The 41,557-nt window shown below is 69.2% G+C and carries 36 protein-coding genes and 2 tRNA genes; 16 read left to right on the top strand and 22 right to left on the bottom strand.

What is annotated here, in order from left to right; genetic code table 11:
• Window positions 1–121, top strand: a 121-nt coding sequence (locus tag DDF62_RS26430; protein WP_244286948.1) for a hypothetical protein, incomplete at its 5' end; no start/stop codon positions are given.
• Between the two features lie 82 nt (window positions 122–203).
• On the opposite strand, the gene DDF62_RS25255 is transcribed toward DDF62_RS26430, so the two are convergent.
• From DDF62_RS25255 to murA, 5 genes are all read right to left on the bottom strand, one after another.
• Window positions 204–935 (bottom strand): hypothetical protein, encoded by a 732-nt coding sequence (locus DDF62_RS25255; protein WP_133244994.1) that lies wholly within the window; start codon window positions 933–935, stop codon window positions 204–206.
• Window positions 936–1,340: 405 nt separating this feature from the next.
• Window positions 1,341–3,251: a M1 family metallopeptidase gene (locus tag DDF62_RS25245; RefSeq protein ID WP_116491678.1), complete on the bottom strand. Its 1,911-nt coding sequence runs from the start codon at window positions 3,249–3,251 to the stop codon at window positions 1,341–1,343.
• Between the two features lie 50 nt (window positions 3,252–3,301).
• Window positions 3,302–4,417, bottom strand: coding sequence for a hypothetical protein (locus DDF62_RS25240; protein ID WP_116491677.1), 1,116 nt, complete (start codon window positions 4,415–4,417; stop codon window positions 3,302–3,304).
• A 253-nt stretch (window positions 4,418–4,670) separates the two neighbouring features.
• Window positions 4,671–5,111, bottom strand: a complete 441-nt coding sequence (locus tag DDF62_RS25235) for a DUF2948 family protein (protein ID WP_116491676.1) — start codon at window positions 5,109–5,111, stop codon at window positions 4,671–4,673.
• Window positions 5,112–5,114: 3 nt separating this feature from the next.
• Window positions 5,115–6,404, bottom strand: coding sequence for a UDP-N-acetylglucosamine 1-carboxyvinyltransferase (gene murA, locus DDF62_RS25230; RefSeq protein ID WP_116491675.1), 1,290 nt, complete (start codon window positions 6,402–6,404; stop codon window positions 5,115–5,117).
• Window positions 6,405–6,756: 352 nt separating this feature from the next.
• Between murA and DDF62_RS25225 the strand changes: the two genes are divergently transcribed.
• A tRNA-Thr gene (locus DDF62_RS25225) sits at window positions 6,757–6,831 on the top strand.
• Window positions 6,832–6,916: 85 nt separating this feature from the next.
• Here DDF62_RS25225 and DDF62_RS25220 read toward each other — a convergent pair.
• Complete coding sequence (locus DDF62_RS25220) at window positions 6,917–7,351, bottom strand: VOC family protein (RefSeq protein WP_116491674.1); 435 nt, start codon at window positions 7,349–7,351, stop codon at window positions 6,917–6,919.
• 295 nt (window positions 7,352–7,646) lie between these two features.
• Between DDF62_RS25220 and DDF62_RS25215 the strand changes: the two genes are divergently transcribed.
• The 10 genes from DDF62_RS25215 to DDF62_RS25170 all read left to right on the top strand — a co-directional run bounded on the left by DDF62_RS25215 (window position 7,647) and on the right by DDF62_RS25170 (window position 18,487).
• Window positions 7,647–8,276, top strand: a complete 630-nt coding sequence (locus tag DDF62_RS25215; RefSeq protein WP_116491673.1) for a lytic transglycosylase domain-containing protein — start codon at window positions 7,647–7,649, stop codon at window positions 8,274–8,276.
• The gene (locus DDF62_RS25210; protein ID WP_116491672.1) at window positions 8,276–8,608 is read left to right on the top strand and encodes a TrbC/VirB2 family protein; all 333 of its coding nucleotides are present in this window, start codon (window positions 8,276–8,278) and stop codon (window positions 8,606–8,608) included. Before DDF62_RS25215 ends, DDF62_RS25210 begins: the two co-directional genes overlap by 1 nt.
• A gap of 6 nt (window positions 8,609–8,614) precedes the next feature.
• Window positions 8,615–8,902 carry a VirB3 family type IV secretion system protein gene (locus tag DDF62_RS25205; protein WP_116491671.1) on the top strand — a complete coding sequence of 96 codons (288 nt, stop codon included), beginning with the start codon at window positions 8,615–8,617 and terminating at the stop codon, window positions 8,900–8,902.
• Window positions 8,881–11,256: a VirB4 family type IV secretion/conjugal transfer ATPase gene (locus DDF62_RS25200; RefSeq protein ID WP_116491670.1), complete on the top strand. Its 2,376-nt coding sequence runs from the start codon at window positions 8,881–8,883 to the stop codon at window positions 11,254–11,256. The genes DDF62_RS25205 and DDF62_RS25200 overlap by 22 nt, the downstream gene beginning before the upstream one ends.
• A complete protein-coding gene (locus DDF62_RS25195) occupies window positions 11,253–12,464 on the top strand; it encodes a TrbL/VirB6 family protein (protein WP_116491669.1) in 1,212 nt (403 codons plus the stop codon). The genes DDF62_RS25200 and DDF62_RS25195 overlap by 4 nt, the downstream gene beginning before the upstream one ends.
• A 29-nt stretch (window positions 12,465–12,493) precedes the next feature.
• Window positions 12,494–13,231, top strand: coding sequence for a TrbG/VirB9 family P-type conjugative transfer protein (locus DDF62_RS25190; protein WP_165832380.1), 738 nt, complete (start codon window positions 12,494–12,496; stop codon window positions 13,229–13,231).
• A complete protein-coding gene (locus DDF62_RS25185; protein ID WP_116491667.1) occupies window positions 13,228–14,361 on the top strand; it encodes a TrbI/VirB10 family protein in 1,134 nt (377 codons plus the stop codon). Before DDF62_RS25190 ends, DDF62_RS25185 begins: the two co-directional genes overlap by 4 nt.
• Entirely contained in the window at window positions 14,358–15,338 is a 981-nt protein-coding gene (virB11, locus tag DDF62_RS25180; protein ID WP_116491666.1) for a P-type DNA transfer ATPase VirB11, read from the top strand. The genes DDF62_RS25185 and virB11 overlap by 4 nt, the downstream gene beginning before the upstream one ends.
• Before the next feature lie 74 nt (window positions 15,339–15,412).
• On the top strand, window positions 15,413–17,125 hold the full coding sequence (locus DDF62_RS25175; protein WP_116491665.1) for a DUF1800 domain-containing protein: 1,713 nt from the start codon (window positions 15,413–15,415) through the stop codon (window positions 17,123–17,125).
• A 3-nt stretch (window positions 17,126–17,128) separates the two neighbouring features.
• On the top strand, window positions 17,129–18,487 hold the full coding sequence (locus DDF62_RS25170) for a DUF1501 domain-containing protein (RefSeq protein ID WP_116491664.1): 1,359 nt from the start codon (window positions 17,129–17,131) through the stop codon (window positions 18,485–18,487).
• Between the two features lie 88 nt (window positions 18,488–18,575).
• On the opposite strand, the gene DDF62_RS25165 is transcribed toward DDF62_RS25170, so the two are convergent.
• From DDF62_RS25165 to DDF62_RS25155, 3 genes are all read right to left on the bottom strand, one after another.
• Window positions 18,576–19,583, bottom strand: coding sequence for an NAD-dependent epimerase/dehydratase family protein (locus DDF62_RS25165; protein ID WP_116491663.1), 1,008 nt, complete (start codon window positions 19,581–19,583; stop codon window positions 18,576–18,578).
• Window positions 19,584–19,607: 24 nt separating this feature from the next.
• A complete protein-coding gene (locus DDF62_RS25160; protein WP_116491682.1) occupies window positions 19,608–20,195 on the bottom strand; it encodes a TetR/AcrR family transcriptional regulator in 588 nt (195 codons plus the stop codon).
• A 131-nt stretch (window positions 20,196–20,326) separates the two neighbouring features.
• Entirely contained in the window at window positions 20,327–23,092 is a 2,766-nt protein-coding gene (locus DDF62_RS25155) for a TonB-dependent receptor (protein ID WP_116491662.1), read from the bottom strand.
• Between the two features lie 246 nt (window positions 23,093–23,338).
• Between DDF62_RS25155 and DDF62_RS25150 the strand changes: the two genes are divergently transcribed.
• The 4 genes from DDF62_RS25150 to DDF62_RS25135 all read left to right on the top strand — a co-directional run bounded on the left by DDF62_RS25150 (window position 23,339) and on the right by DDF62_RS25135 (window position 28,119).
• Window positions 23,339–24,451, top strand: coding sequence for a phosphatidylinositol-specific phospholipase C1-like protein (locus DDF62_RS25150; protein ID WP_116491661.1), 1,113 nt, complete (start codon window positions 23,339–23,341; stop codon window positions 24,449–24,451).
• A gap of 83 nt (window positions 24,452–24,534) precedes the next feature.
• Entirely contained in the window at window positions 24,535–26,802 is a 2,268-nt protein-coding gene (locus DDF62_RS25145; RefSeq protein WP_116491660.1) for a TonB-dependent receptor, read from the top strand.
• Window positions 26,799–27,953, top strand: coding sequence for an MFS transporter (locus DDF62_RS25140; protein WP_116491659.1), 1,155 nt, complete (start codon window positions 26,799–26,801; stop codon window positions 27,951–27,953). The genes DDF62_RS25145 and DDF62_RS25140 overlap by 4 nt, the downstream gene beginning before the upstream one ends.
• Window positions 27,954–28,045: 92 nt before the next feature.
• Window positions 28,046–28,119, top strand: a tRNA-Cys gene (locus DDF62_RS25135).
• Window positions 28,120–28,155: 36 nt separating this feature from the next.
• Here the strand turns inward: DDF62_RS25135 and DDF62_RS25130 are convergent.
• The 13 genes from DDF62_RS25130 to DDF62_RS25070 form a co-directional block, all read right to left on the bottom strand.
• Window positions 28,156–30,552, bottom strand: a complete 2,397-nt coding sequence (locus tag DDF62_RS25130; protein ID WP_133244993.1) for a hypothetical protein — start codon at window positions 30,550–30,552, stop codon at window positions 28,156–28,158.
• A 104-nt stretch (window positions 30,553–30,656) separates the two neighbouring features.
• Window positions 30,657–31,829, bottom strand: coding sequence for an acyltransferase family protein (locus DDF62_RS25125; protein ID WP_116491657.1), 1,173 nt, complete (start codon window positions 31,827–31,829; stop codon window positions 30,657–30,659).
• Entirely contained in the window at window positions 31,826–33,175 is a 1,350-nt protein-coding gene (locus DDF62_RS25120; protein WP_116491656.1) for an O-antigen ligase family protein, read from the bottom strand. Before DDF62_RS25120 ends, DDF62_RS25125 begins: the two co-directional genes overlap by 4 nt.
• Before the next feature lie 33 nt (window positions 33,176–33,208).
• Window positions 33,209–34,189 carry a glycosyltransferase family 2 protein gene (locus DDF62_RS25115; RefSeq protein ID WP_116491681.1) on the bottom strand — a complete coding sequence of 327 codons (981 nt, stop codon included), beginning with the start codon at window positions 34,187–34,189 and terminating at the stop codon, window positions 33,209–33,211.
• A gap of 2 nt (window positions 34,190–34,191) precedes the next feature.
• Window positions 34,192–35,118, bottom strand: a complete 927-nt coding sequence (locus tag DDF62_RS25110; protein WP_116491655.1) for a glycosyltransferase family 2 protein — start codon at window positions 35,116–35,118, stop codon at window positions 34,192–34,194.
• Between the two features lie 3 nt (window positions 35,119–35,121).
• Window positions 35,122–36,672 carry a lipopolysaccharide biosynthesis protein gene (locus DDF62_RS25105; RefSeq protein WP_116491654.1) on the bottom strand — a complete coding sequence of 517 codons (1,551 nt, stop codon included), beginning with the start codon at window positions 36,670–36,672 and terminating at the stop codon, window positions 35,122–35,124.
• Complete coding sequence (locus tag DDF62_RS25100) at window positions 36,669–37,607, bottom strand: glycosyltransferase family 2 protein (protein WP_116491653.1); 939 nt, start codon at window positions 37,605–37,607, stop codon at window positions 36,669–36,671. The genes DDF62_RS25105 and DDF62_RS25100 overlap by 4 nt, the downstream gene beginning before the upstream one ends.
• 10 nt (window positions 37,608–37,617) lie before the next feature.
• Entirely contained in the window at window positions 37,618–38,532 is a 915-nt protein-coding gene (locus DDF62_RS25095) for a polysaccharide pyruvyl transferase family protein (RefSeq protein WP_116491652.1), read from the bottom strand.
• Entirely contained in the window at window positions 38,529–39,059 is a 531-nt protein-coding gene (locus DDF62_RS26535; RefSeq protein ID WP_116491651.1) for an acyltransferase, read from the bottom strand. Before DDF62_RS26535 ends, DDF62_RS25095 begins: the two co-directional genes overlap by 4 nt.
• The gene (locus tag DDF62_RS25085; RefSeq protein ID WP_116491650.1) at window positions 39,056–40,234 is read right to left on the bottom strand and encodes a glycosyltransferase; all 1,179 of its coding nucleotides are present in this window, start codon (window positions 40,232–40,234) and stop codon (window positions 39,056–39,058) included. The genes DDF62_RS26535 and DDF62_RS25085 overlap by 4 nt, the downstream gene beginning before the upstream one ends.
• Window positions 40,231–40,713 carry a glycosyltransferase gene (locus DDF62_RS25080; protein ID WP_165832379.1) on the bottom strand — a complete coding sequence of 161 codons (483 nt, stop codon included), beginning with the start codon at window positions 40,711–40,713 and terminating at the stop codon, window positions 40,231–40,233. Before DDF62_RS25080 ends, DDF62_RS25085 begins: the two co-directional genes overlap by 4 nt.
• On the bottom strand, window positions 40,710–41,102 hold the full coding sequence (locus DDF62_RS25075) for a glycosyltransferase family protein (protein WP_208866938.1): 393 nt from the start codon (window positions 41,100–41,102) through the stop codon (window positions 40,710–40,712). Before DDF62_RS25075 ends, DDF62_RS25080 begins: the two co-directional genes overlap by 4 nt.
• A 275-nt stretch (window positions 41,103–41,377) precedes the next feature.
• Window positions 41,378–41,557: hypothetical protein (locus DDF62_RS25070; protein ID WP_133244992.1), on the bottom strand; the 180-nt coding region annotated here is incomplete at its 5' end.

Raw genomic sequence — 41,557 nt, 5'->3', positions numbered from 1 at the left:
GCTCGACATGGGCCGCTCGGCCACCAACGTCGTCGGCAACTCCGTCGCCGCCGCCGTCGTCGCCAAGTGGGAGGGCGAGCTGGACGAGGTGGATCCGGAACTGGCCAAGGCCTCGGCCTGATCCACGATCCGGGATCGAAACAGAAAGGGCGGGACCGCAAGGTCCCGCCCTTTCTTTTGGCGGCTTTTCGGCCCTGGAGGCGCTAGGTTCCCTTAACGACAGCGCCAACAGGTGGTTTGATAGCCTCCCACCGCTCGGCAATGGCGAGGCAGGCAGCATCCATCTCTTTGTAGAGATAGTTAGCATTGCCTGGAGCTTCGTGAACGACACCGCTTTGGGCGTCTAGGATCGCGCAGAGCTTCTTTTCAGGCTCAGCAATTTCAAGATCCGCCAGCTCCGTCATACGTCCGAATATAAAGGCCGACTGATAGGAGGCAACCTTGGCATTCAGCGCCTTGCCCTTCGCATAACGAAGCATGACGGCACCGGTCCTGACTTTGTTGGTCTTGGTAATCCGCTGCAGCATGGCGTCGGGTTGAAAGGTTACCCGAACGCCGTTGATACTGTGATCGGGAAAACTCTTCCCGGCAGATATGTCCGCCTTGGGCATATCGAGCACCGGCACGACGTCGGCAAACCGGGAGACGTAGTCGGCATTGTGCTCGTTTAAATCGCTCTCGAATTGACTATCGGCTATCTTGCTACGGATAAAATTAGCTCGTTCTTTCAATGCGCTGACGTCCACCGAGCCAGAGAGAAGCGCTGAAGTCACTGCCGCCCTGGCCTCAACGTGCTGAATCACGCGGACAGTGGGCCGGTACTTGCAACTCTGCACGATGCTGCGCCTCGCCTGTTCCGAGGCTGCCATGTAGTCGGCTAAACGGGCGGCCGACATCTGGGGATTTGGGCGCAGCGTGTGAGTGAACTGTTCCACGAATCTGCCCTGCTAAGGTTGTGAAAATGGCAGACTACTACCTGAGCGCAGACTTGGACAATGAGACCACCCTGTGCCTCTCGCCCTTGACCGATAAGCGCCTAGAGATGGCTGGTGCTGAGGTATCCGATATCAGCGGCTACTTCCTCTACACGGTACAACGCTCATGTCAGCCGGAGCGGGTGGAAATTCTAGCGCGCGTGGCTACGGAAGACGCCGTGTGGCGGTTAAAATCTATGTTTGGTTTAAGCTGAAACCGACACTTGCCGTTCCTAACGCGCTCCCGTTCATATCTCCTATGGTGAAACCCTAAACCGCCGCAACTCAAACCCGCAGCATCTGCAAGAGTCCGAGTCGCGGCAGGAGGCACCCAGGAAGGCGAAAAACGGGAGAGGCCGCTGCCCCCTACTTCACCGTCTTGTCGACCGTCTCGCGGGTCACCGCGTGATAGAGCGGCCGGCTCTGCGCGTAGATGCGCCTGGCGATCGACTGGCCCCAGTCGCCCTGGCCCCACAGCGACACGAACAGCGGGGCGACGAACTTGCGGCGGCCCTGGCCGGTCAGGAACTGCTCCAGCGACGGCACGGCCGGCTCGTAGCGGTTGGCCACGGCCAGTTGCAGCCAGGCGAAGCGGATCTCGCTGTTGCCCTGGGCCGAAAGGCCAAAGGCCGCGTCGACGGCGGCCAGGCGTTCGGCCGACAGCTGCCGCGGCAGGCTGCCGACGAAGCGCACCCGCTCGGACGTGCTCCAGGCCTTCCAGGCCTCGAGCGGCGCGGCCCCGCCGGCCGCGAAGGCCTTGGCCTGGGCGTCGACGGTCTCGAAGGCCTTGGACTGCACGTGGACAGCGTTCTCCGGCAGGCCCGGCTGGTAGACCCAGCGCTGGACGTCGATCTTCGCCTCCAAGGCCTTGTCGCCCTTGAACAGGTGCGTGCGCAGGTCGGCGATGAAGCCCTCGGCGGTCTGCGGCTGGAAGGCGTGGCGGTCGAAATAGCCGCGCAGATAGGCGTCCCAGCGCTCGCGGCCGACCTCCTTCTCGATGGTGCGCAGGAAGGCCGCGCCCTTCTCGTAGGGGATGTCGGTCATGCCGTCGTCGGGATCGCGGCCGGTCAGGTCGATGTGCAGGCGGGTGTCGGGACCGGTCGGGCCGCCGGCCTCCTCGATCGCCCGGTGCAGGTCGGTCCAGCCCAGGTCGGCCAGCATGGCGGCCGTGTCCTTGCCGTACAGGCTCTCCATGATCCGGTTCTCGAAATAGACCGTGAAGCCCTCGTTGAGCCAGAAGTCGGCCCAGGTGGCGTTGGTCACCAGGTTGCCCGACCACGAGTGCGCCAGCTCGTGCGCCACCAGGCTGACCAGCGAGCGGTCGCCGGCGATGATGGTCGGCGTGGCGAAGGTCAGGCGCGGGTTCTCCATGCCGCCGAACGGGAACGACGGCGGCAGGACCAGGAGGTCGTAGCGGCCCCAGCGATAAGGCCCGTAGAGCTTCTCGGCGGCCTCGACCATCTTCTCGACGTCGGCCAGTTCCCAGGCGGTGGCCTTCATCACCGACGGCTCGGTGTAGACGCCGGTGCGCTGGCCCAGCGGCTGGAACGTCAGGTCGCCGATGGCGATGGCGATCAGATAGGGCGCGACCGGCTTGTCCATCCTGAAGCGGTAGGCGCGGCCGCCGGCGACGGGTTCGCCGTCGGGGGTCAGCTGCTCGGCGCTCATCACCGCCTTCAGGCCCTCGGGCGCGACGATGCGGGCGGTCCAGGTCTGGCGGACGCCCGGGCTGTCCTGGGTGGGGATCCAGGTGCGGTTGAGGATCGCCTCGCCCTGGCTGAACAGGTAGGGCTTTTGCTTGCCCGCCGTCTGCGAGGGCGACAGCCATTGCAGAGCCGCGCCGTCCGGGGCGCTTTCATAGGCGATGACGATGCGCTTGGCGCCGTTCAGGGTCACGGTCAGCGGCGCGCCCAGGTGCGGGTCGGCCGCCCCCAGGGTCCACTTCAGCGGCTGCCCCTTGGCGTTGGTGATCGACTTGATCACCAGGCCCTTGCTGTCGAGCACCACGTCCTTGGCCCCCGGCGCGAGCTTGAGGTCGAGGGCGGCCGTGCCGACCATCTTCTTGCCCGTGAAGTCGGCGGTCAGGTCGAGGTCGACATGGGTGACGCGGGCGATCTTCGGCTTGGCGTAGGAGTGGATGTCGCTCGCGTCAGAGGCCGTCGACAGCGGCGCGACCATCGGCTTGGCCGGCGCGGCCTGGGCGAGGGCAGGAACGGCGGCGGCGCCGAGCAGCGCGGCCATCAGGACGGCGCGCGGGGTGTTCGAGATCAGGGACATGGGCAATCCGTGGAAGCGGAACTTTGCCCCCTTATTCCAGATACGGACGGCTACAGATAGTCGAGCAAGCTCATGCCGGTCTTGATCGACCCGTCGGGGCCGAACATCGACGAAAGTTTCGCCGACAGGTTCTGCGTCGCGACCATCTTCTCGTACAGCGCCGGGGTCCAGCCGACCGCCTCGCGCTCCTCGCTGCTCATCGAGACGTACTGCGAGACCAGCGTCCGCCCGAAGGCCGAGCCGTCGCCCGACTGCTGGGCCGCCTTCCAGTAGGACGACACGCCCTCGCGGTTGCGGCTGCGGATCTCGCCGGCGGCTTCCTTGGCCTCATGCTCGGAGAACTGGCCGCCCTTGTTCAGCGCGATGGCCGACAGCGAACGGTCGTCGAAGCGGGCAAAATCGATCTTGCCGGCGTCGGGGCCCGTGGCCATCCCCTCGCCCGTCGCCAGCGAATACTGGCGGTCCAGCGCCACGCGGACGTCGGCGACCACGTCGGCGATGTCGCGCGAGCGGGGGTTGGAGACGACGCCGCCATTGGCCTTGACGTAGGCGGCGACCGGATCGTCGGCGATGCCGGTGGGCGCGGTTCCGGGCTTGGCGGTGGACTGGCGCAGGCCCTCGACCAGGGCGGCCTTCTCGTTCTGCCACTTCAGCGTGGCCTTCTCCTCGGTTCCCGCGCCCTCGTGGCGGGTCAGGGCGGCCTTGTAGAGGCCGGCATAGTCGCCGGTGACCCGGGCGTCGGCCGCGGGTCCGGCCAGGGCGGCGTTCTGCCCTGACTGCAATTGCAGGCTGGCGACCACCTGCTCCTCGATCGGGAACTTTCCGCCCTGGTTGGAGGCGATGGCGTAAAGGGCCCGGCGATCCAGGCCCGAGACGTCGATCGTCGCCTTGCCGTCCTTCAGGGCGCTGGTCGCCTTGGCGGCCGACAGCAGGGCGTCGAGGCCCTTGCGGGCGTCGGAGACCACCGTGGCCAGGTCACGGCCGTCGGCCTTGCCCGCCAGCGCCGCCTGGGCTTCGGCCGACAGGGTGACGCTGACGCTGGACGCGCCTGTCCTGGCGGCCTCGGCGGCCTTGGCCTGCTGCTGGGCGGCGGTCCCCGTCTGGCTGTTCGTCGCGCCCGTATAGGCATAGGCGGCGGCGTAGCCTTGCGACCCGATCCTGGTCATCACGCACTCGCGTTCGATTCAACTTCGGCGAGTTGTATCAGGCTCGATGCGATTTGAAATGTTTGGAAATCAGAAGGTTGGTTGGTTAACGGTCAACACCCCCGTCCCGTCATTCCCGCCCTTGTGGCAGGAACCTCTGGTTCCGCTCGCACGGGCGACGCAAGCGGCGTGCCGAGCACGCCGCCGCACGCTCACTTGCGGCTGACAGAGGGGTTCCCGCCACAAGGGCGGGAATGACGGGAGGCTAAAGAGCTTAGCCCTCGTGACCCGGCTTGCGCGGGGTCGTCCAGGGGTCGGACACGTCGGCCAGCACCACCTCGATGCAGTCGACGGCCACCTTCAGGTCGCCGCCGCCGGCGAAGGTCAGCAGGATCGTGCCGCCCGGGGCCTCCTGCCCCGGCTCGAACGCCACCGACAGCAGTTCGACGACCGCCTGCTTGGCGTCGCGGCGCAGGTTGCGGGCCTGGACGCCGGTGACGTCGCCCAGTTGCAGGGCCGAGCGCACGCGCTCGCCGCCCTTGCCCCGCTTGCCGCCCGCTTCCCAGCGGAAGCGGTTGCAGGCGAGCGTCAGGGTGCGGGCCCCGGCGTCCCAGCGGATGTCGCCGATCTTGGCCACGGCGTCCTGCAGGGCGGCCGAGACCACCTCGAGATCGGCGGGCTCCTGGGCCAGCAGGCGAAGGGGGGCTGCGGTCATGGCTTACAGCTCCGGTTCGCCGTCGCCCTTGATGCGACGCACCTGGGCCCCGCAGGCGCCTAGCTTCTCTTCCAGGCGTTCGAAGCCGCGATCCAGGTGATAGATGCGCGACACGACGGTCTCGCCGCGCGCCACCAGGCCGGCGATCACCAGGCTGACGGACGCGCGAAGATCGGTGGCCATCACCTCGGCGCCTTCCAGCTGGGCGACGCCGCGCACGCGGGCCTCGCCGCCGTGCACCGAGATATCGGCGCCCAGGCGCATCAGCTCGGGGGCGTGCATGAAGCGGTTCTCGAAGATGGTCTCGCGGATGTGGCTCTCGCCGTTCGCCGTGGTCATCAGGGCCATGAACTGGGCCTGCAGGTCGGTGGCGAAGCCGGGGAACGGCGCGGTCTCGATGTCGACCGCGTTGAGGCGCGAGCCGTTGCGCTTGACGATGACGCCGTCTTCGGTGCGCACGACCGTGGCGCCAGCCTCCTCGAGCTTGACCGACAGGCTCTCGATCAGTTCCGGACGGGCGTTGGTCAGGCGCACTTCACCGCCGGCCATGGCGGCGGCGACGGCGTAGGTGCCCATCTCGATGCGGTCGGGGATCACCGAGTGCGTCGCGCCCTTCAGGCGGGCCACGCCGGTGATGGTGACGGTGGGGGTCCCCGCGCCCTCGACCTTGGCGCCCATGGCGTTCAGGCATTCCTGCAGGTCGACCAGCTCCGGCTCGCAGGCGGCGTTCCTGATCACAGTCACGCCGTCGGCCAGCACGGCGGCCAGCATGGCGTGCTCGGTGGCGCCGACCGAGACGATCGGGAAGCTGATCTCGGCGCCCTTCAGGCCGCGCGGGGCCTGGGCGTAGACATAGCCTTCGTGCAGGTCGATCTTGGCGCCCAGGGCCTCCAGGGCCTGCAGGTGCAGGTCAACGGGACGCGCGCCGATCGTGCAGCCGCCGGGCAAGCTGACCTTGGCCTGGCCCGAGCGGGCGACCAGCGGGCCCAGCACGTTGAACGAGGCGCGCATCTGGCGCACCAGGTCATAGGGCGCGAAACCGCTGGTGATCTCCGGCGCGTGCAGGATGGTCTGCTGGCCGTCCGGACCGTCGCTTTCGGTGACGCTGACGCCCAGGCGCGTCAGCAGCTTGCCGAGGAATCGCGTGTCGGCCAGGCGCGGCATGTTGGTCAGGCGCAGCGGCTCGTCGGTGAGCAGGCTGGCGGCCATCAGCTTGATGGCCGAGTTCTTGGCGCCGCTGACGGGGATGACCCCGTTCAGCTGCGCGCCGCCGGTGATGGCGATGCGATCCAATGAAAATCCCTCGAACGCGCGAAAAAGACGTCCTTCGCGCGGGTCACATGTGAGGTCGCGGTTCTAACGCTTGCAAGAGGTCATGCAAGAGGCCGCGCCGATTCCCCTATTCGTCGCCTTGCGGGGACGATTCAGGCTTGGCCGCGGCGCTGGCGGGCGCCTTTCGACGGCGAAGGTTGGTTCGCAGGGCCTGGGCCAGCCGCGCCTCGCGATCGGCTTTTTCCTTGTCCTGACTGGGGTTTGACGTCGGTGACCGGCTCATGTGTCCACAGGTGAATTGCGTGCGGACCTCGGTCTATACGATTTGGGCTTTGCAATCCCGGAAATCGTTGGCTATACGCCCCTCCTCGCCGCCGCCGTAGCTCAGTGGTAGAGCGCATCCTTGGTAAGGCTGAGGTCGGCAGTTCAATCCTGCCCGGCGGCACCACGGGGACCCAGATGGAAGTCTGGGTCCCCACCACACTCCAAAAATGCGGCGAGATCCAAACGCTTAAGGCGACGCGTGACGCGTCCTACAGGCTTCCCGCCTCGCCGGCCGGGACTGGTCCCTGCACGAACTCGATCAGGTTTCCGGCCAGGTCGCGGATGAAGCAGGCCGTGCCGTGCGGCATGACCTTCAGCCAGACGATGTCGGCGCCCCTGCTCTTCAGTTCCTCGACCAGCGCGGGCACGTCCGGCGCGACGAAGGCCACGTGCTTGACGCCATGGGTGTGGACGTCGCGATCCGGGATCCGGCGCTCGTCCGGCAGCGGCGCGGCGCCGGGAACCTCGAACAGCTCGATCCGCAGGTCGCCATTGGCGATCATCGCCACCTGCGCGGGAATGGTCGGGATCTCGAACCGGCGCTCCAGGGAAAAGCCCAGCACCCGCCCGTACCATTCCACCGCCGCGTCGAGGTCGGGGACGCTGATTCCGCCGTGATGGAAGCCGTACCGGAAGCCGCTCATCGATAGTCCCCGCCGCGCGCATGGAGATCGCCATGCGATCGCGCATTGTCGCGGGTCGAGGACGGAGCGCCACTCGCCCATGCGGTCCTCTCGCACAGCGAACGCGCGCGCCCGCAGCTTAAGTATAAGCGCCCTATACTTGGCCAAGCTGAAGCTTGCGCGACGCCGAACGTAGACTTTCCGACACAAATAACTGGTTACCGATGCGCTGTCCTGACGCATTACGCGAGTCAGATACGCCCTATACACATCGATTAAGCATATTGTTTAACCACAGCTGATCGGGGGAGCGTCGATGACGTTCGACTTCGCGCGCCGGGCCATCGGCCTGGCGGCCATAGCGACCTGCTGCCTGCTCGCCACCCTCGCGGTTTCTCGCCCGGTCGCCGCCCAGGTCCTGGAGATCGGCGACGAGGGCGAGGTGACCCGTTTCGAGGGCCCGGCCGTCTATACCGACGACTCCGTGGAGGCCATCGCGGCGCCGCTGGCGCCGGTGGTGGAGGCCGGCCACGAGGAGGTTCGCCGCGAGATCGCCGTCGCGGCCGCCGCCTACGCCCTCGATCCGAAGCTGGTCGAGGCCGTCGCCTGGCGCGAAAGCCGCTTCAAGCCGACCGCCCGCTCGCGCAAGGGCGCCATGGGCGTCATGCAGCTGATGCCGGCGACCGCCCGCGACCTGGGCGTGGATCCATCCGACATGGCCCAGAACGTCCGCGGCGGGGCGATGTATCTGCGCCAGATGCTCACCCGCTTCGGCGGCGACGTGAAGCTGGCCCTGGCCGCCTACAACGCCGGCCCCGGCGCCGTCCTCAAGCACGGCGGCGTGCCGCCCTACGCCGAAACCCAGGCCTACGTGACCTCGATCCTCGGCCGCATGGCCGTGTCGGGCGCCGCCCTCGCCGTCCCCGCCCTCGGAGCCTCCAACTGATGCGTAAACTTGTAAGCGTCCGCGCCGCCGCACTGGCCAGCGCCCTCCTCGCCGCCGCCGGCCAGGCCCATGCCCAGGCCACGCAGTCCCAAGGGGCTTTGGCCGACCCGCAGGGCTCGTCGGCCGTGCTGTCGGGCGTGATGTGGCTGCAAGGCACGCTGCTTGGCAACGTCGCCACCGCCGTGGCGGTGATGGCCGTGGCCGCCGTCGGCTTCATGATGCTGACCGGCCGCATGAACTGGCGCTACGGCGCGACGGTCATCCTGGGCTGCTTCATCCTGTTCGGCGCGACGACCATCGTCAGCGGCATCCGCACCGCGGCGGGCGCGTAAAGCCTGATGGCCGCCCCCCTCGATCGCGACGTGGTGTTCGGGGCCCTGACCCGGCCCCAGATGTTCGCCGGCGTGACCTACAGCTACTTCGTCGTCAACGGCGTGGTCACGACCGAGCTGTTCCTGATCACCAAGTCGTTCTGGGCGCTGCTGGCGGCGCTCGTGATCCACGCGATCGGCTACGCGGCCTGCCTGCGCGAACCGCGCATCTTCGACCTGTGGCTGACCAGGGTCAGCCGCTGCCCCCGCGTTCCCAATTTCCGGGCCTGGCGATGCAACAGCTACCAACCGTGAAGCCGAAAGCGGGCCGCGAGGCCTCGGCCGGCAAGCGCCTGCCCTACGCCCGCCTGCTGGACGAGCGCACGATCGAGACGCGCGACGGCCTCCTGATGCAGGTCATCCACCTGGCCGGCCTGCCGTTCGAGACCGCCGACAGCGAGACCCTGAACTACCGCAAGGCCGTGCGCGACGTGATGCTGCGGGGCCTGGCCTCCTCGCGCTTCGCCGTCTACCACCACATCATCCGCCGCGAGGCCAGGGTCGGCACGGAAGGCGACTTCGCCGACGGCTTCAGCACCCGGCTCGACGCCGAGTGGAGCGCGCGCCTTTCGGGCCGCAGGCTCTACGTCAACGACCTCTTCCTGACGATCGTCCGCCGCCCCCTGCAGGGCCAGGGCGGACTGATCGACAAGGCTCTGCGCCTGGCCAAGGGCCCCGCCCAGACCGCCGGCCAGAAGGCCCAGGACCGCCGCGAACTCGACGCCGCCCGCGACAGCCTGGTCTCGGCCCTGGCGCCCTACGGCGCGCGGGTGCTTTCCCAGTACGAGGGCGCGGGCGGAACGTGCTCGGAGCCGCTGGAATTCCTGTCCTACCTCTACAACGGCGAGATGCGCCCGGTGCTGGCGCCGGAAGGCGACGTGGGCGAGTACCTGCCCTATCGGCGGGTCAGCTTCGGCCACGAGACGCTGGAGCTGTCGCGCGCCGGCGCCCTGGCGCGCAGCTTTTCTTCGATCGTCTCGGTCAAGGACTATCCCGCACAGACCACGCCGGGGATGCTCGACGACCTGCTGCGCCTGCCGTGCGAGATGGTGGTCACCCAGAGCTTCGGCTTCGTCGACCGCCAGCCGACGCTGGACCGCATGAACCTGGCCCTGCGCCGCATGCGCGCGGCCGACGACGACGCCATCAGCGTCAAGGCCGACCTGATCCGCGCCAAGGACGACGTGGTCAGCGGCCGCGCCGCCTTCGGCGAGCATCACCTGTCGGTACTGGTGCGCGGGCAGAGCCTCGAAGGCCTCGACCAGTCGACCGCCGAGGTGATGAGCGCCTTCACCGAGATGGGCGCCATCGCCGTGCGAGAGGACGTCAACCTGGAGCCGGCCTTCTGGGCTCAGTTCCCGGGCTGCTTCAAGGACATCGCCCGCCGGGCGCTGATCTCGACCGCCAACTTCGCCGGTTTCGCCAGCGGCCACAACTTCCCGGTCGGCAAGGCCCTGGGCAATCACTGGGGCCCGGCGGTGACGCTGCTGGAAACCACCTCGGCCGGCCCCTACCACTTCAACTTCCACAAGGGCGATCTGGGCAACTTCACGATCATCGGCCCGTCGGGCTCGGGCAAGACCGTGGTGCTGAACTTCCTGCTGGCCCAGGCCCAGAAGTACGCGCCGCGCACGGTCTTCTTCGACAAGGACCGCGGCGCCGAGATCTTCCTGCGCGCCATCGGCGGCCGCTACGAGGTGCTGCGTCCCGGCCAGGCCACGGGCTTCAACCCGCTGGCCCTGGAGGACGCGCCGGCCAACCGCCGCTTCGTCGCCGACTGGATCGCGCGCCTCGTCTCCCAGCCCGGCGAGAGCCTGACGCCCGACGACCTGGCCCGCATCAAGGACGCCGTCGACGCCAACTACGACCAGGCGCCGCGCCTGCGCCGCCTGCGCTTCTTCGCCGAGCTGTTCAAGGGCGCGCGCCGCCCCGACGCCGCCGACCTCTTCGCGCGGCTGGCGCCGTGGCACGGGACCGGCGAGCACGCCTGGCTGTTCGACAACGCGCAGGACGGCCTGGACCTTTCGGCCGCCACCCTGGGCTTCGACATGACCCAGCTGCTGGATGACCCGGCCCTGCGCACCCCGGCCATGATGTACCTGTTCCACCGCGTGGAGCAGCGCCTGGACGGCCATCCGACCCTGATCGTCGTCGACGAGGGCTGGAAGGCGCTGGACGACGACGTCTTCGTCGCCCGGATCAAGGACTGGGAAAAGACCCTGCGCAAGCGCAACGGCCTGGTCGGCTTCGCCACCCAGTCGGCCCAGGACGCCCTGGAAAGCCGCATCGCCAGCGCCATCGTCGAGCAGGCCGCCACCCAGATCTTCATGGCCAACCCCAAGGCCCAGGCGAAGGACTACTGCGGGGGCTTTGGCCTGACGGAGCATGAGTTCGAGCTGGTCCGCAGCCTGCCCGACACCGCCCGCTGCTTCCTGATCAAGCACGGAACCGACAGCGTCGTGGCCCGCCTCAACCTGGCCGGCTCGCCCGAGCTGCTGACGGTGCTGTCGGGCCGCGAGAGCACGGTGCGCCGGCTCGACGCCCTGCGCGAGCGCCTGGGCGACGCCCCCGAGGCCTGGATGGCCAAGCTCCTGAAGGAGGCCGCATGACGCCGCTGGCTTGCCCCGCCGCCGCCGCCCCGCTGGTCCAGGGCCTGATCGGCTCGGTCGACTGCCAGGTGCACGGACTGGCCCAGGCCGGCTATGCGGCCCTGTCGGCGCCCGGCTCGCCGGTCTCCACCCTGCTGACCGTGCTGATGACCCTCTATGTGGGCTTCATGGGCTACCGACTGGTGCTGGGTCGCGGAACCCTGCGGATCGGCGACGCCACCATCGCCGCCGTGAAGCTGGCCCTGGTCGTGGCGCTGGCCACCAACTGGGCGCTGCTGGAGACCCTGGCCTACGACCTGCTGTTCAAGGCCCCGACCGAGGTTGGAAGCCTGCTTCTGACCCAGCTGGACGGCGGCGGCGCTGGCAAGCTCGATCCATACGTTCGCCTACAGTTCGCCTTCGACGCCCTGCAGGACGCCGCCCAGCATTTCGCGACCCGGGCCGGCGCCCGCGACGCGGCGCTGCAAGGCGGTCCGGGCTTCGCGGCCTTCGCCGCCAATGTCGGCGGCCTCGTCATGCTGCTGACCAGCCTGGGCGTCGTGCTGGCCTGCAAGGTGGTGCTGTCGGTGCTGCTGGCCCTGGCCCCGATCGTCGCGGGCCTGCTGCTGTTCGAAACCACGCGCGGCCTCGTCGAGGGCTGGCTGAAGGCGATGATCGCCCTGGCCGTCCTGCCGATGATCGCCACCCTGGCCCTGTCGCTGGAGCTGGCCATGATGGCCCCGTCCCTCAAGGCCCTGGCGGCCATGAAGGACGTCCAGCAGTTCGCCGAGCTCGACATGGGTCCGGCGATCACCGTGCTGGTGCTCAGCCTCGTCTTCGCCGCCGTGCTGGTCGCCGCCGCCATAGCGGTGTGCGTCATCGCCGCCGGCCTGCGCCTGCCGCGCGAACACCAGATCGGCCAGGAGACCCCGCCCGCATCCCTTTTCGGCGGTTCGACCGCCTCGCCGCTGGAGCCGCCTTCGCGCGCCGCCCATGTGGCCGCCGCCGCCGTCAGCCTGGCCCGGCGCGAGGAGCAGGCCGCCGCCAGCGCCGCCGCCACGTCCTCGCCCGTCGGTCCGCGCCGCCTGGTGGTGGTCTCCGACCGCGCGGACACCGCGCCGGCCTCCGGCTCGACCAACGCCCCGGCCGCCGCCGTCCCGCTGGGCGCCAGCTATCGCCGCCCGGCCTCGCCCCGCCTCGCCGCCTCCGGAGCCCGGAGAGACCAGTGACCCCGCTTACCCGTTCCGGAGTTTCGCCCGTGAAGCGCCCGCTTCTGGCCCTGTCGCTCGCCTGCCTGCTGGCCACGCCCGCCCTGGCCCAGACCGCCGCCGCCCCGGCGCCCGCGCCCGACCCGCGCATCCGCACCCTGCCCTACGACCCCGACCAGGTTTACCGCCTGAGCGGCGTCATGGGCTTCCAGACCATGCTGGAGTTCGCCCCCGACGAGCGGATCGAGAACGTCTCGATCGGCGACGCCCTGGGCTGGCAGGTCACGCCCAACAAGCGCGCCACCCTGCTGTTCCTGAAACCCGTGGACCGCGCCCCGGTCACCAACATGACCGTCGTCACCGACCGTCGCCGCTATGTCTTCGAGCTGTCGGTGTCGCCGGGCGGGACGGACGCCGCCTATGTGGTGCGCTTCCGCTATCCGGCGGTTCCGGTCGAGATCGCCGCCCCGCCCGCCAAGCCGGCCGCGGCACAGCCGCCGCGCAACGCCGCCTACACCATCAAGGGCTCGGCCGCCCTGGCCCCGGCGCGGGTGTTCGACGACGGCCGCGCCACCTATTTCGCCTGGCCCAGCCAAGCCGAGCTGCCGGCGATCTTCGTCATCGGCGCCGACGGCTCTGAGGGTCTCGCCAACGCCGTGGTCAAGGACGGCTACCTGGTCGTCGACCAGCTGGCCCCGCGCTTCGTGCTGCGCAGCGACAAGGCCAGCGCCACCGTCGTCAACGCCGCCTGGCAAGTCCCGGGGAAGGTTCAGGGGAAGGCCCGATGACCCAGGACATCGATCCGCGTCTATCACCCCAGGTCCAGGACGACCTGGCCGTCGCCGACGCCCAGGCCCGCCCCGTGGTCGGCAAGGCCGGCGGCGTTTCCAACCTCGCCATCATGGCCGGTTTCGGCGTGTTCGGCGTCGCCGTGTTCGCCTGGCTGTCGAGCCACCGCGCCGACGCCGGCCAGCGCCCGCAAGCCGTTCCGCCCGCCGCCGTCCAGCCCGCGCCGGTGGCCAAGCTCGCCCAGGTTCAGGGACCGCTCTACGCCGTGCCCGCCCCGCAGTTCACGGTCGACAACAGCGCGCCCGCCGATCCGGCCCCGCCGCCGGCGCCCGCCTACGCGCCGCCGCCGCCCGCCGCGGTGTTCGCTGGTCCGGCGGACGACTCCGGCCGGCGCCGCGCGCCCACCCTGGTCGTCGACCTCAGCGACCGGGGCCAGCCCGCCGCCAAGGCCGCCCCCGGCAGCCCCGCGGCCGTCGCCGGCGAGGCCACCCGCGTGGCCGCCCTCAATCCCGACGAACGCTTCGCCGATCGCGTGGGCCTGGACGAGGCCGCGCCCGCCAAGGCCAGCGCCATGCAGGACCTGGACGCCATCATCCCGCAGGGCGCGGTGATCCCGGCGGTGATGGAGACGGCGATCAATTCCGACCTGCCGGGCCTGGCCCGCGCCATGGTCACCCGCGACGTCAAGAGCTTCGACGGCTCCACCGTGCTGATCCCGCGCGGCAGCCGGGTCATCGGCCAGTACAAGTCGGGCCTGGCGCTGGGCGCCAGCCGGGTCTTCGTGATCTGGACCCGGGTGATCCGCCCCGACGGCGTGTCGGTGCAGATCGGCTCGCCGGCCGCCGACCCGCTGGGCCGGGGCGGCCTGGAAGGCAAGGTCGACCGCCACTTCTTCACCCGCTTCGGCGGCTCGATCCTGACCTCGGTGCTCAGCGCCGGCGTCGCGGCGGTCAGCAACAGCCGGGCCAATTCGCAGATCTACATCGGCTCGATGTCGGAAGCGGCCAACCTGGCCAACGCCGCCAAGGGGACCAACACCTCGCCGACGATCAAGACCCCTCAGGGCGCGCCGGTGACGATCTTCGTCGCCCGCGACCTCGACTTCTCCGGCGTGCGGAGCCTCAAATGACCCATCACGCCCCGATGGGGGTCTATCTGGAGGCCTACCTGGCGCCGCTGGCGCCGTGGCTGGCCGATCCGGCGGTGACCGACCTCTATGTCAACCGGCCCGGCGAGCTGTGGGTCGAGCGGCTGGGCGGCGCGATCGCCGCCGAGAACGTTCCCGAACTGGACGAGACCAACCTCTGGCGGCTGGCCCGCCAGGTGGCCGCCATCGCCCACCAGGGCGTCAGCCGCGAGCATCCCCTGCTGTCGGCCGTGCTGCCCGACGGCGCCCGCGTGCAGGTCGTCGCCCCGCCCGCCACGCGCGGCGGGATCGTCATGGCCATCCGCAAGCACGTGGTCTCGGACCTGTCGCTGGACGACTACGCCGCCGCCGGCGCCTTCGACCGCGCCACGGCCCCGCCGATCCGCCCCGACGCGGCCCTGCGCGCCCTGCTCGACGCCGGCGACGTGCGCGGCTTCCTGTCGGCGGCCGTGCGGGCGGGCAAGAACATCGTCGTCAGCGGCGGCACCTCGACCGGCAAGACCACCTTCCTCAACGCCCTGCTGAAGGAGGTCCCGCTCGACCAGCGCCTGGTGCTGATCGAGGACGCGCCCGAGATCCGGCTCATTCACCCCAACGCCGTCGGCCTGGTGGCCGCGCGCGGCGAGCAGGGGCAGGCCCGGATCGGGACCGAGCACCTGCTGCAGGCCAGCCTGCGCCTTAGGCCCGACCGGATCATCCTGGGCGAGCTGCGCGGGGCCGAGGCCTTCAGCTTCCTGCGCGCCGTCTCCAGCGGCCATCCCGGCTCGATGACCACCGTCCACGCCGACGACCCGCGCGGCGCGGTCGAGCAGTTGGCCCTGATGGCCCTGCAGGCCGGCGCCAACCTGCGACGCCAGGACGTGGTCGACCATGTCGAGCGCGTCGTCGACGTCTTCGTCCAGCTTCACCGCCAGGACGGCGTCCGCGCCGTGCGGGAGATCGTGTTCATAGACCGCTAGAGCCGGCCTTCAACCACCTTGTTTTTCGCGTTCAGCGCGCCCGCTCCGCGGGCGTGATCGGGGATCTATTGTCCATGCGTATCAGACTTCTAGCTTCGGGGTCCGGGATCGGCCTGGCCCTTCTTCTGACGGCCTGCGGCGGCGGTGGAGGCGGCGGCGGGGGATCCTCCACGCCCCAGGGCGGCGGCGGCACGACGCCGACCGCCCCGCCCCCGCCGGCGGTGATCTCGGCGGCCGAGGCCTCGCGCCTGGCCAAGCAGGCGAGCTTTGGCCCCACGCCCGAGCTGATCGACCAGATCGTCGCCGCCAAGAGCGCGTCGGCCTGGATCGACCAGCAACTGGGGCTGAGCTCCAGCACCTATGCCGACATCGCCGGCAAGCCCGTGCCGACCAACTTCTGCACGGCCCAGAACCTGACCGGCACGGATCTCAGCGTCTGCAACCGCGACAACTTCGGCGCCCTGCCGATGGCCATGCGCTTCTATTCCAACGCCATGGGCAAGGACGACCAGTTGCGCCAGCGCACGGCCTTCGCCCTGTCGCAGATCGTGGTGGCCTCGGACCTCGAGGTGCACACCACCGCGGGCCTGGCGACCTTCAACCAGGTCCTGCTGGGCAACGCCTTCGGCAACTACAAGGACATCCTGCGCGAGGTGACCCTGAACCCGTTCATGGGCAACTTCCTCGACATGGTCGACAGCAACAAGTCGGCCCCCAACGAAAACTACGCCCGCGAGCTGATGCAGCTGTTCTCGGTCGGCACGGTGATGCTGAACATGGACGGCACGCCCAAGACCGGCGCCGACGGGGCGGTGATCGCCACCTATTCCAACGCCGAGGTCAAGGAAGTGGCCCGGGCGCTGACCGGCTGGACCTACGCCCGCCTCGATGGCGCGGCGATCAGCGACTACGTCAAGGTCGACTACACCAGGCCGATGATCGTCAACGCCGCCCGGTTCGACACCGGCGCCAAGACCTTCCTGAACGTGACGATCCCGGCCGGCGCGACCCAGCAGCAGAACGTCGACACGGTGGTCGACACCGTCTTCAACCACCCCAACACCCCGCCCTTCATCGCCAAGCGGCTGATCCAGCAGCTGACCCTGGCCAACCCCTCGCCGGCCTATGTGGGCCGGGTCGCGGCCGTGTTCGCCGACAACGGCGCGGGCGTGCGCGGCGACATGAAGGCGGTGATCAAGGCGATCCTCACCGACAGCGAGGCGCGCGGCTCGGCCGCCACGCCCGGCAAGGTCAAGGAGCCGGTGCTGTTCCTGACGGGCCTGGCGCGCGGCATGGGCCTGAAGTCCGACGGCTACGCCTTCTACTACCGCGACAACGGCCTGGGGCAGATGCCCTTCCGCGCCCCGTCGGTGTTCAACTTCTATCCGTACGACTTCCCGCTTCCGCTGGGCTCGGGCGAGATGAGCCCGGCCAGCAAGCTGATGACCACCTCGACCATGGTCGCCCGCCACAACCTGGCCTGGGACTGGACCATGGGCGGCGAGGCCACCCGCACCGAGTTCAAGACCCAGCCGACCATTCCCGGCTCGGTTCCGGTCGAGCTGCCCTGGGCCCAGTGGGAGGCCCTGGCCGCCGACGAGGCCAAGATGCTCGAGCGCATCGATCTCGTCTTCCTCAACGGGACCATGACCTCGGCCCAGCGCGGCGCGCTGTCGTCGGCCATGGCCGCCGTCAAGAACACCGACCCCGCCATCCAGGCGCGCAAGCGGGCGCAGGTCGCCCTCTACATCGTCGCCTCCTCGCCCCACTTCCAGGTCGATCGCTGAGCCATGACCCTTTCCCGCCGTGATTTCGGCCGGCTGCTCGCCGGCGCCTCCGCCACCGCCGCCCTCGCCCAGATCGGGGTTTCGGCCGCCATCGCCGACACCTCCAGCTATCGCGCGATGGTCGGGGTCTTCCTGTTCGGCGGCAATGACGCCTGGAACATGGTGATCCCCAACGACGAGCGTTACGCCGACTACGCCGCCAAGCGCTCGGCCATCGCCGTCAAGCAGGACGCCCTCGTGCCGCTGACCGGCACGGCGTTCGGCCTGCATCCGGCCATGGCCTCGCTGAAGAGCGCCTGGGACGAGGGGGCGCTCAGCGTCGTGCTCAACACCGGCACGCTGTTCCAGCCGCTGACCAAGACCATCTACCAGAGCCGCCCGGACCTGCGCCCGCTGAACCTGATGTCCCACGAGGACCAGCAGAACGAGTGGCAGGGCATGCGCATGCGCGAGAAGAACCTCGACGGGTTCATGGGCCGGATCCTCGACCGCGCGGAAGCCGCCGAGATCCCGCCGCTGGTCTCGATCGCCGGCTCGCAGCTGGCCCTGCTGGGCAGCCGCAAGTCGCCGCTGATCCTGCCCTCCAGCGGCGGCGTCTCGCGCAGCGGCTACAACGCCGCCAGCACCGACGCGGCCACGATCGCCCGCCAGCAGGCGCTGAACACCTTCTCGGACGCCTCGGCCTTCGGGGCGGTGACCGACTTCACCGGCCGGGGCATGTCGTCGGCCTACGCCCAGGCGGCGACGGCCAACACCATCATCACCTCGACGACCTCGACGGTGGACCAGCACTTCAAGAACCCGACCACCGGCGCGACCCTGACCAGCGAGATCTCGCGCCAGCTCCTGCGTGCGGCGCGGATGATCGAGGCCCGCAACAATCTGGGCCACGCCAAGCAGACCTTCTTCGTCAGCCAGGGCGGCTACGACACCCACAACGGCCAGGTCGCCTCGCACAACAGCCTGTACGCCGACCTCGCCATGGCCCTGGCGGCCTTCTACAGCGCCATGAAGGCGCTGGGCCTGGCCAACAGCGTCACCGCCTTCACGATGTCGGACTTCGGCCGGGTCTACAAACCCAACGCCAACGCCGGCACCGACCACGCCTGGGGCTCCAACCACCTGGTACTGGGCGCGGGCCTGGCCAAGGGCAAGGTCCACGGCCGCTATCCCGACACCACCTATGGCGGGGCCGAGGACGCCTACAACGACGGCCGCTGGATCCCCAGCATCGCTGTCGAGGAATATGTCGGCGCCATCGCCCAGTGGTACGGCGTCTCGCCCGCCGACATGCCGTACGTCTTCCCCAACTGGGTGACGTGGAACGGCGGCGGGCGCGGGCCCGTGCCGTTGTTCGGGTGACCGCAGAGCAGCAAACAGATGTCGTCATCCCGGGCGAAGGCGCAAAGCGCCGCAGACCCGGGATGACGATGAAAGGTGCGAGTGCTTTCTAGACGCCCGCCAGCTCCGCCAGCCCCTGCTCGCGTGACACCACCGGCGCATAGCCCAGCGCCGCGCGCGCCTTGGCGATGCTGACGGTCACCTCGACGGCCGAGGTGGCGTAGACCTGCCGGCTCAGCGGCCCCTTGATCCGGCCGCCGCTGATCGCCGCCAGGGCGTCGCCGATCGTGGCGATGGTCTTCAGCAGGCCGCGCGGCACGGCCTTGTCCGGCGCCGTCAGCCCCTGCGTGGCCAGGAGGCGCGTGGCGAAGGCGCGGAACTCCACCGGCTCTCCGTCGGTGATGAAATAGGCCTGCCCGCCCGCGCCGTTCTTCAGCGCCAGGACCACGCCCTCGCACAGGTTGGCCACATGGGTGGTCGAGGTGCGGTAGCGGCCGCCGTCGATCCAGGCGAAGGCGCCCGAGCGCACCGCGTCGGCCAGTTGTGGCAGGGCCGTGGTGTCGTCGCGTCCCCAGACGAAGCGCGGCCGCACCGCCATGACCTCGAAACCCGGCTCGCTCTGCGCCAGCGCCATGCGCTCGGCCTGCGCCTTGGTCTTCGAATAGGCCCCGGCCGGACGACGCGGATAGGCGTGGTCCTCGGTCGCCCCGACCAGCGGCGCGCCGTCCAGCAGCACCGACTCGGTGCTGATCAGCACCGCGCGCGACACGCCCGCCGCCTTTGCGGCGGCCAGCACCGCGCGCATCCCTTCGACATTGATCCGCCGAAGGCGCGCCTCGACGCCGGCCCCGTGGTCGGTGTCGGCGGCGGCGTGGACCAGGGCGTCGCAACCGGCCATGGCCCGCGCCAGATCAGGACTGAAGAGGTCGCCCTCGAACGCCTCGGCGCCCAGGTCGCGGACGGTCTTGATGGCGGCCGCGCTGCGGGCCAGCGCCACGACCCGCACGCCATCGGCGACGAGACGGCGGATCAGGTTGCGGCCGACATAGCCGCTGCCTCCGGTGAGGAACAGGCGCGCGGGGACGCGCCCGCCGGCGGCGGGTTCGTTGAAGCTCATGGTCTCAAGTCCTTGGGTGGGGGGTCAGGTCGTCTTCGGCGACGGCAGGGGCGCCTCGCCGTCGGGCTTGGCGGTCACCAGCCAGTTGATCTCGCGCAGAATCCGGGCGCGCTCGCCCGCCGGCCAGGCGTGGTAGTCCAGCGCCTCCAGCAGCTTCAGCCCCTCCAGCGCCAGATAGGCCAGTTGCGCCCCGCGCGGGCTGGCGGCGTCAGCGATCAGGGCGCCGATGACCGTCTTCTGGTTTTCCTGGATATGGCCGCGCAGGCCGGCGTCCTGGGCCAGGGCCGCGCACAGGTTCAGGGCCACCGCGCGGAAGTCGTCCGGCAAAGGCGTCGCCGCCGCCAGGATCCGGCCTCGGATCACCGCGTCGTCCTGCCCGTCCAGGCTCTGCGTCATGGCGGTGTTGAAGGCGTTGTCGCGCGCCACGGCGCGCTCGACCACGGCGTCGATCAGCGCCGCCTTGGTCTTGAAGTCGTACAGCACCGTGGCCTTGCCGATGCCGGCCTGCTCGGCCACCGCGTCCAGCGTCAGGCGCGCGGCCCCGTCGCGGGCGACCACCGCCTCGGCGGCGTCGAGCACCGCGTCACGATCGACGATGCGTTTACGGCCCATGGCCAACTCCATTTATAACCGACTGGTCGGATATAAATGAAATCACGCCGCCGGGTCAACCACGGACCCCAAACGACGACGCCCCGGAGCCTTTCGGCCCCGGGGCGCGCCGTTACGCGAAGAGATGCGCCTTAGAACTGGATGTTGGCGCCGAAGAAGACCGTCCGGCCGCTCTTGGTGTGGTTCCACAGGCGGTGAGCGCCCGGCAGGGTGACGTCGACCTTGTTGACCGCGTCGTAGACGTAGAAGCTGTTGTATTGGGCTTCACGCTCGTCGGTCAGGTTGACGCCGTCCAGGGTCAGGCGGATGCGCGGCGAGACCTGATAGAAGGCCGAGGCGTCGACATAGGTGGTGGCCTCGAAGCCGCCGCTGTCGATCGTGTAGTCCGAGCGATAGTTCGACGACACCCGCGCGCCCCACTTGGCGGCCTCGTAGTAGAGCGTGACGTTGGCGTTGACGTCAGACAGGCCGTACATCTGGCCCTTCACGTCCTTGCCGCTGAACCTGTTGGTCGTCTCGGAGTCGATCAGCGTCAGGTTGGCGACCATGCCCAGGTTCTTCAGCGGACCCGGCAGGAAGAAGAAGTCGCTCTGGGCGCTCAGTTCCAGGCCGGTCAGGGTGGCGCCGGCGTTGTTGATCGAGCGGGTCCAGATCACCGGGGTCGAGCCGGTGACGCCGGCCACCAGGCCTTCGGCCAGTCCCGTGTCGGAGTAGACCGCCGCGTTCGTGGTGCTGGCCACCAGATTGTCGATCTTCTTGTGGAAGACGCCGGCCGTCAGCATGCCGACGCTGCCGAAGTACCACTCGGCGGCCAGGTCGAACTCGTCGGAGGTGTAGGGTTCCAGGTTCGGATTGCCGCTCGACACCGTCACCGTCGTGCCGTCGACGCTGATCGAGCCGTTCATGGCGTAGGAGGCCAGCGACGGACGGTTGATGTTCTGGGCGGCGGCGGCGCGGATCTGGAACTGGTCGTTGACCTCCAGCACCGCGTTGAAGGCCGGCAGCACGCCCGAATAGGTCTTCTTGACGGTGGTGGCGGTGTTGACGCCGCGCACGGCCATCACGCCCGACGAGGTCAGCTCGGTGTCGTAGGCGCGGGCGCCGATGTTGCCGCGCAGACGCATGCCCGCCAGCTCGGTCTTCCAGTCCAGCTGAAGGTAACCGGCCGTGGTGTCTTCCTGCACCTCGTAGATCGACTTGGGCGCGCCCAGCGTGCGGGTGACGTTGTACTTTGCCAGCGCCTTGTCCCAGTCGACGATCAGCCAGGCCTGGTCGTCGTGCTCGCGGAAGATCTTGTAGTAGTCGTTGACGCGGTCATCGAGCGTGCCCCGTTCCCACGGCGTCTTGTTCACGTCGTCGTTGGTCTGGGTGTAGCCCGAGTTCTCGAAGCCGCGGAATGACACGCCGCCCTTCAGGGTCAGGGCGTCGTCGAAGGCGTAGGAGCCGTTGAACTCGGCGTTCTTCAGCTTGGTCGTCTGGTAGGTGGCCGAGAAGTCGATCTCGTGGGCGCGGTAGTTGTTGGGGTCGGTGGTGTCCCAGCCGTAGATGTTCTTGCCGGTCTTGCCGCGGTAGTCGGTGATCAGGTCGCCGAACGCCTCGGTGTAGAACTTGTCCGAGATCGGGATGTCGTAGTCCGAGGTCTCCTGGCCGATGTGGCCGTCGAACTTCAGCTTGTCGGACAGCTCCCACTCGCCGCTCAGAACCAGTTGCTTGAAGGTGTTCTCGGTCTCCTGGCGACGGGTCTCGGTGGCGAACACCGTGTTGGCGACGTCGGCGTAGATGATGGTGTTGTACTTGTCGTACTGGATCGAGCGCAGCACCGGGGCCGGGGCCGTGACGCCCGAGTGCGGCGTCGCCGCGCCCAGGATGGTCGAGCCGACGCTGGCGCGGGTGGCCAGGTGGTTCTCGCTGCGGTCGTTGGAGAACTTGCCGTACAGGCCGTCCAGCGTGAGGGTCAGGTTCTCGACCGGACGCCATTGCACGGCGGTGGTGACGCCCAGGCGCTCGTTGTCGGCGCCCCACACCGACAGGCGGTTGCCGCGCTGGAAGATCAGCTCGCCGTTCAGGGCCTTGGTGCGGTCGGCCGGGCTGAGGTTGACCACGTTGGCCGCGACAGCCTTCTGCACGCCCGCGCCGTAGGTGTTGTAGCCCTGCTCCTCGACCTGGCGCTTGGAGTAGGCGACCGAGACCAGCACGCCGAACTTGTCGTCCCAGTTCTGGCTGATCATGCCGGCCACGCGCGGCTGGAAGTCCTTGGTGGCGCTGTTGGTGCCGCCTTGCAGCGACAGCGCGGCCTTGCGGCCCGAATATTCGAACGGCTTGGCGGTGTAGAGGCCGACGGTGCCGGCCATGCCGCCTTCGTCCTGCTCGGCCGAGAACGACTTGCGCACGTCGATCTTCGAGAACAGCTCCGAGGCGAAGATGTTGAAGTCGAAGGCGCGGTCGCGCGAGGTCTGGCCGCGGCTGTCCATCGGCGAGTCGACGTTGCCCAGCACTTCCATGCCGTTCAGCTGCACGCGGGTGAAGTCGGGACCCAGGCCCCGCAGGCTGACGCGGCGGCCTTCGCCGGCTTCGCGGTTGATCGCCACGCCCGGCAGGCGCTGCAGCGACTCGGCGAGGTTGAGGTCGGGGAACTTGGCCATGTCCTCGGCGACGATGACGTCGGCGACGATGCTGCTGTCGCGCTTCATCTCGCGGGCGACGCCCAGCGACTTGCGGAAGCCCTGGACGACGATGGCCTCGACCTCGGCCGTGTCGGGGGCCTCGTCGGGGTTGGCGGCGGTGGCGATCGGCGCGTCGGCCGACAGGTCGGCGGCCTGGGCCTGGGCGGCGAGCATGGCGAAGGCCAGGACGGCCGACGCGGCGCTGAGCGACAGCGCTTTCTTCGTGGTGGACATGAGACCCCCTGCAACTGGATCGCCGGGAGCCTCGAACAGAGCGGGCCGCCGGCGCGATGGCGGGGCGGTTAGGGCGAAATTGTGACCGCGTGTTACGAGTTTGATAACGGCCAGATGAAGCCCGACAGCGAGGGCCGGACTTTCCCCTTATTTGTTGCCGTCGCGCCGCAGGGCGGTCACGAAACGCCTGACGTCGAACCGTCATGCGTCGCCGCTAGAGAAGCCGCTTTCCAAGGTGGAGGGCGCGTGATGCTGGGTCTGGTGGCGGCGATGACGATGGCGGCGGCCCCCGAGGCGCCGCTGCGGATGAACGACCTTCTGGCCGTCGGCACCCACAATTCCTACAAGCAGGCGATCCCCGAGGCGGAGCTGGCCGCCATGATCGCCGCGCGGGGCCGGCCGGTGCTGGGGCTCGACTACGCCCACCGCCCCCTTGCCGAACAGCTCGACGCCGGCGCCCGCCAGCTGGAGATCGACGTCGTCGCCGACCCGCGGGGCGGACGCTACGCCAGGCCCCTGACCGCGCTCGGCGGCGGAACGACGCTGCCGCCGGCCACCGCCCAGGCCCTGGCCAAGCCGGGCTTCAAGACCCTGCACATGCCCGACGTCGACTTCCGCTCCTCGTGCGTGACCTTCATCGAGTGCCTGTCGCAGATCCGCGCCTGGTCGGACCAGCATCGCGACCACGCCCCGATCCTGATCATGCTCAACGCCAAGGAGGGCCAGGCCAGCCTGCCGGGCGGCGTCACGCCCCTGCCCTTCGACGAGCCCGCCTTCGACGCGCTGGACGCCGAGATCCGCGGCGTCTTCGGCCCCGACCGCCTGATCACCCCCGACCTGGTCCAAGGCAGGAAGCCGACGCTGCGCGAGGCGGTGCTGGCCGGCGGCTGGCCGACGCTGGAGGCCGCGCGCGGCAAGGTGTTCTTCGCCCTCGACGAGGGTCCGGCCAAGGTGGCGATCTATCGCGGCGAGCGCGCCTCGCTCGAAGGCCGGGCGATGTTCGTCAATACCGACGAGGCCTCGCCGGCCGCCGCCTACCTGACGCTCAACGATCCCGTGGCCCAGAAGGACCGCATCGCCGCGGCCGTGAAGGCTGGCTTCATCGTCCGCACCCGCGCCGACGCCGACACCTGGGCCGCCCGCGACGGCGACGTGACCCAGCGCGACGCCGCCCTTTCCAGCGGCGCCCAGTATGTCTCGACCGACTACATGTGGGCCGACCCGCGCCTGCCGGGGAACTACACGGTGCGCCTGCCCGGCGGCGTCGCGGCCGCCTGCAATCCCGTGCGCGCGCCCAAGGCCTGCCACGGCGCGATCGAGACGACCGCCGGCGCCCCGTCCAGGGCAATCCCGAAATAGGCAAACGCAAGTCGCCGAACGGCGCTTGCCAAAACGATAGTTATAGCTAGCATCCTCCTCGTACGGACATGCGGGGGGTTGTAGTGCGCAAGCTGCAAGTGTTCGCCGGGGTCGCCGCCGTCGCCTTGATGGCGTCGGCGACCTCATCCTGGGCTCAGACGGCCGACCAGGCCGCGCCCGTCGCGTTGGACGAGATCGTCGTCACCGCCCAGAGACGGGCGGAGAACCTGCAGGAGGTGCCCGTCTCGGTCACCGCCATGACGGGCGCCCAGCTGCAGAACCAGCGGGTCGGCGACTTGCTGGCGCTGTCGGGCCTGGCGCCCGGCCTGCAGATCAAGACCGACGACAACGCCGCCAACCCACGGATGTTCATCCGCGGCATCGGCGTCAACGACTTCAACCCCGGCACGGCCAGCGCCGTCGGCGTCTATGTGGACGGGGTCTATGTCGCTTCACCGCTGGCCCAGCTGGCCGGCTTCTACGACCTGGAGCAGGTCGAGGTGCTGCGCGGGCCGCAGGGCACGCTCTATGGCCGCAACACCACCGGCGGGGCGATCAACGTCGTCACCAGGAAGCCGACGACCACGCCGGGGGGCGACATCGCCGTCGAGTACGGTCGGTTCAACGCCGTCAACGCCCAGGGCGGCTTCGGCGGACCGATCGCCGGCGACGTGCTGTCGTTCCGCATCAGCGGCCTCTACGACAAGAACGACGGCTATACGACCAACCGCCTGACCGGGAACAAGGGCAACGACGCCAACCGCTGGGCCACGCGCCTGGCCCTGCGCTACCAGCCCGACGACAAGCTGACCGCCGACCTGTCGCTGAGCCTGAACCAGTCGCGCGGCGGCTCGATCTGGACCTACAACCGCTCGCTGGTGGCCCAGACGCCCGAGGCGGCCGGCGACTTCGATCCCAGCCTGGGCTACGCGGTCTGCAAGCCGGCCTACTACACCTCGGGCCAGTGCACGAACGTGCTGGGCTACGCCAACACCAGCTCCAACCTCTACGAGGGCGACTACCGCTTCGAGGGCAAGGACATCGTCAAACTGTTCGGGGCGACCGCCAGCGTCTCCTACGACCTGGGCGACATGACGCTCTATTCGATCACCGGCTACCAGCGCGCGGCCCGCGACGACTGGGAGGACACCGACGCCAACCCCTTGCAGGTGATCAGCGCCCGCTACATCGCCCTGCAGGAGACGGTCAGCCAGGAGTTCCGGCTGCAATCGAACGGCGCGGGCCCAACCCGCTGGGTGACCGGCCTCTACTGGGCCAAGGACGACCTCTCCAACGACAGCCGCTACGACGTGCTGGGCGACCTGCGCAATCCCACGCCCGACAACCCGACCGGCATGGACCCGGCCGCCAGCATCGGCGTGTTCGGCTGGCCGCTGACCCAGAAGACCCGCAGCTGGGCCGTCTTCGGCCAGGTCGACCACGACCTGACCTCGCGCCTGACCTTCACGGCCGGCCTGCGCTATTCGGTCGACGACAAGAGCTTCCACTATGTCAGCGACGTCGACTACGGCCTGCTGACCCTGTTCACCTACGACGGCGACAAGACCTTCAAGTCGCTGTCGGGCCGGCTTGGCCTGCGCTACGCGCTGACCGACGACGCCAACCTCTATGCGACCTACAATCGCGGCTACAAGAGCGGCGGCTTCTTCACCGGCCAGACCACCGCGCCGGAGGACCTGGGCCCCTATGACGACGAGACCGTCGACGCCTTCGAGGTGGGGGCCAAGAGCGAGTTCCTCGACCGCCGCCTGCGCCTGAACGCGGCCGCCTTCTACTACGACTACCAGGACCTGCAGGTTTACACCGTGATCCAGCGCGGGGCCCTGTCGGTGCAGTATTTCACCAACGCCTCGGCCGCCCGCGTCTACGGCGCGGAAGCCGAGATCGAGGCGCGGCCGGTGCGCGGCCTGTCGCTGACCCTCGGCGCGGCCCTGCTGAACGCCGAATACAAGGACTTCGTCTCGGTCGGGCAGGACTATTCGGGCAACCGCCTGCCCTCGGCCCCCAAGGCCAGCGTCAACGGCGTGGTCCGCTACGAGCATCCGCTGCCGGTCGGCGACTTCGCCGGCCAGCTGGACTTCACCTATCGCTCCAAGGTGTTCTTCGACACCGCCAACACCGAGCGCCTCAGCGACAAGGGTCGCGCCTACGTCAACGGCCAGCTGGGCTGGAAGCTCGACGGCGGCCGCTACGAGCTGGGCGTCTGGGGCAAGAACCTTTTCGACGAGACCAACATCCTCGACATCACCGCCATCGAGGGCCTGGGCTTCGACGTCTTCAGCATGGGCCCGCCGCGCACCTACGGCCTCTATCTGCGGGCCCGCTATTGAGCGGGCAGGCCGGCGCCTGGATAGGGCCCTCGCCCAGCCTCTCCGAGCGGCTGGCGGTGCTGTGGATCGGGATCGTGGGGGTGCTGTTTCCCGGCGTCGGCCCGCTGCTGCTGGGCGGGCTGGAGGCGGCCGGCCGGTTGACGGCGACAGAGATCGGCCTGGCCGGCATGGCCGAACTGGCGGCGATGGGGATCGGCGCGGCCCTGCTCGGCCCCGCCTTTGGCGCGAAGCGGCTGCGGCTGGCGGCGGTGGCCTGCGGCTGCTTCCTGGCGGCGCTGAACCTCGCCTCCACCTTCGCCCATGACGGCCTGCTGGTGCTGGCCCGGGCGGCGGCGGGCCTGCCGGCCGGAGCGCTGATCTGGATCATCACCGGCATGATCGTGCGCTCGCCCCGGCCCGATCGCTGGTCGGGGATCTACCTCACCATCCAGACCCTGGCGCAGTTGGTCGTGGTGTCGGCCCTGACCGTCTTCGTCATCGGCGAGTTCGGCCCCAATGGCGGCTTCGTGGCGCTGGCGGCGCTGGCCGCCTCGGCCGCCCTGGCCGGCGCGCTGATCCCGCGCGCCTGGGCCGCCCTGCCCCAGGCCGAGGACGGACCCAAGGGCCTGCCCAGCCCGCGCGGCTGGGTCGCCCTGCTGGCGGTGTTCTGCTTCCAGGCCTTCATCCTGGCGCTGTGGATCTATGCCGAGCCGCTGTCGCGCCAGGCCGGCCATCCGGCGACCACGGCGGGCCTGGCCTTCTCGATCTCGCTGGCCGCCCAGGTCGCGGGCGGGTCGGCGGCCACGGCCCTGGCAGGAAGGATGTCGTGGTTCGTGTCGCTGACCCTGGGGGTGATCGCGGCCGCCGCCTGCCTAGTGGTCTTCGCGGTGCTGCCGCCGGCGCCGGCCTTCCTGGCCGCCTCGGGCCTGTTCGGCTTCGCGTGGCTCTTCGCCTCGCCGTTCCTGACGCCGCTGGCCATCGAGGCCGATCCCAGCCGGCGGGCGGCCCTCCTGGGCCCCGGCGCCAGCCTGCTGGGCTGCGCGACCGGCCCGCTGCTGGCCGCCCTGATCGTCGGCGAACACGACGTGCGCCCGGCCGTCTGGCTGGCCGGAGGCCTCGCGATCGCCACCCTGGCCTTGATTTGCGGTCTTCACCTGACCCGCCACCGGTAAAGCGTGGGGATAAGCCAGTTTGGCCATTGCGAGCCCGCCCGACCTCTGATAGCCAGACCCCCTCTTCGCCGACGCAAGCGTGTCGACCCGGTGGCCCGGTGGCGGAGTGGTTACGCGCCGGACTGCAAATCCGTTTACCCCGGTTCGATTCCGGGCCGGGCCTCCACCCTTTCCTCTCTAGAATTTGACCAGACCTCGCGGCCTAGTTCTGCGGCAGGGTCAGGCTTTCGGCCTGGCTGTCGGCAGGGATCGCCGTGGTGCGGTTGTCGACATTGACGGCGCAGTCGGCGAAGGCGATGCCCGACAGGTCGCCGCTGGTCGGACGGTCGATCCACAGGCCGGTCTGGCAGTTCTGCACGGTGACCCGCCGCACGGTGATGTCGGCCCGGTCGGGACCGGAATCCACCCCGCCGCCGATGCCGCTGATCGAGACCCCGCGATTGCAGTCGCTGATCACCAGGTCCTCGTAGACATGCTGGCGTACGCTCGTGGACTCGCCCACGCCGACGCCCCAGCTGTAGGCGTTGAGGCGCGAGCCGCTGACCTTGCCCCGGCGCACGACCATGTTGTCGCCGTTCAGCCCGATGCCGAAGTTCAGACCGTAGGCGACGAAGTCCTCGATCACCGTGCCCGCATTGCCGGTGACCACGACGCAGCCCTTGCCGCTGCTGGCGCCGCGCATGTCGTACTGATCGCCGCTGAGGCGCACCTGGGCGCCCTGGTTGTCGCTGAGCTGGAAGTTGTCGGCCTCGGCGCCGTTGGCCGGGTCGTAGCGATTGCCCTCCGAGATCACCCAGCCGCCCTTGGTGGTCTGCAGGAAGACATCGTCGCCGATCACGTCGTGCACGTGGCAGGCGCCGATGTAGAAGTTCCTGAAATTGCGGCTGGTCACCCCGCCCCGGTTGGTCTCGGCCTGCCCGGCCGCGATGGGCCCGATCTCGCAGTCCCACAGCATGTGGCTGTTGAAGCCGTAGTTGTTGAAGCCCTTGAGCTTCCAGTCGCGCAAGTGCAGCCCCTCGATCCGGAAGCCGGACTTGTTGTTCTCGTCGCAGCCGTAGTCCTGGCCCACGCCGACGATCGGCCGCGCGCCTTCACCATAGGCTCCGACCGTGCACCAGTCGGACGGCGGCGACAGGATCTCGGACCACGACCCGCCGCGCCTCAGCAGCAGGTGGACGCCCGACGGCAGAGCGGTCGCGGCGGCGGCGGCCTTTGCCAGCGTGGCCCAGGCGGTGGCGGGGGTCAGGCCGTCGGCGGTGTCGCTGCCCGCAGGGTCGACATAGCGGACGATGTCGTGGGCCATGGCGTCGGCCGGCGGGGCGCTGGCCAGCTTCAGTTCGCGCGGATCCACAAGGCCCCGGATGTCGAGGCTGCGGAACCAGCCGGCCAGCGGCTCGGTCCCGTCCGGGCGCGCCCCCAGGGTCAGGCGCGAAAGCTTGCCGGGAAAGGTGTTGAAGGCGTCGTGGGCGTTGGCGCCGCCGACCGACAGCACCCTGCCCTGCGGCCGCACCTGCAAGGCCACGCGCGCGCCGCCCGGGCCGTGGATGCGGGGAATGCGGGGCGCGAGGGTTGCATCGTGCGCCGAGCCAGCGCCGGTCAGGGTCAGGGCGTTGTCGGCCGAGCGGGTGACGGCGACCTCCTCGTCGCCGCCCGAGACGGTGATCCAGCGGCGGGCCAGATCACCGGCGCGGCGGATGTGGGTGTCGGCGACGATCGTGAACGGCTGACCAAACAGGCCGGCGTTGTCGATCACCAGCTCGTCGGCCGCCCGCCCCACCGAGGTTCCGGCCACGACGATGGGGCTGGTGGCCAGGGCGCTGGGCTCCAGCTGGTGCAGGATCCAGCGGATGCGGGCCTTGGCGTGAATGGCCATGGTCAGGCCCTGGCTGGCGCTGGTCGGCGTCAGGCCGGCGCGCTCGACGCGGGCCCAATAGGCCTGGCTGTAGGCCGGGCCGGCCGCGCCGCCGGTCAGGCGCAGGTCGCCGCTGCCCGCCACGCAGCGGGTCCAGGCCGACAGCGTGTGCTTGACGCCGACCCCGGCCATGCCGGCGGCGGTGACGGCCGCCGAGGCCGACCCGGAATTGTAGGCCTCCAGCACCATGCCGTTCATGACGCCCTGGTCCAGCAGGTCGCGGAACAGGTAGTCGCCCGTGGCCGGATCCTGGGCGGCATAGAGCTCGTCGCGGGCGTCGACGACCTTGAGGCTGACCGTTGCGCCCGCCGACCAGCCCTGGCTGGTGGTCGGGGCGGCGTTGAAGCTGGCGCACAGGTTGCGCGAGGCCGGCTCGATCAGCAGGCCGGCCTGCGCGTGCTGGCGCAGCTGGCCGTCGGCGAAGGGCAGCAGCCGGCCCGTGGGCCCCAGGGCCAGGCCGCCGGCGGCGCGGATCACGAGACCCGGCATGGCGGTCAGAGCGCCGGCGTCCTGGCCGTTCTGGAACAGGCGGGCGGCGCGGAAGTCGAGCCTGTAGCCGTCGGCCGGCGCCGGCTCGGTCGCGCGGGGCGCGGCGCCCGCCCTGCCGGGCAGGGCGGCGAGCCCAGGAAGCCCCAAGGCGGCCACGCCAACCTTGAGTATTTCACGACGCTCGAACCCGGATTTCATGGCAACGCTCTGGCTTACTGTTACTCACCCAGCAAACACAGAATGCACCAAGGAGCCCCGCACCCCCAATACCTAATTTTGCTTCAAATATAGGCGCCAGTTGCTTAGGCCGGAACCTTGGATACACGGCCAAGGCGAGCCCGCTCGTAGTCCCCAATCCTTTTGGCGAGGAAGTCGGCGATCGGGCGCTCGACGACGTAGTACATGGCGATGCCGACCAGCGTCGCCAGCACCACGATCGCCGCCACCGCCGCGGTGCTGGCGTAGCCCGTGCCGATCGCCGCGCTGACCATGCGGCCGACGCGCGCGCCGACGATGCCGACGATCAGGATGTGGACGAGATAGATCGAGTAGGAGGCGTCTCCGACCAGGCCGAACACCTTGGGCGTCCGCGCGACCTTGCCGTCGGCCTCCAGCGACACCGCCGCGAACACGATGACCGCGCTGGGCAGGCCCCAGCACAGCACCCGCCAGGCCTCGGCGTGCACGAACAGCGGCGCGACGAACAGGGCCGCGGTCGCCACGGCGATGGCCGGCCACGGCAGCGGCATCCGCGCCCCGCGCTTGATCGCCAGGGCGACCAGGCAGCCGAACAGGAACTCGATGGCGATCGGATTGGCCAGGAAGCTGACGATCGCCGCCTTGCCCGGCAGCAGGCTGCACGTCGTGATCGCCAGCAGGATGAACGCCGCCAGCGGCGCGAAGAACGCCTTGCGCGCCACCACCACGGCGGCGGCGAACAGCAGGTAGAAATAGAGCTCGTACGACAGGGTCCAGCCGACGCCGAGGATCGGCTGGACGCCGCCCGCCTCGTTGAACGCCGGGATCAGCAACAGCGAGGTCGCGATCCGCAGGGGCTGGAGGTCGAAGCTCGACGCCCCCTCGGTCACGTGGTTCATCACCTTCAGGCCGATCAGCACCAGCGAGACGATGATGTAGATCGGGTAGATCCGCGCCGCGCGCTTGAGCAGGAAGCCCAGGATCGGCTTGTCCGAGGCCATGTAGGCCCCCGACACATAGACCATGATGAAGCCGCTGATGACGAAGAACAGGTCCACGCCGAAGGCCAGGGCGTCGTAGAAGGCCGGCGCGCCGATCAGGGCCGGCGGGACGATGCCGGCGCTGGCCTTGACGGTGAAGGTCCGGATCGTGTGGTGGGCGACCACGGCGATGGCGGCCACGCCCCGCAGGGCCTGCACCAGGGCCAGGTTCTTGGGCAGGGACGCCGGGCTCCGGGCCGCCGCCTCCCCCATCCCCAGGCCGGACAGCAGCCTCATGCCGCGCCCCGCGACACGAAGGCCGAGCGGCGCAGGGGCCGGCGGGTCGGCGCCGCCTCGAACGAGGCGGGCAGCGAGATGACGATCAGCGGCCACAGCACGATCGGCGCCAGCAGCATGCCGGCGTCGAGGCCCGAGGCCACCAGCACCAGCAGGATGATGATGACCTCCAGCCGCTGCTGCCTCTGGACCGGAATGCTGGCCGGCGACGGCGCGATCTTGGCGAAGAGGCGCACCAGGATCAGGAACAGCAGCGCCGCCGCGCCCGGCACGCCGATGTTCAGGCAAAGCTCCAGATAGGTGCTGTGGGTCGAGCTGACGTTCCACGAGGCGCGCACGAACTGGTCGAACACCTCGGGCTGGCGGAACACCGCGAAGCCGTAGCCGAACAGCGGCCGGTCATAGACCAGCGGCAGCAGCTGGTCCCAGATGTTCGAGCGTCCCGACAGGGTGGCGTCCTTGCCGAACGCCTCGGCGATGGTGGCGATGACGATGTTGTAGGAGACCACGATCAGGGTCGCCACGACCACCGTGGTTCCCAGGATCAGGCCCACCCGCGCCGGCTTGCTCTTCAGGGCCCGGGTGGCGTTGAGGCCGACGATCACGGTCATGCCCACGCCGATCATCATCAGGGCGGTGGAGGACCGCGCCAGGACCACCAGGCCCAGGGCGCAGGCGGTCGCCACGGTCTTGACCACCCCATGGAAGGTCGGGCCGTACCGGTGCTGCGAGTTCAGGAAGATGATGAAGAACCCGAGGGAGAAGAAGTGGCCCATCAGGTTCTTGTGGTAGAACATCCCCTTGACCATGCCCTGGTAGGCCCCGCCCATGATGGCGAACTGGGGGAAGACGATGGTGTAGGCCACGTTGGCGATCGCCGACACCACCATGAACGTATAGACCGTGTTCCAGGTGTCGGCCGCCCCGTAGCGCAGCCGGTACATCAGGGCCGCGATGGTGATCAGCGACACCGCGATCAGGCCGCGCGTCGAGGCGCCCATGTTGATCGACCAGAACACCGAGGCCACGCAGGCGGTGAAGATGATCACCACCGAGATCGGGGTCTTCTGGATCATCTGCTTGACCCGCCCCGCCTCAAGCACGGCGTAGAGCAGGATCAGCGGGATCAGGCTGTAGAGCAGCGCCTTCATGACGAAGACGTTGTCGCCGCTGCCGCCCTCGTCGAAGCGCGACGGATAGCCATAGGACATGCCCGAAGCGCGCCACAGGCACAGGATCAGGATGGCCGTCAGCAGCGTCTTCAGCTGGCTTTCACGGCGCACGGCGCCGCTGACCTTGGCCTGGGCGGCGCGCCGATGCGAGGGACTGTCGTTCACGAGGGTCATGGGTAGGTCACTGGGCCAAGCCGTGCGCGAACGCTAGCCTTGGGCCTTTCCGTATTCCTGATAGCTGTGGCCGAGGATGCCGCTGACGACGCCGGCGCCGCGCACCCCGTGGATGATCGCCCGCATGCCGAGGCTGGGCGAGATCAGCAGGGCCGGCGACATCACCGCCCCCAGCACCATCCGCGCCGCGCCGTAGACCAGGCGATAGGCGCGTCTGGCCGGCGTGCCGTGCAGCTGGTCGGCGACCGCGAAGGTGTTGCCCAGGCGGTACTGCCGCTGGATCACCCACTTCCAGGTCATCCGGTTGGCCGGCACCACGTCATAGACCAGCGCCGCGTCGCTCCAGTGGATCTTCGCGCCCTTGCGGACCGCCTGGTTGAAGAACAGGTAGTCGGTGCCGCCGGTATGGCGCATCCGCTCCTCGAAGCGCAGCCCCATCTGCCGGAACAGCGGCAGGTCGAACATCACGTTGTTGGAGGCGGCATAGCCGATCCGGGCGCCGTCCTCGTTCTTCTTGCGCTCGAAGACGCGGCTCTTGATGAAGTAGGCGGGCGGGTTCTCGGGATAGACCGGCTCCACGGGACCATAGACGCAGTCGGCGCCGGTGCGCGCCTGCACCTCGAGCAGGGCGTCCAGCCAGCCCGGAACCACCCACTCGTCGTCGTCGACGAAGCAGAAGAACTTGCTGTCGGCCGGCGCCTCGTCCATGGCGCGGTTGCGGCCGAACGGGATGCCGGGCTCGGGCTCGATGGCGTAGATCAGCTGGAAGGCGCTGGAGGCCATGAACGGCTCGACCGCCACGCGGCCGCTGCCCTTGGGGTCGTTGTCGACCACCACCACCGACAGCCGATACGGCCGTTCGGCGCTCATGGTCAGGCCGCCCAGCGAGTCCAGCAGCTTGGCGATGCCGTCGGGGCGCTTGAAGGTCAGCACGCCGACCGTGACGTGTACGACGTCGGAAGCCTGGGCCGGGGCGGCCTGGGCGGGTTCAAGCGTGGCCGTGGTCGTGGTCATGGTCAGCCCGCCTTCGCCGCCTTGCGCGGCGCCAGCGAGGCGCGCGCCCGTTTCATCGTCACCCGCCACCACAGGTCCAGCGCCGCCAGGCGCGGGTGGGGCGCGGCGTTGGTCGCCACCGCCAGCTGCTCGCGCAGGGCCTTGCCCGAAAGCTCGCCCTGGGCGAAGCCGCCGGCCGCCAGGCTGGCGCCCAGGCTCTTGAGGCCCGGATAGCGGCGGGCCAGCTCCAGGCCGGTGGCGATCATGATCCGCGAGCGCAGCGGACTGGCCTGCACGGCGCCGGTATAGCGGTTGGTGGCGTGGATGCGCTGGAAGGTCAGCGGCGTGTCGACCAGCACGCCTGCGCCCAGATAGCTGGCGGCGAACTTCAGGTAGTTGTCGCTGAGCACCACGTCCTGGGCCACCGGCATCGGCAGGATCTGCGACAGCAGCCCGCGCCGGAAGGTCAGGCCCGAGGTCGGCACGGGAATGCTCGGAAAACGCCCGCGGCCCAGGGTCTGGCGGTAGTCGACCGGCTTGGTCACCAGTTCGCCCGGCGCCCCGGCCTCCTCGTCGGTGGTCACCCGGTCGAAGCACCAGTCGACACCGTCGCCGGCGTAGATCTCGGCCAGGCGCGACAGCTTGCCCGGCAGGAAGGTGTCGTCGGAGTCCAGCAGGCAGAGGATCTCGCCGGTGGCGGCGGCGAAGCCGGCGTTGAACGACGAGGCCTGGCCGCCGTTCTCCTTCAGCACCGCCACCAGCCGGTCGCCATAGCCGGCGATGATCTCGCGCGAATTGTCCTTGGAGCCGTCGTCGACGACGATCAGCTCGAAGTCCGGATAGTCCTGCGACAGCACGCTGTCGATGCAGGCCGGCAGATAGGCCGCGTAGTTGTAGTTGTTGACGAGAACCGAGATCCTGGGAACGGGGGAGAGCGGAGACTTGGCCATGGCTTATGCATTCCGCAGGCGGGCGAAGCGCCCGGTGGTTTTCGACAGCAGGCGCGCGAGTTCGGCCTCGATGCTGTTGCCCGGGCGTCCGGCCATGAACCAGACCGCCGCGTGGGTGATCACATAGGCCGCCCCGCCGGCGATCGAGATCGCCACGGTGGCGTAGAGGGCGTCGGCGTGATGCTCCACGTTGGGGAACAGCGAACGCGCGGCCAGGGCCGCGGCGATCATCACCACCGTGCTGACCAGCGAGCGCCAGGTGACCTTCACCTGCTCCAGCGGCGTCAGGCCGGTCAGCTTCTGCACCAGCATCAGGTTCAGCACCGACAGCAGCAGGCCGCCCGACAGGATGCGCGCCACCAGCAGGCCGGTGAGCCCCCAGAAATAGAGGCCGGCCAGCACCACGGGCACCCGGACCAGCGTCTGCCACAGGCTGCGCTGGAAGAGATCCTTGGTCGCGCCCTGGGCATAGGCCACGGCGTTGACCGCGCCGAACACCACCTGCACGCCCAGAACCGGCGCGATCAGCTGGATGACGACGGCCGCCAGATGCCACTTGGGCCCCAGGGCCAGCGACACCAGCGGCTCGGCCACCAGCGCCAGGCCCACGCCCAGCGGCAGGCCCACCGCGAACAGCGACGACTGGCTGCGCTGGAACGCGGCCCGCAGGCGGTCGCGATCGGCGGCGATGTGCACGAAGCTGGGGAAGAACACCCGCTCCAGCGGCTGGATGGCCTGCTGGGTCAGCATGGTGGCGATGTTGTTGCCGACGTTGTACGCGCCGAAGGTGGCCGTGCCGAGCACCCCGGCGATCACCAGGTTGTCGAAGCGGTTGCCGATGACGGTGATGAACTGGTTCAGCGTCACCCAGATCGAGAAACCCAGGATCAGCTTGGTCGAGGCAAGCGAAAAGCGCGGCCGATACGGCGCATAGAGATAGCTGGCCACCAGCGGCACGAGGCCCGCGGCGATCACGCCGGCGACGATCCCCCAGTAGCTGTGGGTGGTCCAGGCCACCGCCACGGCGGCGACCAGTTGCAGCACGGCCGCCAGGCTCTCGATGGCGATCACCACCGAGAACTTCAGGTGCTTGGCCAGGGTGATGTAGTAGGGGCTCATCAGGCCGGCCATCAGCGGTCGCACGCTGATCGCGGCCATGATCGCGAACAGGCGGGGGTCGTTGTAGACCTTCACCATCACCGCGCCGGCGCCGATCATGATCGCCATCAGCAGCAGGCCGCGCAGCACGCCCAGGGTGAAGGCGGTGTCGTAGTCGGCGCGGTCGGCGTCCTGCTTGTGGATCAGGGCGTTGCCCAGCGACAGGTCGGTGATCGCCTGCAGCATCAGGAGCACGGTGGTGGCCAGCGCCACCAGGCCGAAGTCCTGCGGCAGCAGGATGCGCGCCAGCACCACCGTCATCGCCAGGTTGGCCAGGCGTGTGAACACCACCCCCCCCATCACCCACACCGAGGCCTTCACGGCCTTGGAGCCGATGCCGCTGGCGCCGCCGGCCGGCGCTTGCGCCGGTCCCTGGGTGTCGATCGGATCGCTCATGCGCGGGCCGCCGGCATGTAGTGGCGGATGCCCTGGATCAGGCCGCGCATGTAATAGAGCTTCCAGATCGCCCAGAACCGCAGGCGCGACTTGGGCAGCGGGTACAGCATCAGGCTGCGCGCGCCCCAGCTGGCCGTCTCCAGCCAGGTCCGGACCGGCACGCCGCCGACGCGCGGGCCGCCGGGGATCTTCTCGGGCTGCAGGGCCGGGATGCCGAAGCCCAGGCGCTCGGCCCGCTTCTGCACCCAGTCGGCCGACATGTTCGAGGCCGGCACGAAGTGGCGCACCTGCGCCTCGGCGCAGTGGTAGGCCTTGTGGCCCCGCGCCGCGAGCCGCATGACGATCTCGGAATCCTCGCCCATGGCGTAGAGCTTGGCGGGCAATGGCCCAATGTCCTCGCGATAGCGCTCGCCGCCCAAGGCGCTGGCGCGGATCGTGGTGTTGGGACCCCAGATCTTCGACGGATCGCACGGCCCCGTGGGCAGGTCGTCGACGATGGCGAAGGTCGAGCCCAGCGGCAGCCAGGTGTAGAGCGGATCATCGCCCGGCGGCCGCTCCCAGTTGGGAACGATGCGGCCGCCGATCACCGACACCTCGGGATGGGCGGCGGCGCATTCGACGATCGACGACAGCCAGTGCGGCGCGGCCTCGACGTCATCGTCGGTGAAGACCAGCAGCTCGCCCTGGGCGCGGGCGATCGCCTCGTTCAGGGCGCTCGACTTGCCGGGCGTGACGTGCCGGAACGGCTTGATCGGCAGGCGGTCGGCATAGGACCGCAGGAGCTCGAACGTGCCGTCGCTGCTGTTATTGTCGACGGCGATGATCTCCCACCCGTCCTTGGGCAGGTCCTGGCGCACGAACGAATCCAGCGTGTTCGGCAGCCGCTTCTCGCCGTTGTAGGACGACAGGATGACGGTGGCGGAAAGGCTGCTCATCGGCCGGCCCTCACTGCTCGACGGGCTGGACGTCGCGGACCGCCGCCGGCGCGAAGTCGGCCTTCAGCTTCTCGACCTGGGCCAGCATGGCGGCGTGGGCGGCCTCGATGGCGGCGTCGGTGCTCAGCTGGCCTGGCTTGGCGGCCACCGCCTGCAAGGTCGCTCCGGCCGAGCCGAAGGCCATGTCGCCGGTCAGCTGGCGGATGCGGCGATGACGGAAGGTGATCGCCTTGCGCCAGGCCGTGTCCTTGCGCAGGGCGGCCAGGGCCTCCACCGGATTGGACGGGCCCAGGGTGTCGAAGTCGATCGAGACGTCCAGGGCGCTGGCCCAGTCGTACCACTTGGCGCGGTTGGCCGGGTCCAGCGGCACGATGGCCCGCCACGGCACGCGCAGGGCGTCCGAGATGATCACCCCGTGCATGGCCTCGGAGATCACCTTTTCCGAGGCGCTGATCTCCTGCAGCACCTTCTCCACCGACCAGCGGGGGTCAATGAAGTGGATGCCGGCCTTGGCGCAGACCTTCTCCCAGGCGCCGTACATGGCGCTTTCGTAGTGGGGGATGAACGACACGGCGTGACGCTTGGCGACCTTGCCGGCGTCCCACAGGCTGCGGATCAGGATGCCGCTGTCGCCGATCCCCAGGCTCTCGTCGACGCCCAGCTCCTGCGCCGTCTTCTTGCCGCGCACGAAATAGACCGTCCACTTGTCGTCCAGCGTCGGCGCCTTGGTGTAGCCGCCCCAGCCCGAACCGAAGACGATCTTGCGGATGTCCGGATCGAAATTGTCGTAGAGGATCGAGCCGATGCCCAGGAACAGGTCGCTTTCGTCCTCGTCGAAGAAATCCGGCAGGATCTGCGGCCACAGCCAGTGGTTCAGCTCGTCGCCGAAGTTCTCGTGCTTGCCGCGGTAGAAGAACATCTTCATTCGGCGGCTCCCTGGGCCAGGGCGGCGACGTTGGCCGCCTCGATTTCGTCCTCGCGGGCCATGCGGCCGTAGCGCGAGATGATCTTGATGTCCGAGCGGATGATCTTGGCCGGGTTGCCGGCCACCAGCGACCGCGGCGGGATGTCCTTGGTGACGACCGCGCCCGAGCCGATCACGCACTCGTCGCCGATGGTCACGCCCGGCAGGATGATGCTGCGCGCGCCGATGAAGCAGCGGCGGCCGATATAGGTGTTCAGATACAGGCCGCGGGTCAGGTCGTGGGTCAGGATCGCCGCGTCGAAGGCCACGTAGGTCTCTTCGCCCACATGCACGCCCTTGGGGTTGGTGCGGTCGAACTTGGCGCTCAGCGAGAACGAGGCGGTCGGGTGGATGTGCATCCCCCAGACCTTGTTGTAGTAGGCCCGTCGGACATTGATGATCGCGTCCCGGATCGGCCGGAACACGTTCAGGCTCCACTTGGGCTTCACGCCCTTGGGCTTGGTCTGCGGCTGGATCTGGGACGTCATCGGCGCGCCTCCCCGTGCTTATGGGCGTCGAGGACGCTGTCGTAATAGTCTTCCAGCAGCGCGGTCTGGCGGCGGATGTCGAAGCGTTCGGCCACCATCCTGGGCGCGCGTTCGCTGAAGGCGTTCCACAGCGGCTGGTCGTTCAGCAGACGGCCGATGTGGTCGGCCATGGCGGCCACGTCGCGCTCGGCGGCCAGGAAGCCCGTCGCCCCCTCCTCCACCGCCTCGCCCACCCCGCCCGAGCGGAAGGCGACGACGGGCGCCCCCATGGCCTGGGCCTCCAGGTTGGCGATGCCGAAGGCCTCGGCGTGACCGTTGGCCAGGGTCACCGCGCCATGCAGATAGAGCTCGGCTTCCGACAGCAGGTCGCGGATCTGGGCCTGTGTCTGCTTCTCGCGCACCTCGACCTTGGGCAGCGAGCGGCGGGCCAGGGCCTCGATCTCGTCGCGCAGCGGGCCCTCGCCGATCATGATGAACTCGACGGGCGTGCCGGCCTTGGCCACACGCTCCAGCGCCTCGATCATCAGCTTGTGGCCCTTGTATTCCACGAAGCGGGCGACCGAGACCACCAGGCCCTTGCGGCGCGGCCGGGTCGGGGCCGAGAACAGGCTGGTGTCGACGCCGATGTAGTGGCGGAAGACCCGCGACTGCGGAAAGCCCAGGGCCAGCAGGCGGTCCTGGATGAAGTCGGAGACGGCGATCTGCCAGCCGCCGCCCCTGGCCATCTGCTCGCGGCCCTTGGCGAAGAACCGCACCTGGTTGAAGCCGTCGACGTCGGCCGCCTTGCCGGCGAAGGTGGCGTCGAAGCCGTGGAAGGTGGTGACCAGCGGCTTGCCGGCCGCGCGGGCCGCCAGGGGGCCGATCACGTAGCCGTTCTTGCCGAAATGGGCGTGGACGAGGTCGGCCTGGCGGACGGCCGGAAACAGCGCCGGCGCCGGCAGGCGCACGGTCTTCAGAGCGAACTCGCCCGCCCGCATGGCCGGCGAGGCGCGGATGTCGTGCACCGGAAAGCCGATCAGGTCGCGATCGAGGCTCGCCATGGTGCTGCCGGCCAGGATCGCCGGCTGGTAGCGCGCCAGGGCCCGCGCCTGCTGGGCCACGAAGGCCTGCGACGGCGGCAGGTAGCGCTCCACGTAATAGAGCACCTTCTGGCGATCATCGTGCGCGGTCGTCACGCGCCGCCGCCGATGAAGGCGCCGATGGCGTCGGTCAGCTGCCGGCGCTTGACCGCCGCGCCCGGATCCTCCGAACCCGAGACCAGGCCCTTGTCGAGCAGCAGAGCGCGCAGCTCGCTCTCGTCGGTGGCGACATAGATGCCGGCCTGGGTCTTCAGCTGGGCGCAGGTGGCCAGCTGGTGATCGTTGCGGTGCTCGTTGTGCGCGGCCAGGCGCGGGAACAGGATGATCGGCTTGTTGTACTTGCGGGCCGTCAGGATCGAGCCGATGCCCGCGTGCGAGACCAGCACCCGCGCCGAGGTGATCTTGCTCTCGAAATCGCGCGGCGGCAGGTTTTCCTGGAAGGTGAAGTTGCGCGGCGACAGCGCGCTCTTGCCGATCTGGCCGAACACCTCCTCGCCGGTGTCGGGCGCGACGCGGTCGATGATGTCGACCAGGCGGTCGAAGGGCAGCTGGGTGCCGACGGTCAGCAGGATCACAGGACGCTCCCGTAGTATTTCGGGCCCTTGGCGGTGGCCAGCTGGCTCCACTGGGTGATCCAGAGGTTGGCGACGTAGCCGGCCATCTTGCCGCTCATCGACAGCCGCTCGGAGTTGGCGATGCTGTCCACCCAGACGCCCCGGGCGCCGAAGAACCGGCCGATGACGATGGCCAGCAGCCCCGGCGCGGCGCCGGTCGAGATGATCACGCTTGGCCGCTCGGACCGGATGATCGAAAGCAGATCCCTCATACAGCGAAGATTGGCCCCAATATTGTCCCGGTTACAGTCCGGCACGACATAGGCTTTCTCGACGCCCGACTTCTCAGCCAAACCGGGCAAAGTCGTGACGAAGACCGGATCGGCGCCTTTGAAGGCGTCGCGGATCATCATCATTTGCTCCCAGTGGCCGCCACTGGAGCAAACCGCCAGAACCTTGGGCTTTTTGACGCTACGCTGTGCGGTCATGACTTCAGATCCATTGTGCAGTTCGCGACGTCGCATTCAGTCCAGGGCGTTCAGTCCAAGCGGACAGTCCAGGCGCGCGCTATCGACGGCGTTCACCGCCATCGCCGCGCTCCGGATGCGTTTCCCCCTGGGATTTTTTCTGGATCGCCGGCCCGGCCCCGCCGCCCGAGGGGCGGCGGAGGCGCGGACCTTCCCGCCTAGTTCGGGACGGCGTCCATCTGGCGCTCGTCGGCCTTGAGACCCGCGCCCTCGCCGCCCTCGGCCGCCGCCCCGCGCCCCACCGAGGCGTAGGTGAAGCCGTGGCGGACCATCTCATGCGGCTTGTAGACGTTGCGCAGGTCGACGATGACCGGGGCGGCCAGCAGGGTCTTGAGGCG

Origin of the sequence: Caulobacter radicis (assembly GCF_003094615.1) — a bacterium.
GTDB classification, from domain to species: domain Bacteria; phylum Pseudomonadota; class Alphaproteobacteria; order Caulobacterales; family Caulobacteraceae; genus Caulobacter; species Caulobacter radicis.
This window is presented reverse-complemented; position numbering and strand designations above follow the sequence as displayed.

What these genes read in the sequence shown, in the direction of transcription:
- DDF62_RS25160 (WP_116491682.1), bottom strand. Translation starts at nt 20,195, where the DNA reads ATGGGCCGTAAACGCATCGTCGATCGTGACGCGGTGCTCGACGCCGCC.
- DDF62_RS25235 (WP_116491676.1), bottom strand. Translation starts at nt 5,111, where the DNA reads ATGACCGCAGCCCCCCTTCGCCTGCTGGCCCAGGAGCCCGCCGATCTC.
- DDF62_RS25110 (WP_116491655.1), bottom strand. Translation starts at nt 35,118, where the DNA reads ATGGCCAAGTCTCCGCTCTCCCCCGTTCCCAGGATCTCGGTTCTCGTC.
- DDF62_RS25100 (WP_116491653.1), bottom strand. Translation starts at nt 37,607, where the DNA reads ATGAGCAGCCTTTCCGCCACCGTCATCCTGTCGTCCTACAACGGCGAG.
- DDF62_RS25210 (WP_116491672.1), top strand. Translation starts at nt 8,276, where the DNA reads ATGCGTAAACTTGTAAGCGTCCGCGCCGCCGCACTGGCCAGCGCCCTC.
- DDF62_RS25175 (WP_116491665.1), top strand. Translation starts at nt 15,413, where the DNA reads ATGCGTATCAGACTTCTAGCTTCGGGGTCCGGGATCGGCCTGGCCCTT.
- DDF62_RS25185 (WP_116491667.1), top strand. Translation starts at nt 13,228, where the DNA reads ATGACCCAGGACATCGATCCGCGTCTATCACCCCAGGTCCAGGACGAC.
- DDF62_RS25115 (WP_116491681.1), bottom strand. Translation starts at nt 34,189, where the DNA reads ATGACCACGACCACGGCCACGCTTGAACCCGCCCAGGCCGCCCCGGCC.
- DDF62_RS25200 (WP_116491670.1), top strand. Translation starts at nt 8,881, where the DNA reads ATGCAACAGCTACCAACCGTGAAGCCGAAAGCGGGCCGCGAGGCCTCG.
- DDF62_RS25075 (WP_208866938.1), bottom strand. Translation starts at nt 41,102, where the DNA reads ATGATCCGCGACGCCTTCAAAGGCGCCGATCCGGTCTTCGTCACGACT.
- DDF62_RS25215 (WP_116491673.1), top strand. Translation starts at nt 7,647, where the DNA reads ATGACGTTCGACTTCGCGCGCCGGGCCATCGGCCTGGCGGCCATAGCG.
- DDF62_RS26535 (WP_116491651.1), bottom strand. Translation starts at nt 39,059, where the DNA reads ATGACGTCCCAGATCCAGCCGCAGACCAAGCCCAAGGGCGTGAAGCCC.
- DDF62_RS25240 (WP_116491677.1), bottom strand. Translation starts at nt 4,417, where the DNA reads ATGACCAGGATCGGGTCGCAAGGCTACGCCGCCGCCTATGCCTATACG.
- DDF62_RS25165 (WP_116491663.1), bottom strand. Translation starts at nt 19,583, where the DNA reads ATGAGCTTCAACGAACCCGCCGCCGGCGGGCGCGTCCCCGCGCGCCTG.
- DDF62_RS25195 (WP_116491669.1), top strand. Translation starts at nt 11,253, where the DNA reads ATGACGCCGCTGGCTTGCCCCGCCGCCGCCGCCCCGCTGGTCCAGGGC.
- DDF62_RS25130 (WP_133244993.1), bottom strand. Translation starts at nt 30,552, where the DNA reads ATGAAATCCGGGTTCGAGCGTCGTGAAATACTCAAGGTTGGCGTGGCC.
- DDF62_RS25205 (WP_116491671.1), top strand. Translation starts at nt 8,615, where the DNA reads ATGGCCGCCCCCCTCGATCGCGACGTGGTGTTCGGGGCCCTGACCCGG.
- DDF62_RS25170 (WP_116491664.1), top strand. Translation starts at nt 17,129, where the DNA reads ATGACCCTTTCCCGCCGTGATTTCGGCCGGCTGCTCGCCGGCGCCTCC.
- DDF62_RS25245 (WP_116491678.1), bottom strand. Translation starts at nt 3,251, where the DNA reads ATGTCCCTGATCTCGAACACCCCGCGCGCCGTCCTGATGGCCGCGCTG.
- DDF62_RS25220 (WP_116491674.1), bottom strand. Translation starts at nt 7,351, where the DNA reads ATGAGCGGCTTCCGGTACGGCTTCCATCACGGCGGAATCAGCGTCCCC.
- DDF62_RS25155 (WP_116491662.1), bottom strand. Translation starts at nt 23,092, where the DNA reads ATGTCCACCACGAAGAAAGCGCTGTCGCTCAGCGCCGCGTCGGCCGTC.
- DDF62_RS25125 (WP_116491657.1), bottom strand. Translation starts at nt 31,829, where the DNA reads ATGAGGCTGCTGTCCGGCCTGGGGATGGGGGAGGCGGCGGCCCGGAGC.
- DDF62_RS25105 (WP_116491654.1), bottom strand. Translation starts at nt 36,672, where the DNA reads ATGAGCGATCCGATCGACACCCAGGGACCGGCGCAAGCGCCGGCCGGC.
- DDF62_RS25120 (WP_116491656.1), bottom strand. Translation starts at nt 33,175, where the DNA reads ATGACCCTCGTGAACGACAGTCCCTCGCATCGGCGCGCCGCCCAGGCC.
- virB11 (WP_116491666.1), top strand. Translation starts at nt 14,358, where the DNA reads ATGACCCATCACGCCCCGATGGGGGTCTATCTGGAGGCCTACCTGGCG.
- DDF62_RS25095 (WP_116491652.1), bottom strand. Translation starts at nt 38,532, where the DNA reads ATGAAGATGTTCTTCTACCGCGGCAAGCACGAGAACTTCGGCGACGAG.